At 63.5% G+C, this 56,507-nt stretch carries 50 protein-coding genes and 1 pseudogene (1 of these 51 running past the window's edge); 30 read left to right on the top strand and 21 right to left on the bottom strand.

Annotation, left to right across the window (positions count from 1 at the left end; all coding sequences use genetic code 11):
- Positions 1 to 160: 160 nt before the first annotated feature.
- The 3 genes from msrA to ACWTU8_RS15155 form a co-directional block, all read right to left on the bottom strand.
- Positions 161 to 901, bottom strand: coding sequence for a peptide-methionine (S)-S-oxide reductase MsrA (gene msrA / locus ACWTU8_RS15165; RefSeq protein ID WP_455848798.1), 741 nt, complete (start codon positions 899 to 901; stop codon positions 161 to 163).
- Between the two features lie 104 nt (positions 902 to 1,005).
- Complete coding sequence (locus tag ACWTU8_RS15160) at positions 1,006 to 1,278, bottom strand: hypothetical protein (protein WP_455848797.1); 273 nt, start codon at positions 1,276 to 1,278, stop codon at positions 1,006 to 1,008.
- 259 nt (positions 1,279 to 1,537) lie between these two features.
- Positions 1,538 to 2,587 (bottom strand): TadE/TadG family type IV pilus assembly protein, encoded by a 1,050-nt coding sequence (locus tag ACWTU8_RS15155; protein ID WP_455848796.1) that lies wholly within the window; start codon positions 2,585 to 2,587, stop codon positions 1,538 to 1,540.
- A gap of 181 nt (positions 2,588 to 2,768) precedes the next feature.
- Here ACWTU8_RS15155 and lepA point away from each other — a divergent pair, with 181 nt between their 5' ends.
- Positions 2,769 to 4,574, top strand: a complete 1,806-nt coding sequence (gene lepA, locus ACWTU8_RS15150) for a translation elongation factor 4 (RefSeq protein WP_455848795.1) — start codon at positions 2,769 to 2,771, stop codon at positions 4,572 to 4,574.
- Between the two features lie 497 nt (positions 4,575 to 5,071).
- On the opposite strand, the gene ACWTU8_RS15145 is transcribed toward lepA, so the two are convergent.
- Positions 5,072 to 5,341 carry an AAA family ATPase gene (locus ACWTU8_RS15145; protein ID WP_455849068.1) on the bottom strand — a complete coding sequence of 90 codons (270 nt, stop codon included), beginning with the start codon at positions 5,339 to 5,341 and terminating at the stop codon, positions 5,072 to 5,074.
- A gap of 286 nt (positions 5,342 to 5,627) precedes the next feature.
- Here ACWTU8_RS15145 and ACWTU8_RS15140 point away from each other — a divergent pair, with 286 nt between their 5' ends.
- The 6 genes from ACWTU8_RS15140 (at position 5,628) to ACWTU8_RS15115 (ending at position 12,983) form a co-directional block, all read left to right on the top strand.
- A complete protein-coding gene (locus ACWTU8_RS15140; protein WP_455848794.1) occupies positions 5,628 to 6,143 on the top strand; it encodes a hypothetical protein in 516 nt (171 codons plus the stop codon).
- Between the two features lie 10 nt (positions 6,144 to 6,153).
- Positions 6,154 to 6,666: a hypothetical protein gene (locus ACWTU8_RS15135; RefSeq protein WP_455848793.1), complete on the top strand. Its 513-nt coding sequence runs from the start codon at positions 6,154 to 6,156 to the stop codon at positions 6,664 to 6,666.
- A 251-nt stretch (positions 6,667 to 6,917) separates the two neighbouring features.
- On the top strand, positions 6,918 to 7,292 hold the full coding sequence (locus ACWTU8_RS15130; protein WP_455848792.1) for a hypothetical protein: 375 nt from the start codon (positions 6,918 to 6,920) through the stop codon (positions 7,290 to 7,292).
- Between the two features lie 362 nt (positions 7,293 to 7,654).
- On the top strand, positions 7,655 to 9,682 hold the full coding sequence (locus ACWTU8_RS15125) for a hydantoinase/oxoprolinase N-terminal domain-containing protein (RefSeq protein WP_455848791.1): 2,028 nt from the start codon (positions 7,655 to 7,657) through the stop codon (positions 9,680 to 9,682).
- A gap of 258 nt (positions 9,683 to 9,940) precedes the next feature.
- The gene (locus tag ACWTU8_RS15120) at positions 9,941 to 12,115 is read left to right on the top strand and encodes a malate synthase G (protein WP_455848790.1); all 2,175 of its coding nucleotides are present in this window, start codon (positions 9,941 to 9,943) and stop codon (positions 12,113 to 12,115) included.
- Between the two features lie 325 nt (positions 12,116 to 12,440).
- Positions 12,441 to 12,983, top strand: a complete 543-nt coding sequence (locus ACWTU8_RS15115; RefSeq protein WP_455848789.1) for a hypothetical protein — start codon at positions 12,441 to 12,443, stop codon at positions 12,981 to 12,983.
- Between the two features lie 364 nt (positions 12,984 to 13,347).
- On the opposite strand, the gene ACWTU8_RS15110 is transcribed toward ACWTU8_RS15115, so the two are convergent.
- Together ACWTU8_RS15110 and gshB are read right to left on the bottom strand one after the other, a co-directional pair.
- On the bottom strand, positions 13,348 to 14,880 hold the full coding sequence (locus ACWTU8_RS15110) for a YifB family Mg chelatase-like AAA ATPase (protein WP_455848788.1): 1,533 nt from the start codon (positions 14,878 to 14,880) through the stop codon (positions 13,348 to 13,350).
- 179 nt (positions 14,881 to 15,059) lie between these two features.
- A complete protein-coding gene (gshB, locus tag ACWTU8_RS15105) occupies positions 15,060 to 16,001 on the bottom strand; it encodes a glutathione synthase (RefSeq protein ID WP_455848787.1) in 942 nt (313 codons plus the stop codon).
- 402 nt (positions 16,002 to 16,403) lie between these two features.
- On the opposite strand from gshB, the gene ACWTU8_RS15100 reads away from it, so the two are divergent.
- From ACWTU8_RS15100 to ACWTU8_RS15045, 12 genes are all read left to right on the top strand, one after another.
- Positions 16,404 to 17,171 carry an SDR family NAD(P)-dependent oxidoreductase gene (locus ACWTU8_RS15100; protein WP_455848786.1) on the top strand — a complete coding sequence of 256 codons (768 nt, stop codon included), beginning with the start codon at positions 16,404 to 16,406 and terminating at the stop codon, positions 17,169 to 17,171.
- The gene (locus tag ACWTU8_RS15095) at positions 17,168 to 18,124 is read left to right on the top strand and encodes a 2-dehydro-3-deoxygalactonokinase (RefSeq protein WP_455848785.1); all 957 of its coding nucleotides are present in this window, start codon (positions 17,168 to 17,170) and stop codon (positions 18,122 to 18,124) included. The genes ACWTU8_RS15100 and ACWTU8_RS15095 overlap by 4 nt, the downstream gene beginning before the upstream one ends.
- Positions 18,121 to 18,762: a 2-dehydro-3-deoxy-6-phosphogalactonate aldolase gene (locus tag ACWTU8_RS15090; RefSeq protein ID WP_455848784.1), complete on the top strand. Its 642-nt coding sequence runs from the start codon at positions 18,121 to 18,123 to the stop codon at positions 18,760 to 18,762. The genes ACWTU8_RS15095 and ACWTU8_RS15090 overlap by 4 nt, the downstream gene beginning before the upstream one ends.
- Positions 18,759 to 19,640, top strand: a complete 882-nt coding sequence (locus ACWTU8_RS15085) for an SMP-30/gluconolactonase/LRE family protein (protein WP_455848783.1) — start codon at positions 18,759 to 18,761, stop codon at positions 19,638 to 19,640. Before ACWTU8_RS15090 ends, ACWTU8_RS15085 begins: the two co-directional genes overlap by 4 nt.
- 178 nt (positions 19,641 to 19,818) lie before the next feature.
- Positions 19,819 to 20,889, top strand: a complete 1,071-nt coding sequence (locus ACWTU8_RS15080; protein ID WP_455848782.1) for a D-alanine:D-lactate ligase-like protein — start codon at positions 19,819 to 19,821, stop codon at positions 20,887 to 20,889.
- 113 nt (positions 20,890 to 21,002) lie between these two features.
- Complete coding sequence (locus ACWTU8_RS15075) at positions 21,003 to 21,671, top strand: helix-turn-helix domain-containing protein (protein WP_455848781.1); 669 nt, start codon at positions 21,003 to 21,005, stop codon at positions 21,669 to 21,671.
- Between the two features lie 30 nt (positions 21,672 to 21,701).
- Positions 21,702 to 22,772, top strand: a complete 1,071-nt coding sequence (locus ACWTU8_RS15070; protein ID WP_455848780.1) for an extracellular solute-binding protein — start codon at positions 21,702 to 21,704, stop codon at positions 22,770 to 22,772.
- A gap of 10 nt (positions 22,773 to 22,782) precedes the next feature.
- Positions 22,783 to 23,673: an ABC transporter permease gene (locus tag ACWTU8_RS15065; protein WP_455848779.1), complete on the top strand. Its 891-nt coding sequence runs from the start codon at positions 22,783 to 22,785 to the stop codon at positions 23,671 to 23,673.
- On the top strand, positions 23,673 to 24,458 hold the full coding sequence (locus tag ACWTU8_RS15060) for an ABC transporter permease (RefSeq protein WP_455848778.1): 786 nt from the start codon (positions 23,673 to 23,675) through the stop codon (positions 24,456 to 24,458). The genes ACWTU8_RS15065 and ACWTU8_RS15060 overlap by 1 nt, the downstream gene beginning before the upstream one ends.
- A gap of 1 nt (position 24,459) precedes the next feature.
- Positions 24,460 to 25,569: an ABC transporter ATP-binding protein gene (locus tag ACWTU8_RS15055; protein ID WP_029347846.1), complete on the top strand. Its 1,110-nt coding sequence runs from the start codon at positions 24,460 to 24,462 to the stop codon at positions 25,567 to 25,569.
- Between the two features lie 24 nt (positions 25,570 to 25,593).
- A complete protein-coding gene (locus ACWTU8_RS15050) occupies positions 25,594 to 26,979 on the top strand; it encodes an NAD(P)/FAD-dependent oxidoreductase (RefSeq protein WP_455848777.1) in 1,386 nt (461 codons plus the stop codon).
- Between the two features lie 26 nt (positions 26,980 to 27,005).
- Entirely contained in the window at positions 27,006 to 27,359 is a 354-nt protein-coding gene (locus ACWTU8_RS15045) for a cupin domain-containing protein (protein ID WP_455848776.1), read from the top strand.
- A 60-nt stretch (positions 27,360 to 27,419) separates the two neighbouring features.
- Here ACWTU8_RS15045 and ACWTU8_RS15040 read toward each other — a convergent pair whose 3' ends face one another.
- The 6 genes from ACWTU8_RS15040 to dnaK all read right to left on the bottom strand — a co-directional run bounded on the left by ACWTU8_RS15040 (position 27,420) and on the right by dnaK (position 33,090).
- Positions 27,420 to 27,707 carry a DUF1330 domain-containing protein gene (locus tag ACWTU8_RS15040; protein WP_029347841.1) on the bottom strand — a complete coding sequence of 96 codons (288 nt, stop codon included), beginning with the start codon at positions 27,705 to 27,707 and terminating at the stop codon, positions 27,420 to 27,422.
- Positions 27,708 to 27,724: 17 nt separating this feature from the next.
- A complete protein-coding gene (gene pyrF, locus ACWTU8_RS15035) occupies positions 27,725 to 28,408 on the bottom strand; it encodes an orotidine-5'-phosphate decarboxylase (protein ID WP_455848775.1) in 684 nt (227 codons plus the stop codon).
- Between the two features lie 20 nt (positions 28,409 to 28,428).
- Complete coding sequence (locus tag ACWTU8_RS15030) at positions 28,429 to 29,025, bottom strand: NADPH-dependent FMN reductase (RefSeq protein WP_029347838.1); 597 nt, start codon at positions 29,023 to 29,025, stop codon at positions 28,429 to 28,431.
- 59 nt (positions 29,026 to 29,084) lie between these two features.
- The gene (gene pmtA / locus ACWTU8_RS15025; protein WP_455848774.1) at positions 29,085 to 29,690 is read right to left on the bottom strand and encodes a phospholipid N-methyltransferase PmtA; all 606 of its coding nucleotides are present in this window, start codon (positions 29,688 to 29,690) and stop codon (positions 29,085 to 29,087) included.
- 142 nt (positions 29,691 to 29,832) lie between these two features.
- Positions 29,833 to 30,963, bottom strand: a complete 1,131-nt coding sequence (gene dnaJ / locus ACWTU8_RS15020; protein ID WP_455848773.1) for a molecular chaperone DnaJ — start codon at positions 30,961 to 30,963, stop codon at positions 29,833 to 29,835.
- Positions 30,964 to 31,173: 210 nt separating this feature from the next.
- Complete coding sequence (gene dnaK, locus ACWTU8_RS15015; RefSeq protein ID WP_455848772.1) at positions 31,174 to 33,090, bottom strand: molecular chaperone DnaK; 1,917 nt, start codon at positions 33,088 to 33,090, stop codon at positions 31,174 to 31,176.
- A gap of 511 nt (positions 33,091 to 33,601) precedes the next feature.
- Here dnaK and ACWTU8_RS15010 point away from each other — a divergent pair.
- From ACWTU8_RS15010 to ACWTU8_RS14995, 4 genes and pseudogenes are all read left to right on the top strand, one after another.
- Positions 33,602 to 33,871 (top strand): annotated as a pseudogene (locus ACWTU8_RS15010) (hypothetical protein); the annotation flags it as partial.
- A gap of 239 nt (positions 33,872 to 34,110) precedes the next feature.
- Complete coding sequence (gene rpe, locus ACWTU8_RS15005) at positions 34,111 to 34,788, top strand: ribulose-phosphate 3-epimerase (RefSeq protein WP_455848771.1); 678 nt, start codon at positions 34,111 to 34,113, stop codon at positions 34,786 to 34,788.
- A 226-nt stretch (positions 34,789 to 35,014) separates the two neighbouring features.
- Positions 35,015 to 36,382: a malonyl-CoA decarboxylase gene (locus ACWTU8_RS15000; RefSeq protein WP_455848770.1), complete on the top strand. Its 1,368-nt coding sequence runs from the start codon at positions 35,015 to 35,017 to the stop codon at positions 36,380 to 36,382.
- Entirely contained in the window at positions 36,379 to 37,905 is a 1,527-nt protein-coding gene (locus tag ACWTU8_RS14995) for a malonate--CoA ligase (RefSeq protein WP_455848769.1), read from the top strand. The genes ACWTU8_RS15000 and ACWTU8_RS14995 overlap by 4 nt, the downstream gene beginning before the upstream one ends.
- An 8-nt stretch (positions 37,906 to 37,913) precedes the next feature.
- On the opposite strand, the gene nagA is transcribed toward ACWTU8_RS14995, so the two are convergent.
- From nagA to ACWTU8_RS14975, 4 genes are read right to left on the bottom strand one after another with little or no spacing between them, the layout of a single operon-like run.
- Positions 37,914 to 39,089 (bottom strand): N-acetylglucosamine-6-phosphate deacetylase, encoded by a 1,176-nt coding sequence (gene nagA, locus ACWTU8_RS14990; RefSeq protein WP_455848768.1) that lies wholly within the window; start codon positions 39,087 to 39,089, stop codon positions 37,914 to 37,916.
- A complete protein-coding gene (locus tag ACWTU8_RS14985) occupies positions 39,086 to 40,096 on the bottom strand; it encodes an SIS domain-containing protein (protein WP_455849067.1) in 1,011 nt (336 codons plus the stop codon). Before ACWTU8_RS14985 ends, nagA begins: the two co-directional genes overlap by 4 nt.
- A gap of 32 nt (positions 40,097 to 40,128) precedes the next feature.
- Complete coding sequence (locus tag ACWTU8_RS14980; RefSeq protein ID WP_127316943.1) at positions 40,129 to 40,911, bottom strand: GntR family transcriptional regulator; 783 nt, start codon at positions 40,909 to 40,911, stop codon at positions 40,129 to 40,131.
- A complete protein-coding gene (locus ACWTU8_RS14975; protein ID WP_455848767.1) occupies positions 40,908 to 41,789 on the bottom strand; it encodes a BadF/BadG/BcrA/BcrD ATPase family protein in 882 nt (293 codons plus the stop codon). Before ACWTU8_RS14975 ends, ACWTU8_RS14980 begins: the two co-directional genes overlap by 4 nt.
- Before the next feature lie 199 nt (positions 41,790 to 41,988).
- Here ACWTU8_RS14975 and ACWTU8_RS14970 point away from each other — a divergent pair, with 199 nt between their 5' ends.
- The 6 genes from ACWTU8_RS14970 (at position 41,989) to ACWTU8_RS14945 (ending at position 48,307) form a co-directional block, all read left to right on the top strand.
- On the top strand, positions 41,989 to 42,945 hold the full coding sequence (locus ACWTU8_RS14970; protein ID WP_455848766.1) for an N-acetylmuramic acid 6-phosphate etherase: 957 nt from the start codon (positions 41,989 to 41,991) through the stop codon (positions 42,943 to 42,945).
- Between the two features lie 2 nt (positions 42,946 to 42,947).
- Positions 42,948 to 44,207 carry an ABC transporter substrate-binding protein gene (locus ACWTU8_RS14965; protein WP_455848765.1) on the top strand — a complete coding sequence of 420 codons (1,260 nt, stop codon included), beginning with the start codon at positions 42,948 to 42,950 and terminating at the stop codon, positions 44,205 to 44,207.
- A gap of 237 nt (positions 44,208 to 44,444) precedes the next feature.
- Positions 44,445 to 45,368, top strand: coding sequence for a carbohydrate ABC transporter permease (locus tag ACWTU8_RS14960; RefSeq protein WP_455848764.1), 924 nt, complete (start codon positions 44,445 to 44,447; stop codon positions 45,366 to 45,368).
- 11 nt (positions 45,369 to 45,379) lie between these two features.
- Complete coding sequence (locus tag ACWTU8_RS14955; RefSeq protein ID WP_455848763.1) at positions 45,380 to 46,219, top strand: carbohydrate ABC transporter permease; 840 nt, start codon at positions 45,380 to 45,382, stop codon at positions 46,217 to 46,219.
- Positions 46,216 to 47,277 (top strand): Gfo/Idh/MocA family protein, encoded by a 1,062-nt coding sequence (locus ACWTU8_RS14950; RefSeq protein WP_455848762.1) that lies wholly within the window; start codon positions 46,216 to 46,218, stop codon positions 47,275 to 47,277. The genes ACWTU8_RS14955 and ACWTU8_RS14950 overlap by 4 nt, the downstream gene beginning before the upstream one ends.
- A gap of 31 nt (positions 47,278 to 47,308) precedes the next feature.
- Positions 47,309 to 48,307 (top strand): ABC transporter ATP-binding protein, encoded by a 999-nt coding sequence (locus ACWTU8_RS14945; protein ID WP_455848761.1) that lies wholly within the window; start codon positions 47,309 to 47,311, stop codon positions 48,305 to 48,307.
- Positions 48,308 to 48,512: 205 nt separating this feature from the next.
- Here ACWTU8_RS14945 and ACWTU8_RS14940 read toward each other — a convergent pair whose 3' ends face one another.
- The 5 genes from ACWTU8_RS14940 to ACWTU8_RS14920 all read right to left on the bottom strand — a co-directional run bounded on the left by ACWTU8_RS14940 (position 48,513) and on the right by ACWTU8_RS14920 (position 54,897).
- Positions 48,513 to 49,358, bottom strand: a complete 846-nt coding sequence (locus ACWTU8_RS14940) for a fumarylacetoacetate hydrolase family protein (RefSeq protein WP_455848760.1) — start codon at positions 49,356 to 49,358, stop codon at positions 48,513 to 48,515.
- Positions 49,359 to 49,385: 27 nt separating this feature from the next.
- Positions 49,386 to 50,117 carry an SDR family oxidoreductase gene (locus ACWTU8_RS14935; protein ID WP_455848759.1) on the bottom strand — a complete coding sequence of 244 codons (732 nt, stop codon included), beginning with the start codon at positions 50,115 to 50,117 and terminating at the stop codon, positions 49,386 to 49,388.
- Positions 50,118 to 50,303: 186 nt separating this feature from the next.
- Positions 50,304 to 52,676 carry an aldehyde dehydrogenase family protein gene (locus ACWTU8_RS14930; protein ID WP_455848758.1) on the bottom strand — a complete coding sequence of 791 codons (2,373 nt, stop codon included), beginning with the start codon at positions 52,674 to 52,676 and terminating at the stop codon, positions 50,304 to 50,306.
- Between the two features lie 168 nt (positions 52,677 to 52,844).
- Complete coding sequence (deoC, locus tag ACWTU8_RS14925; RefSeq protein ID WP_455848757.1) at positions 52,845 to 53,909, bottom strand: deoxyribose-phosphate aldolase; 1,065 nt, start codon at positions 53,907 to 53,909, stop codon at positions 52,845 to 52,847.
- A 160-nt stretch (positions 53,910 to 54,069) separates the two neighbouring features.
- A complete protein-coding gene (locus ACWTU8_RS14920) occupies positions 54,070 to 54,897 on the bottom strand; it encodes a ferredoxin--NADP reductase (RefSeq protein WP_455848756.1) in 828 nt (275 codons plus the stop codon).
- A 211-nt stretch (positions 54,898 to 55,108) separates the two neighbouring features.
- Between ACWTU8_RS14920 and ACWTU8_RS14915 the strand changes: the two genes are divergently transcribed.
- Positions 55,109 to 56,507 carry the 5' portion of a hydantoinase/oxoprolinase family protein gene (locus ACWTU8_RS14915; protein WP_455848755.1) on the top strand. Its footprint extends 686 nt past the window's final position, so 1,399 of the gene's 2,085 nt are visible here — the first part of the coding sequence; its start codon is at positions 55,109 to 55,111; its stop codon lies beyond the right edge, outside the window.

Here is a 56,507-nt window from a genome sequence, read left to right as displayed (position 1 = left end):
GCCGCACTGCACAATATTTAGGCGGCCTGCCAGTCGAGCGGCATTGGGTCGTGAAGAAAGCCTTCCCCGATCCTATTGAGAAAGCCCGATTCGAGCCGATTTCGATGGTTTGGCATGCCTGTTGCTTTGCCCTGACGACCAATTGGTTTTGCTCAAAAGATCAGCTCTTGTTGGCGGCCAGTACCAGCACCGGTTTTTCGCTGTAAAGGTCTGGGAATAGCGTCTTCAAATTCTCGATTTTGGGCAGGTCGTTGTAGACGATATAGGGGTAGGTCGGGTTCAGCGTCAAAAAATCCTGGTGATAGTCCTCGGCCGGATAGAAGGTTTTCCCGGTCTCCAGCGTGGTCACGATCGGCGCCGGAAACACCTTGGCCTTGTCGAGCTGCGCGATGTAGCTCTCGGCGATTTTCTTCTGGGCATCGTTTTCGGCAAAGATCGTCGAACGGTATTGGGGGCCGCGGTCCGGACCCTGGTAATTCAGCTGCGTCGGGTTGTGCGCGACCGAGAAATACACTTGCAGCAACTGGCCGTAGGTTACTTCTGACGGCTCGTAGGTGATCTCGACGGCTTCGGCGTGCCCGGTGCGGCCGGTGCCGACCGCCTCGTAGGCGGCGGTGTCCTTGTCGCCGCCGGCATAGCCGGAGACGGCGCTGGTCACGCCCTTGACGTGCTGGAACACGCCTTGCACGCCCCAGAAGCAGCCGCCGGCGAAGATCGCCTTGGCGGTGCCCGCGGCGGGTTTTTCGTCCATCGCCGGCGGTGGGATCACCACCGCCTCCTCGGCCGAGATCGCCGGCGTCTGCCACAAGGCGGCGCCGGCCGCCGCAAGCATCAGCGCCGCAAGCGCGCCCCAGGCGACGTTGGTCAATCGTTTCGCGGCGGTTCTTTCAATGCCGGTCATCTCTGATCTCCCATGCATGAGTTTACGATTATACGACAGAAAGGTCCGTCGCGGTCTCACATTGCCGTGCGGCGCGTGCATCGGCCGCCCGCTCCGGACGCGGCCTATTTGGCCGTCCCCATTTCGTTGCAGGTCTTGGTCGCCTCGTCCTTCTTTATCACGTCGGTTTCCATGGCAGCCTTGTCCATGCAGTCCTTCATCTTTTCGGCCGCCATCGGATCCGCGGGCTTCATCGCTTCGGTCGCCGGTTTCATGGCCTCAGTCGCCATCGCATCGGCCGGCTTCATCGCATCTTCGGCGCGCGCAACGCCACCGGCAAAAAGCGCCGTCGAGCAAAGCGCGAAGGCAAGTGCCGGCAAGGTCAGGCGGTTGGTCATGGTGGTCTCCCAGGGTTGGTGGCGCGCCGGAATGGCGATCACATCAGCTCTTCGCCGCCGCCTGGGCCTTCGTTACAGCCATCACCGCTTCGTGATCACTCCTTCCCCTCCCACAACGGGGAAGCCAAACGGCGTCACCCTGCTCCTTCGAACTTCGCAGCGTTTGCCTGCAACAAAAACGCCGCCCGGGGCGGCCGGACGGCGTTGAGATCTGATGCAGTGCGGACCCTCTCCGTTCGGGCGCGCCGCAGCTGTCGGCCTATTGCGTAAGCACTGTTTGCGAAGGCCGCTGATTGAAATCGCATTTGCCTGTCACGGTGTAGAAGAAGTCGGCGTTGGACACCGGAGCCGGTACGGGATTGCCGCCATCTTCCCAGGCCTGCTGGCTGGGTTGGCCGCACGGCACGGCGGTGAAAATGTCCACCAGTTTGCCGTTCGCGACTTCAACGCCGTCGATGTACAACCGGTTCGATGTGTTCGCATCATTTGACTTGAGCTTGTTTGGCCGAGCCGATGGCACGTCCATCTGCAGATACAGCACATCCATCAGGCTGACGTCGATCACCGCGCCGGCGCCATTGGCGGGGTACATGGTGTTGGTGCAGGTGGTCAGGTATCTCTTGTTGCCGCTAACTTGTGTGATCGCCCCGGTAGGCAGGTTGCTGAAACTCAACACCGCCCTGGTTGTGCATTTTTGTTCCTGGACCTTCGTGCTCGTCGATCCATTGACAGTATACACTGTCGACGTGCCGTAGCCTTTCGGATCACCAAAGTTGTTGTAGACATAGGTGATCTTCATCAACGGGTTGATCGCCGTCTCGCCGAATTTCGTGCCATAGAGCGTCATCGTCTTGCCCCAATGGCCCGAGACCAGGTCGACCTTGAACGTGGTCTGCACCAGCGCCGGCCGCTTGCGCACCGCCGACGCGACGCCGATCGGCACCGTGTCGACGTGGGCCATCTGCATGAAGTTCGTCGGCATGGCAAAGCGGGCCGAAGCATTGATGCTGGCGGTGCCGTCGGCAGCGACGACGAAGCTGTCGAGCTTGGCGGTGCCTTGCCCGCTATTGGCCGTAAACGACTCCTGCAGTTTCACCTGACGGTCCGCCAGTGACGTGCTGGTTGGCAGCGTCGTGATCGACAGGGTCGCGGCATCGAGCGCATTCTGCATCGATCCCTTGGTCGCAACGGCTGAGTTGTAGTCGATTGAAAAGCCCAGCGCGGCCATCATCGGGATCAGCATGATGGCGAGTATCGGCGCTAAGGAGCCGCTCTCGCAACGGAGAAAATGGCTTCCAGACTGTGGCATTGCTTGGCCCCCAAACAGTGACAGGTCCTGCCTGTCACGCAGGGCGCGAGCTATGCTCTAATCTGATGGATCAAAGCTTAACGACGCCGGGTCCCCCGGCAGCGCAAACCTGACGCGATTGCATCGGGGCGCGGCGTCCCGCCGCTTGCCCGGGCAAGCTGCCCCTGCTAAAGCGCGCCGCATGACCACGCCGATCAAGAACATCCGCAATTTCTCCATCGTCGCCCATATCGACCATGGCAAATCCACGCTCGCCGACCGGCTGATCCAGCTGACCGGCGGGCTGGAGCTGCGCGACATGAAGGAGCAGGTGCTGGACTCGATGGATATCGAGCGCGAGCGCGGCATCACCATCAAGGCGCAGACGGTGCGGCTGAAATACCGCGCCAACAATGGCGAGGACTATATCCTCAACCTGATCGACACGCCCGGCCATGTCGACTTCGCCTACGAAGTGTCGCGATCGCTGGCCGCCTGCGAGGGCTCGCTGCTGGTCGTCGATGCCAGCCAGGGCGTCGAGGCGCAGACGCTGGCCAATGTCTACCAGGCCATCGACAACAACCACGAGATCGTCGTGGTGCTGAACAAGGTCGACCTGCCGGCGGCCGAGCCCGAGCGTATCCGCGAGCAGGTCGAGGAGGTGATCGGCATCGACGCCTCGAACGCCGTGCTGATCTCGGCCAAGACCGGGCTGGGCATTCCCGACGTGCTGGAGGCGATCGTCAACGATTTGCCGCCGCCGCGCGAAGGCGACATCGCAGCCCCGCTGAAGGCGATGCTGGTCGACAGCTGGTACGACGCCTATCTCGGCGTCATCGTGCTGGTGCGCGTCATCGACGGCGTGCTGAAAAAGGGCCAGACCATCCGCATGATGGGCACTGGCGCGAAGTACCTGGTCGAGCGCACCGGCGTCTTCACGCCCGCCCGCATCAATGTCGACGAGCTCGGCCCAGGCGAGTTCGGCTTCTTCACCGGCTCTATCAAGGAAGTGGCCGACACCCGCGTCGGCGACACCATCACCGAGGACAAGCGTCAGACGGCGCAAGCCCTGCCCGGCTTCAAGCCGGCGCAGCCGGTGGTGTTCTGCGGCCTGTTCCCGGTCGACGCCGCCGATTTCGAGGATCTGCGGGCCGCGGTCGGCAAGCTCCGCCTCAACGATGCCAGCTTCTCCTTCGAAATGGAAACCAGCGCCGCCCTCGGCTTCGGCTACCGCTGCGGCTTCCTTGGCCTGCTGCATCTCGAAATCATCCAGGAGCGGCTGGAGCGCGAGTTCAACCTCGACCTCATCGCCACCGCGCCCTCGGTCGTCTACCGGCTGCTGTTGAACGACGGCACGACGAAGGAACTGCACAACCCGGCCGACATGCCCGACGTGGTCAAAATCCAGGCCATCGAGGAGCCGTGGATTCGCGCCACCATCCTGACGCCGGACGAGTATCTCGGCGGCATCCTGAAGCTCTGCCAGGACCGGCGCGGCATCCAGGCCGATTTGTCCTATGTCGGCAAGCGCGCCATGCTGACCTACGACCTGCCGCTCAACGAGGTCGTCTTCGACTTCTACGACCGGCTGAAGTCGATCTCCAAGGGCTACGCCTCCTTCGACTATCATTTGACCGACTACCGCGAGGGCGACCTGGTGAAAATGTCGATCCTGGTCAATGAGGAGCCGGTCGACGCGCTGTCGATGCTGGTCCACCGCACGGCGGCGGAAAAGCGCGGCCGCCAGATGTGCGAAAAGCTGAAGGAGCTGATCCCGCACCATCTGTTCAAGATCCCGATCCAGGCTGCGATCGGCGGCAAGGTCATCGCCCGGGAAACGATCTCGGCGCTGCGCAAGGACGTCACCGCCAAATGCTACGGCGGCGACGTCTCGCGCAAGCGCAAGCTGCTCGACAAGCAGAAAGAGGGCAAGAAGCGGATGAGGCAGTTCGGTAAGGTGGATATCCCGCAGGAGGCGTTTATCCAGGCCTTGAAGATGGGGGATTGAGAAGCCGGTCGGGCGACCGCGCGCAGCGCGGCGCCGAGACATCGATCCAGTGGATCGATGTCAGGCTTCGAAAGCGGGGGAGCTGCCGGAGGCAGCGGGCCCCCGCCAGCGCGGCGCTGAAGCTGCGCGGGGCATAAAATAGCAATGTCTTCAGGCGCGCTGCCCCCTGTTTGATAAGCGGGCCGGAATGAGGACAAGACGGCTCGGACTAACCTTGGCTCCAGTCGCGGCGCCGCAGTATTCCAAACATGTATTGCGACAGACTGGTCCCCCAATTCGAAGACCGAAATTCGGTGTAAAGATAACCGAAAAGGCTCCCCCGAACTTCGCACGATATTCGGTGGTAATTCCAAATGGGCCTGGATTGTGAGCTCTCAAGCGCAGCCGTTGTAGGCCAAGTTGGGCAGACCGCCTCTCTGGTTCCTGTGAGATCGTTGAAGTAGCCGCTAGCAAAACTTCTACTGGCTCTCCAGCCATCGAGTGCGTGGCTGCCGGGTCTAACTCTCAGAGAAATATTCGTTAGTTGGTATATTCGCAATCGGTAGACAAAAATTCTTGTTAGTCATTTCGTATGTAGCGCAGACGCCGTACGGATTTTGTGTCTTTAAAACCGGGAGTCGATACTCCGCATAGCGCGCCACGTCGGCGAATAGTCGAAGAGCGTCGAGGACCGAGGATTTACCAGCGTTATTTGGGCCGACAAAGATATTCCTTTCTTTGCAGGTAACACGAAATTTCGTGTGTTTTCTGAAGTTTTCAAACTCGATTCGTCTTAGAATTTACGCCTCCCTTCCCCAAAATGAGCTGAACTGTTACACGATTTTTTGTGAGTCGTAACGGCCTCGCATCGTCCGCTCGTTACCTGCCAGGCTTTCAGCGTCACTCGGCCCTCGCCTCCGACCGTTGAAATCCGCAACAAACCCAACCGGCAAGATCCTTTCAGCCATCAGGCCATTCCTGATCGGAGCGATCTTCGCCTTCGGCGCCCCTGTCCCACCCTTTTAGAACGCCCCATCTTGGCGTATCCTTGGGCCGGCTTGGGCAGACATCAAAATGCGCTCCAACCCTCTGGACCTCACCGCCGCGATTGGCCTCGCCATTGGCGGCGCTTTCGGCCTTGCCGGCACCTTCGTGGCGAGCTATGCGCTGCGCGAAACACTATGGACGATCGACGGCGCAGCGCTCGTGGTGGCGACCGCCCTGTTGACGATGAAATATCAGCGGCTGGGCAATGACTGCATCGCGGCCGGGTTCCTGACCTTCCTCGCCGGCGAGAGCCTGCTGCTGGCAGGCAATGCGGCGGGCCTTGAGGCCAGCGTTCCTTCCTATGTCGGCGGCATTTCGCTCTGGGCGGCAGCGCTCGTCATGATCAGCGCGCCGAGCACTTTTGCTCTTTGGATGCGGCTCACCGCTGTCGTGGCCGCTGTGCTGTTCACCGTGTCGGCTTGCATGATCCTCTGGGGCGCGCCTCTGCTGCCGACCTCGTCGCCTTTGCCCGCCGCCGGCTATCCCTTCCTGGTCCTCACCTTCATCGGCTGGATCTGGACCTTGCTGAAGCCCGAACGGTGAGCGGGGAAAAATGTCTACGCCGCTCGAAATCCGCAACAGCGCGACGGGCAAGATCTTCCCGGCCATCGGGCCGTTCCTGATCGGCGCGATCTTCGCTTTCGGCGCGCTGCAGGGGTTGGCGGCGGGCGCGGCTGGCGGGTGGGTGCTGGTGATCGTGCTTCTGGCGCTCGGTTGCCTGGCGCTCGGCTTCTTCATCGCGCGCGGCGCCTTCGACAAATCGGTCAAGGTCGTGCTCGACGACAAGGGCTTTCGCGACCGCCGCGCCGGCGACGTGCTGGTGCCCTGGCAGAATGTGCGCAGCGTGCGGCTCGCCTCCGGCGGCAAGGGCGCGGCGATGCTCAATTTCGAGCTGACCGGCGAGCCGCCCGACGAGATCAAATACTCAGCCGTCAATGCGCTCACCCGGATGCTGCCCTTCGGCAAAAACATCGTGCACATGGAAATCTCCTCGCTCGACGTCCAGGGGCAGGACATGATCGCGGCGATCCGGCGGCTGGCGCCGCATGTGGCGGTGGAGGGGTAGAGCGGCTTTTCCCTTCTCCCCTTGTTGTGGGAGAAGGTGTCGCCGAAGGCGACGGATGAGGGGTGTTCCAGAAAACACCAACGCCTCATTCCGTCCAGCACCCCTCAACCGCTCGGCGCTGCGCGCCGATCCACCTTCTCCCACAACAAGGGAGAAGGGAAAACCCAGCGTCCCCCTTCCACCGCTCCGCGCATCATGCCATGTTCGCCCTCGCGGCCAGGCAGGCCTTTTCGTTCCGGGGGGAATCATCCATGTGTCTTAACACTTCCGCGCGGCGCATTGCCGTCGCGTTTTTTCTTGCCGCCTTGTTTGCGCCCGTCGCTCATGCCGGCGACGTCACTTTCGAGATCAGGAACAGCCATCCCAACGCCATGCGCGTCGAGCTCTACAGCCAGGATCGCGACCATATCTGGCCGGGCAACGATCAGGATTATTATCTCAACGACGGCGAGACCAAGTCGATCCCGCTGTCCTGCAACGATGGCGAATCGATCTGCTACGGCGCCTGGGTCGATGGCGACGAGGGCACCTATTGGGGTGTCGGCCCCGGCAACACCGAAAAATGCGACGATTGCTGCTACACCTGCGACGGCGGCGAGACCGAGGAGATCGATCTGGTGCCGTAGGGCGGTCTCGCCCTATCGCTGAGGGGTGCGCGAAGGATCGCGGCATCAATTCGGCTTGGGTTCCTCGCCCCCACGAATGGGGGGGAGAGGTGGCTCGGCGAAGCCGAGACGGAGAGGGGGAACGGCGCCTTACGAAGCCCCCTCTCCGGCCGCTTCGCGGCCACCTCTCCCCCGCTCCGCAGGGGCGAGGAACCCAAGTATTGCGACGCTGGCGGGGACAGCGCCCCCCTCTGGCCTGCCGGCCATCTCCCCCACGAGGGGGGAGATTGGAACTCCATCGTGGCCCAGCGCTTGCAGCTTTATCCGCCGTTCCGTATCGGCTAAGGGGCGGGGAGACAAAATTTCCGGACCGCTGCCAGAATATGACCGCCAAGACCAAATCCTCACCGTTGTTCCTCGGCATCGACACCGGCGGCACCTATACCGACGCCGTGCTGTGGTCGGAATCCGGCGGCCCTAACGGCAAAGTGCTGGCCAAGGCCAAGGCGCTGACCACCCGCCACGATCTGGCGGTCGGCATTTCAGGCGCGGTCGACGCGGTGTTGCAAAAAGCCGGCACGGATCCTGCAGCCATAAAATTGGTGTCGATGTCGACGACGCTTGCCACCAACGCGCTGGTCGAGGGCCAGGGCGGCCGCGTGGCGTTGGTGATGATCGGCTTTTCGGAGGGCGATCTTGCTCGCGACGGGCTGAAGGCAGCGCTCGGCGCCGATCCTGTCGTGTTCTGCCCCGGCGGCCACGATGTCCACGGCAATGCGGCAAAACTCGACCTGTCCGGACTGGAGGCGGCGCTGCCGGAACTCGGCGCCTCGGTGTCCGGCTTTGCCGTCTGCGCCTATTTCGCCACCCGCAACCCGGCGCATGAGCTCGCCGCCCGCGACCTCATCCGCGAGATAACAGGCCTGCCGGTCACCGCCAGCCACGAGCTTTCGGCCAAGCTCGGCGGCCCGCGCCGGGCGCTGACGACGCTGCTCAACGCCAGGCTGATCTCGATGATCGACCGGCTGGTGGCGGCGACCGAAGGTTTTCTTGGCCACCGCGGCATCGCCGCCCCCTTGATGGTGGTGCGCGGCGACGGCGCCCTGGTTTCGGCCGCCTTTGCCCGCCAGCGGCCGATCGAGACGATCCTTTCAGGCCCGGCCGCCAGCCTGGTCGGCGCACGCCACATGACCGGCCTCGACAATGCTGTCGTCTCCGACATCGGCGGCACCACCACCGACGTCGCCGTGCTCGACAAGGGCCGTCCCAGGCTCGATCCGGAAGGGGCCACCGTCGGCGGCTTCCGCACCATGGTCGAGGCGGTGGCCATGCGCACTTTTGGGCTTGGCGGCGATTCCGAAGTGGCGCTGGAGGACGGCGTGCTCAGCCCGAAAATCCTGCTCGGGCCGCGCCGCCTGGTGCCGCTGGCGCTGGCCGGCATGGTGCATGGCGAAGCCGTCACCTCAGAATTGGAGCGCCAACTGCGGGCGCCAAACCCCGGCCGCATGGATGGCCGCTTCGCCGTGCGCACCGGCGTGCCGGAGCGGCTCGCCGCCGGCCTCACCGCTCCGGAAGCGAGGCTGTACGAGGCGATCGGCAGCGTGCCGCTCGCCCTCGACAGGCTGCTCACCTCGAACGCCCAGAACGCCACCTTGAACCGGCTGGTGTCGCGCGGCCTGGTGCATATTTCGGGTTTCACGCCGTCGGATGCCGCCCATGTGCTGGGCAAGCAGGCCAACTGGGATGCCGCCACCGCGAAGCTCGGCGCCGAACTGTTCACCCGCAAGCGCGACGGCCGCGGCCAGTACATCGCCGCGACGCCAGAGGCGATCTCCGAGCGGGTGCTGCTGACGCTGACGCGCTGGTCGGCGGAATACATCCTCGAAACCGCCTTTGCCGAGGACGGGTTGGATGGCGCGGCAACCGTGGCGCACGCGCTGGTGCAGCGCGCCGTCGACGCGCATCCCGGCATCGCACGGCTCAGCGTCGCGCTCGACCGCCCGGTGATCGGCCTCGGCGCCTCGGCGCCGCTGCACTATGCCGGCCTGGCCGAGCTGGTCGGCAATGGCTGCGTAGTGCCTGAGGATACCGACGTCGCCAATGCGCTCGGCGCCGTCGTCGGCCAGGTCAGGGTTTCGGCGGAGGCGCGGGTCAGCCAGCCCAAGGAGGGGCTGTTTCGCGTCGCGTCAGGCGAAACCGTGCGCGATTTTGTCGACGAGGCGGCGGCGATCGCCGCGGCGGAGACCGATGTGCGGGCGATAGCCGCCGGGCGGGCCAGGGATGCCGGCACCGACAGCGCCGAGATCGAAATCGCCAGCGAATTCCGCGTCTCCACCGTCGAGGGTCAGCGCATGTTCATCGAGGCGCATGTGGTGGCGGTGGCGTCCGGCAGGCCAAGGATTGCGGTCTAGGTAATCTCCCCCTTGAGGGGAAGATGGCCGGCAGGCCAGAGGGGGTCGTCTTACGTCGGGCGCCAACCTCCGACCGTCGCAAGAGGTCGCATCCGGTCGAACCGACCCCCTCTGTCGCCTTCGGCGACATCTCCCCCTCGAGGGGGGAGATCGGCAGCTTCGCCGGCAGCGAAAATGCGCCCCTTCACCCTAAGCTGAATTGACCCTGCCACCCTGACATGCCAAAGCGCGCAAAGCCTTTCGTCTGGAGAACCTCCGATGACCGATCGCGTCGAAATCGCCGGATTGAGGATTGCCCGCGAGTTCTATGATTTCGTCGTGAACGAGGCGCTGCGGGGCACCGGCATTGCAGCCAACGCGTTCTGGACCGGCTTTGCGGCCATCGTGCACGATCTTTCGCCGAAGAACCGGGCGCTGCTCGAAAAGCGCGACGCCCTGCAGGACCAGATCGACCGCTGGTATCGCGACAATGGCGCGCCCAGCGACATGGAAGCCTATAAGGGGTTCCTGAGGGAGATCGGCTATCTCATGCCGGAAGGGCCGGCCTTCTCCGTCGCGACCGAAAATGTCGACCCGGAGATTTCGGTGGTCGCCGGGCCGCAATTAGTGGTCCCGGTGATGAATGCGCGCTACGCGCTGAATGCCGCCAATGCGCGCTGGGGCTCGCTCTACGACGCGCTCTACGGCACCGACGCCATTCCCGAGACCGGCGGCGCCGAGAAGGGCGGGCGGTTTAATCCCGCACGCGGCGCAAAAGTCATCGCCTGGGCGAAAAGTTTCCTCGACGAGTCGGTGCCGCTGACGACAGGCAAATGGGCTGGGGTGAACGGGCTTTCGGTTGCCAACGGCATGTTGCGGCTGGGCGAGGGCGCCGGCGCCACCACGCTCGCCGATCCCAGGCAGTTCGTCGGCTATCGCGGCGACGCCGCCGATCCCGAAGCTGTCCTGCTCACCAGGAATGGCCTGCATATTGAAATCGTCATCGATCGCGCCAATCAGATCGGCCGGACCGATGCAGCCGGCATTGCCGATGTCATCCTGGAATCGGCGCTGACCACCATTCAGGACTGCGAGGATTCGGTCGCCGCGGTCGATGCGCAGGACAAGGTCGTGGTCTACCGCAACTGGCTCGGCCTGATGAAGGGCGACCTTGCCGAGGAGATCACCAAGGGCGGCAAGACCTTTACGCGAAAACTCAATCCCGACCGGTCGTATACCGCGCCTGATGGCGACACGCTGACCCTGCCCGGCCGCTCGCTGATGCTAGTCAGGAATGTCGGCCACCTCATGACCAATCCGGCGATAACGGACCGCGACGGCAACGAGGTGCCGGAAGGCATCATGGATGCGGCGATGACGGCGCTGATCGCGCTGCACGATGTCGGGCCGAACGGCCGCCGGCAAAACTCGCGCGCGGGCTCGATGTACGTCGTAAAGCCCAAGATGCACGGGCCGGAGGAAGTCGCCTTCGCCGTCGAGATTTTTGGCCGCGTCGAGGCGCTGCTCGGCATGGCCGAAAATACCATCAAGATGGGCATCATGGACGAGGAGCGGCGCACCACCGTCAACCTCAAAGAGGCGATCCGCGCCGCCAAAGACCGCGTCGTCTTCATCAACACCGGTTTTCTTGACCGCACCGGCGACGAGATCCACACCTCGATGGAAGCCGGCCCGATGATCCGCAAGGGCGACATGAAGCAGGCCGCCTGGATTGCCGCCTACGAAGCCTGGAACGTCGACACCGGGCTGGAATGCGGGCTGGCCGGCCACGCCCAGATCGGCAAGGGCATGTGGGCGATGCCCGATCTTATGGCGGCGATGCTGGCGGAAAAGATCGCTCATCCCAAGGCCGGCGCCAACACCGCCTGGGTGCCGTCGCCGACGGCGGCGACGCTGCACGCCACCCATTATCACAAGGTCGATGTCCCTGCCGTCCAAGTGGCGCTGAAAAGTCGGCCCAAGGCAAAGCTCGACGACATCCTGTCCGTGCCGGTCGCGGCGCGGCCGAACTGGTCTCAAGAAGAAATCCAGAAGGAGCTCGACAACAACGCGCAAGGCATTCTGGGCTATGTCGTTCGTTGGATCGACCAAGGCGTCGGCTGCTCGAAAGTGCCTGACATCAATGACGTTGGCCTGATGGAGGACCGCGCCACGCTGCGTATCTCCTCACAGCACATCGCCAACTGGCTGCACCATGGCGTCTGCACCTCAGACCAGGTGATGGAGACGATGAAGCGCATGGCAGCGATCGTCGACCGCCAGAACGCAGGCGATCCGCTCTACCGGCCGATGGCGCCCGACTTCGACAGGTCCATCGCCTTCCTCGCCGCCTGCGACCTCGTTTTCAAGGGCCGGGTCCAGCCGAACGGCTACACCGAGCCGGTGCTGCACGCGCGGCGGCTGGAGCTGAAGGCGAAGGAAAGAGCTGGATAGCAGGCCGCCGTTGCAAACGTGCTGGCCTCACTCCGGACGTTTCCAGGTGGTAGAAATTTTTGCGCCTACCCCTGCTCAGGCCGAAGACATGTCGCAGCCCGCTCCAGCACCTCGGGAAAAAACATGCCGGATGTTCAACACAGAGAAATGCACGGATTAATGCAGCAGAACTTCAGCATGACTCACCCGACAGATATTAGACATTCCTAAAACGTCGTTGTCCCGGTGCATGCGATCTGCTAGGATTTTAATCACCGACAAACGGCTCTGGGAGGCCGTGCGTCTGACATCATGCACAAGATCAACTCAAAACCGGAGAACGGCCATGAAACGGCTTCTGACGGTCGCTGCCCTTTTGGCTGCGGGCAGTTTGTTTGCGATTCAAGGCGCAGCCGCCGATGACGCTGCGATGATCAAGAGCGCTGAATCCGCCGCACCCCCCGCTGTAGGAAGCGGCGCTACGATCCACGCCATGGATGAGAAGGGTGCAATGCGCACACTGCGCGAGGGCGCAAACGGCTTCTGGTGCATCCCGGACAACCCGGCCACGCCTGGCCCGGATCCAATGTGTGGCGATGCCAACGCGATGGAATGGGCAGTGGCGTGGATGGGAAAAAAGGAACCGCCCAAGGGCAAGGTCGGCTTCATGTATATGCTGTCCGGCGGCACCGATGGCAGCAACACCGATCCTTATGCGACGAAGCCCGAGGCAGGCAACAATTGGGTGGAGACTGGACCGCACGTGATGATCGTCAACGCAACGGATATGATGCACGGCTATCCGACTGACCCCAAACCTGACACGTCCAGGCCATATGTGATGTGGGCGGGCACTCCCTACGCACATCTCATGATCCCGGTTAAGTAGCCGCCGCGGAAATGACTGGCGATTGCGGTCAGGCTGCATAGCGCCGGAATGTCGAATACCTTGCCGGCGCGGGCCGCTTCCGGCCCGCAGGCTGACCGACGCCGATCCGCGCGTATTGTGGGTCAGCTCGTTCCAGGCCCGCTTCGAGCGGCGGCACCTCGCAACCGATGGCGACATGCGCCACGCAAATCGTCAGGCTGGCGGCCGACGGCGTCTGGTTGGCCGACCTAGCGACGATGGCTCTTCCCGACAGGTAGCAACTGCGCGTCGAGCTCCTTGAGATGATCCGGCAGCCCAGCAGAACCGGTGCATAGCCTTGCTGACTGCTCGGCGGTCAAGCTTTCCGACGCCCGAACGTTGCACTCTACGCCGCCTGCGCCATTCGCTCCGAGCTCATGCGGTAGGAAATCGCCTCGGCCAGATGGATGCGGCCGACCGTCTCGCTGGCCTCGAGATCGGCCAGCGTTCGCGCCACTTTCAGCACCCGGTGGTAGGCGCGCGCGGAAAAGCCGAGTTTTTCGCTGGCGTCCCTGAGCAGCGACAGGCCTGACGCATCCGGCATGGCGATCTCCTCGATGACGGCGGGCGGGCAATGCGCGTTGGTGGTGGCGGAGGTCGCGCCCAGCCGCTCGAAACGCTCGCGTTGGATCGTCCGGGCGCGGGCCACGCGCAGCGCCACCGCGGCACTCTTCTCTGCCCGGTCCGGCCGGATCAGATCGCTGGCCGAGACCGCCGGCACTTCGATCCGGAGATCGATGCGGTCGAGCAGCGGACCGGAAATGCGTGCCTGGTAGTCGGTGCGGCAACGGTCGCCGCGCAGGCAGCGATAGCCCGGCTCGCCGGCCATGCCGCAGCGGCACGGGTTCATCGCCGCGACCAGCTGGATGCGCGCCGGATAGGTGACGCGATGGTTGGCGCGGGCGATCATGCAGTCGCCGGTCTCCAGCGGCTGGCGCAGCGCGTCGAGCGCCTGCGGCGAGAATTCGGGAAACTCGTCGAGGAACAGCACGCCGTGATGGGCAAGCGACGCCTCGCCCGGCCGCACCCGCAGGCCGCCGCCGACCATCGCCGCCATCGAGGCCGAATGGTGCGGGGCGCGGAACGGCCGCCGGTCGGTCAGCTTGCCTTCGCCGAGTTCGCCGGCCACCGACGCGATCATCGAGACTTCGAGCAATTCCCTCGGCGCCAGCGGCGGCAGGATCGACGGCAGCCGCTGCGCCAGCATCGACTTTCCCGATCCCGGCGGTCCGACCATCAGCAAATTGTGGCCGCCGGCCGCCGCCACTTCGAGTGCCCGCTTGGCGGTCTCCTGGCCCTTGATGTCGGCGAGATCCGGCAGGTCACGCGCCGCGGCATGGATGCCGGCTTCCGGCCGCGACAGAACCTGCGTGCCGCGAAAATGATTGGCGATGGCGATCAGGCTGCGCGGCGCCAGAATGTCGAAATCCTTGCCGGCCCACGCCGCTTCCGGGCCGCAGGCGAAAGGACAGATCAAGCCCTTGCCTTCGGCATTGGCGCCGATCGCCGCCGGCAGCGCGCCGGCCACCGCGGCGATGGTGCCGTCGAGCGACAGCTCGCCAAGCACGACATAGCCGGCCAGCATGTCACCCGGAATGGCGCCCAATGCCGCCATCAGGCCGAGCGCGATCGGCAAATCGTAATGGCTGCCTTCCTTGGGCAGGTCGGCCGGCGCCAGATTGACCGTGACCTTCTTCGACGGCATCGACAGGCCCGACGCATGCAGCGCCGCCTGCACCCGCTCCCGGCTCTCGGCCACCGCCTTGTCGCCGAGACCGACGATGTGCATGTTGACCTTGCCCGGTGCGATCATCACCTGCACGTCGACCGGCACGGCCTCGATGCCTTGGAAAGCGACCGTACGGACCCGTGCAACCATTTTTCAGCCCCCGGACATGGGCTCGCCCGAAGCCCATGCGATCATGCCGCGAACGGCGTCACCGGAGACAACCACAGATTTTGGGCAAAGGCAAGAACATTACGGGAACAATTGAACGCTACAATCTGATGGCGTCGCGGCGCTCTGGGTCGGAAAAACGCTGTTCCGCCAAGCGTGCGCTACTTGCGTTTGTCCTCGACCGCATCCCAGAACAGGCTGGCAATGTCGGCGCCGCCGAAGCGTTTCACCTCGCGAATGCCGGTCGGCGACGTCACGTTGATCTCGGTCATGTAGTCGCCGATAACGTCGATGCCGACGAGGATAAAGCCGCGCTCTTTCAGCGATGGGCCGATGCGGGCGCAGATCTCGCGTTCGCGCGCCGTCAGTTCGGTTTTTTCGGCGCGGCCGCCGACATGCATGTTGGAGCGTGAATCATGCTCGGCCGGCACCCGGTTGATGGCGCCGACCGGCTCACCATCGATCAGGATGATGCGTTTGTCGCCGGCGCGCACCTCCTTCAGATAACGCTGCACGATGTAGGGCTCGCGGAACAACTGGCCGAACATTTCGAGCAGTGAGGCAAGGTTGCGGTCGGCCTCGTGCAGGTGGAATATGCCGGCGCCGCCATTGCCGTAGAGCGGCTTGACGATGATGTCGCCGAACTCCTTGCGGAAAGCGGCGACCTCCAGCGGGTCCTTGGTGATCAGCGTTTCCGGCATCAGGTCGGGAAATTCGGTGACGAAGATCTTTTCCGGGCTGTTGCGCACCCACGCCGGGTCGTTGACCACCAGTGTCTTGGGATGGATGCGCTCGAGCACGTGCGTCGTGGTGATGTAGTTCATGTCGAACGGCGGATCCTGCCTGAGCAGGACGACGTCCATCTCCGACAGGTCGGTGCGGACTTCTTCACCGAGCGAATAGTGATTGCCCTTCTCATCGCGGACTTGCATTTCCTCGATGCGGGCAAACACCTTGCCGCCGCGCAGCGACAGCCGGTCGGGCGTATAATGGAACAGCCGGTGGCCGCGCCGCTGCGCTTCCAGCGACAGCGCGAAAGACGTGTCGCCCGCAATCGAGACGGTGGAGATGTGGTCCATCTGGACGGCGATTTTCAGAGGCATGGCGGATCTCCGGCGGATCGGATGGGCAGCTGTGCTTGCCCTTACAACCTCGCCGGTGATCTGCCAATCGCGACATTTTGAGGATTGCCTGCTGCAAGCGGGGCGTCTGTCGGCCAGTTGCAGACAAAGCGAGGCTGTGCGTGCGCTCGATGCCTTCGTGGGGTTGGCCGCCGCTGCAAGGATGCGTAGTGGGGCGTGATCGTCTTTTTGTCTGACATAAGCCTCGGGAATCGGTTTTTCTCCCTTGCTCCCCCGACCGGGCTGGCTAGGATGCGCGCCGACTGAGCCTACAGCGCCGCGCGTCCTTTTGGACGCGCAAAGGACGCTATAGCACTTTGATTTTGCGCATGATCCTTTCCGAAATCGAAACCGATTTCCGGGGTCATGCGCAGGGAGAAAAAAATGATGCCATCGGCACGCTTTGCCGACCTTCAAGGTGCCTCGGTGCTGATCACCGGCGGCGGCTCCGGCATCGGCGCGGCGCTGACCGAGGGCTTTGCCCGCCAGGGAGCGAAGGTCGCCTTCATCGACATCGCCGACCGCCCGAGCCTTGCGCTGGCCGACCGCATCGAGAAGGATCTCGGCCGCCGGCCTCTCTATCTCACGACAGACATACGCGATGTCGAGGCGCTGCGGGCTTCAGCCGCCAAGGCGGCCGAAGCGCATGGCGACGTCACCGTGCTGGTCAACAATGCAGCACTTGATGATCGCCACGCAGTGGAAGATGTCACCGTGGAATTCTGGGACAACAACCAGGCGGTCAACCTGCGTCCGCATTTCTTCTCCGCACAGGCGGTAGCGCCGGGCATGAAGCGCGCCGGCGGCGGCTCGATCATCAACTTCACGTCGACGTCCTTTCTGATCAACCACCCCGACATGCCGGCCTATACCGCCGCCAAGGCCGGCATCGTCGGCCTGACCAAGGGGCTTGCCGGCAAGCTCGGCGCCGACGGCATTCGCGTCAATGCGATCGCACCCGGCTGGGTGATCACCGAGCGGCAGAAGGAGCTCTGGGTCACCGAACAGGCGCTCGCCGCCCACGTTGCCAAGCAATGCATCAAGCAGGTGATGCAGCCGGAAGACATTGTCGGCACGGTGCTGTTCCTGGCGTCGGACGCTTCGCGGATGCTGACCGCACAGATGTTGATCGTCGATGGGGGCTTCCTGTGAGCCCAGGATTTCCGAACAAGGCGCCGGCCGTTGCCGCCGTCGATTGGGGCACAACCCGTCTCAGGGTCTGGCTGATCGATGAGGCCGGAAACGTCCTTGCCGAGCGCCGCGGCGACGACGGGCTGATCACCGCGCAGGCCGCCGGGTTTTCGATCATCCTCGAAGGACATCTGGCGGCGATGGGCGCGCCGGAAGCGATGCCTGTCATCATCTGCGGCATGGCCGGCTCGCGCCAGGGCTGGCTGGAGGCGCCCTATGTCACCGTGCCGGCGCCGATCGGCGCCATCCTGGCCGGTGCGGCGCGCATATCCGGCCAGCGCCGCGACATCCGTATCGTGCCGGGCCTTGCCCAGCGCCAGGCCGATGCGCCCGACGTCATGCGCGGCGAGGAAACGCAGCTTGCCGGCGCTGGCATTCCGGCAAAAGGCCGTCATCTCGTCTGCATGCCCGGGACCCATTCGAAATGGGTTTTGGTCGAGGACGGCGCTGTTGCCGGTTTCGGCACGTGGCCGACCGGCGAGCTGTTTTCGGTGCTGGCGGCGCATTCGATCCTGCGCCATTCGCTGGGCGAGCAGCCCCAGCCGGTTGCACCAGGCAATCCGTTTTTCCGGCGCTGGTGCGAGCAAGCGCTTGCCGACGGCGGCGATGTCACGTCGAGACTGTTCTCGATCCGCGCCGCTGGCCTGCTTCAGGACCTGAAGCCCGACGATGCCGCTGCTTGCCTGTCCGGCCTGCTGATCGGCGGCGAGATCGCCTCGGCCAGCCGGCGCTATGGGAAAGGCGGGTCGGTCGTGCTGGTCGCTTCCGGCGCGCTCGGCGCGCTGTACACAGAGGCGCTCGGCCTTGCTGGACTCGCGGTTCGGACCGTCGATGCCGACGAGGCGGTGCGTGCGGGCCTGATCGAGGCGGCGCGCGAAAATGGCATGATTGCTGGAAGCGGAGTTGCCGCATGACCGAGACCGCACCATTTCCCAGGCTCGAGCGCGGGCTTGTCGCCATCTTGCGCGGCCTCAAGCCGGACGAGGCGGTGGCCATTGGCCGGGCGATCTTCGAGGCCGGCATCGAAGCGATCGAAGTGCCGCTCAATTCGCCGGACCCGTTTTCCTCCATCGCGAGGATTGTTGATGCGCTGCCGGCGACGGCACTGGTCGGCGCCGGGACTGTGCTGACCGCGGCCGATGTCGACGGATTGCAAAAGGCCGGCGGGCGGCTGCTGGTCAGCCCCAACATCGATGCCGAGGTCATGGGTCGCGCGATGAATTACGGCATGGTGACGATGCCCGGCGTTTTCACCCCGACCGAGGCCTTCCAGGCGGTCCGGCTCGGCGCCTCGGCGCTGAAATTTTTCCCGGCCAGCGTGCTCGGCGCGGCCGGCATCGCGGCGATGCGCGCGGTTTTGCCTTCCGATATGCTGGTCGGCGCGGTCGGTGGCGTGTCGGAAAAGGACTTTGCCGGCTACAAAGCTGCTGGCGTCGGCGTCTTCGGCCTCGGCTCCAGCTTGTTCAAGCCTGGTATGAACGTGGATGAGGTGGCAACGCGGGCACAGGCCGCAGTCGTCGCCTGGGATGCGGCGTTTGGAGCAGTGCGATGAACGAAGCCATCGTTTCTGTTCTTTCCGACCATGTCTGCCAGCTCGGCGAAGGCCCGAGCTATGACCCCGCCAATGATACGCTCTACTGGTTCGACATCGTCAACGGCCAGCTTCTGGAAAAGCACCTTTCCGGCGGTGCGGTCAAAATCCACGAGCTTGGCCAGATGGCCAGCGCCATCGCCGTCATCGATGACAACAGACAATTGATCGCTACCGAAACCGGCCTGCATGTCCGCGACGTCGCGACCGGCAAGATGACGCTGCACACGGCGATCGAGGCCGACAATCCGGTGACGCGCTCGAATGATTCGCGCGTCCATCCCTGCGGCGCCTTGTGGGTCGGCACGATGGGTAAGGGCGAGGAAAAGGCCGCCGGCTCGATCTACTGGTTCTTCAAGGGGGAGCTGCGTCGGCTCTATTCGGACATCACCGTCTCGAACTCGATCTGCTTTTCCGAGGACGGAACGGTCGCCTGTTACACCGATACCAGCACCGGCCTGTTGATGCGCGTCGCCTGCAATCCAGCGACCGGCCTGCCGGTCGGCGAACCGAAGATATTCGTCGATCATCGCAAGGCCAAGGGCTATATCGACGGTTCGGTGCTCGATCGCGACGGTGTTCTTTGGAACGCCTGCTGGGGCGGCAGCGTCATCGAAGCCTACGGGCCTGATGGCAAGCTCATCCGTTCGGTCGCGGTGCCGGTGACGCAACCGTCTTGCCCGGCCTTTGTCGGCAGGAATGCCGACCGGCTGGCGGTGACTTCAGCCTGGTCGGGCAAGGATGAGAAGCAGCGCCTGCTGGACCCGCAAGCCGGCATGACATTTCTGCTCGACATTCCAGTCAACGGCCGCATCGAGCCGCGCGTGCTGATCGCCTAGACCATGATCCCGAACCTTTGGTTCGGAAAAGATCATGGTCAAACAAGAAGATCGCACTAGCACTGTCGTGCAGGCGTCCGGCTGACGTCGGTTTTCCGCGAAGGCCTGATACATTCGCCGTGCGATGGTAGGCAATCGCGCTGCCAGGACCCGTTCATCCCCGGGAATCGTTCATCCCATGTCAAGCCGCAAGCCGAAGCTGATCCTTGTCTACGAGCCGGAAAAGGCTTGCTTCGACCGGCTGGTCGCCGATGGCCACGTGGCGGCGCGCGCCGCCGAAATCGCCTCCTATCTGGCGCAATCGACCGACATCGCCTCTGAGTTCGATGCGCTGGCCGCAGCCTGCCTGACACGCGGGCTGTCCTTTGTTGCAGTGGCGCTCGACGATGCCGCGAGCGCTCTCGCCGGCGAGGGCCCAAAGTCCACGCTTGTCTGGACGCTGACCGACGGCATCGCCTATTTCCGTGGCGGCGCCGCACCTGCTTTGGCACGGCTGAATGGCCTGAAGGTGATCGGTGCCGATGACGCGCTGTTTGCGCTGTGCCAGGACAAGTTCCGCTCCGGCGCCGTGCTCGGTGCACTCGGCCTGCCGGTGCCGCAATCCGGTTTGGCCCGCGACGGTCATTGGCTGGTCGAGCCACCGGCTTCGCCGGCAGGCTGGTTTGTCAAGCCGAACCGGCTCGGCGCCAAGATCGGCATCTGGCCGGACTCGCGCTGTGCCGATCTCGGCCATGCGCTGGAACTTAGCCGGCGTGTGTTCGCGGCCTATCGCGACGACGTCGTCGTGCAGCCCTATGTAGCCGGGCGCAATGTGCGCACGAGCTATCTCGGCCTGAAGCCGGACACCGGCGTCGAGGCGCTCGGCGTCGCCTTTGTCGATTCGGGCGGTGATTTCCAGACCATGGCAGACAGCCTGGCGCTCTATGGCGACACCGGCGAGGCTGCCAGGGAGGCGGGGACATACGCCGAGCCCGAGCTGCTGCCGGTCGCCGCCAGCCAGCCGCGAGCCGATGCAAAGATCCGACGGATCGCGCAAAGCCTGATGACCGGGCTCGGCCTGCGAGATGTATTTTCCATCGATTTCCGGGTCGAAGCCGACGACAGCGTCCATCTCATCGAATTCGAGGTCTGCCCCGGCCTGCCCTGCTTCGATTTCCGCGCCTATTGCCGCACGCAATGGGAGATGGGCCTCGCCGATGCGATGGCCGAGACCGCGGCGAGCCGTTTTAACCGAATGGCCGCGTCCTGAGCAGAAATTCTGCGTGAAGCTGCCCCCGGCGACCCAGGATCGTATCGTATCTCCACAAATCACTTGCCTTCCGGCACCTCACTTAATAGGGTGTTAAGTGAAGGAGGCACTCGGTGAAAGTCGACCTTGCGACATCCCCGGGCGTGGCCGCGCCGGCAGCGGCGGACGCGGACAAGGCGAAGCATGTCGGTGGGCGGATCAAGGCCATTCGCACGGCCCGACGCATTTCGCTTCGCCAGCTGGCCGACATGGTCGGCACGACGGCGAGCTTCATCAGCCAGCTCGAGCGCAATCTGAGCGGCGCCAGCGCCAGCACTCTGATGCGGATCGCGGCTGCGTTGGATCTCGGCATCAACGACCTGTTCGAGCAGACCGAAGGTGGGTTCCACAAGGTGCTCACCAGAGGCGACCGCCCCCTGCTGCCGATCAGCCACGGTTGTCGAAAGACCTTGCTGTCGCGGCGGCCGATCCATGAATTCGAGGTTTATTCGGGGGATTTCGACGTCGGCGGTTCGACCGGTAACGATGCTTACACGCATGGCGGCAAGCACGAGATGTTCGTCGTTCTGAAGGGAACAGTCGAGCTGACGCTGGCAGACGAGCGCTTCGTCATGAACGAGGGCGACAGCATCGAATACGCAACCTCGACGCCGCATCGCACGGCAAACATCGGCAAGACGCCGGCGCAGGTGCTCTGGATCATCGCGCCCCCAACCAGCGGCGCGGCGGAACTCAATCGATACACGCCCGGACAAGGCTCGCAGCCGGGCGAACCGAACTAATGCGGGTGCACATAAATGGGAGATAAAACTATGAAGATCAAGATCGGACAGGTGGCCGCACTCGGGCTGTTGATGATCACCACCGCAGCGCTTGCACAGAGCAAGCCCGTGGCGGGCGAGGTGGCCGAGGGCTCGCTGAAGGGCAAGACGCTTACCTTCGTCTCGTATGGAGGCATTTACCAGGATGGTCAGATCGCCGCGCTGAAGGAGTTCGTCGACAAGTCCGGAGTGACGCTGCTCAGCGACGGGCCAACCGAAATCTCGAAACTGCAGGCGCAGGTCGAGTCCGGCAATGGCACCTGGGACGTTGTCGATACCGGCGATTTCCCGCCCTACGTCTATTGCGGCAAGCTGTTCCAGAAGCTGGACTTCTCGAAGATCGATACGTCCAACATTCCGGAGGGCCAGATCAGCGAATGCAGTGTGCCGGCCATGAATTATGGCGTGGTGCTGATGTACAACACCGAAAAGTACAAGGATAACCCGCCCAAGAGCTGGAAGGATTTCTTCGACATCGAGAAATTCCCGGGCTCGCGCGCTCTGGAGGGCAGCGGCGATCTCTCCGGCGGCATGATCGAGCAGGCATTGCTCGCCGCCGGCGGATCGGTGGAAAACATGACGGTTGCCGATATCGACAAGGCGATCGAGAAGGTGAGGTCGCTCGGTCCGGACACCATCTTCTGGAAGACCGGAGCCGATTCCCAGCAGCTCGCCGAATCCGGCGAAGCCGACATGATCGCGATGTGGACCGGACGTGCCATGACTGCGGTGAAGAACGGCGCGAAGTACACGCCGGCGTGGCAGGACTGGCTGGTCGTGATGGACCAGATGACCATTCCGATGGGCGTCAAGGACCCCGACGCGGCGCATGCGCTGATCAACGCCTATGTCGGCAAGAGCGCGCAGGAGACGCTTGCAAAAACCACCTCGTATACCCCGATCCACAAGGACGCGAAGCCCGAAGTGGACGAGATCACAGCGGCGTTCATGACCAACACGCCGGACAAGCTGAAGCTCGGTTACCAGCAGAACATCAAGTTCTGGGTGGAGAACTTCGAGGTGGCGAACGAAAAGTGGAACGCGTTGATGGCGGGCAACTAGGTCCGCCACCGTGGCAACGAGAGCAATCGACAGCCGGAACACTGTTCCGGCTGTCGCCGCAGACGACCGGCGGCGCTGGTTTCGTGGACAGGCTTTCTGGCTCGTCGCGCCGGCGCTGCTGCTGCTCGTCATCTGCCTGGGTCTGCCGCTCGCCATCGTTACCTTGCGCAGCTTTTCCGAGCCGCAATGGGGATGGCAGAACTATGCCTGGTTCTTCGGCACACCGGTCAATCTGACCGTACTTCAGCGGACCTTCGCGATCTCCGCCTGGGTGACGCTGGTATGTCTCATTGCCGGCTATCCCTATGCTTATGTGATGACCGCAGTCGGGCCCAAGATGCGGCTCGTTCTCATCCTGTGCGTGCTGGTGCCGTTCTGGGTGAGCGGTGTGGTGCGCACCCTGGCATGGGTCATCCTTTTGCAGGATTCCGGCGTGATCAACTCCGTCATCCGGGCAGTCGGCCTTGGTCCGGTCAAGCTGATCCGCACGCAGACAGGCGTGGTGATCGGCATGGCGCAGGTGCTGCTGCCGTTCATGATCCTGCCGCTCTATTCGGTGATGAAAACGATCGACCTGCGGCTCATGCAGGCGGCACGGAGCCTCGGCGCGAGCCCGGCGCGCGCCTTTGCCCAGGTTTATCTGCCGCTCTCGCTTCCCGGCGTCTACGCAGGCGCCATCATCGTGTTCATTCTTGCGCTCGGGTTCTACATCACCCCCGCGCTGCTCGGCGGTCCGCGTTCGACCATGCTCTCGACCCTGATCCAGAACCAGGTGCTCAGCCTGCTCAACTGGGGCCGCGGCGGTGCGATGGGCGTGGTGCTGTTGATCGCGACCTTCGTCCTGCTCGCGCTCGCAGCACCGCTGTCGCGGCAACCGCACAAGACGGGCTCGAGACGCTGATGAAACAGCCCGGTCGAATCCTGCTCGGTCTGTACTGCCTGCTCGTCGCGGGATGGCTGGTCGCACCGACAATCGTCGTCGTGCCGATGTCGTTCAACGACAAGAAGTCGCTGGCCTTTCCGCCATCCGGCTTTACCTGGCAGTGGTACCAGAACTTTTTCACCAACCCCGAATGGTCGGCGAGCCTGGTCGGTTCGCTCAAGGTCGCCGTTGTCACGGCGGTGTTCGCCACCGTCATCGGCACGCTGGCGGCATTCGGCCTCGATCGCATGAAAAGCCGCGTCAGCGGCGTGCTGCGCGCGCTGCTGATCACGCCAATGGTCGTGCCGGGGGTGGTGCTCGCCGTTGGAATCTATGCGGTCTATCTCGATACGCGGTTGGTCGGCACCATGACCGGCTTCGTGCTTGCCCACACCATGCTCGCCGTTCCTTTCGTCATCATCGCCGTCTCCGCCAGCCTGGAAGTCTTCGACAAACGGCTGGAAACTGCTGCGGCCAGCCTCGGCGCAACCCGGCTGACGGCGTTCAGGACGGTGACGTTGCCGCTGATCGCGCCGGGCATCCTGTCGGGCCTGCTGTTTGCGTTCGTCACCTCATTCGACGAGATCATCGTCGCGCTGTTCATCACCAGCCCTTATCTGAAGACACTGCCGGTCCAGATATTCTCGAGCATTACCCGGGACGCCGATCCCACCGTTGCGGCGGTGGGCACGCTGCTCTTCATCACGACGTCGCTGGTGATCGGGGCGGGGCTGTTGATCGGTTCGAGACAGGGAAGACGTTGACATGGCCTCACCATCGACTCGCGGCGCAGCCATCGATCTCAAATCCGTCAGCAAACACTATGGCAGCTTCATCGCTCTCGATAAAGTCTCGCTAGGCATCAAGCCGGGGGAGTTCATGACGCTGCTTGGGCCCAGCGGTTCGGGCAAGACGACCACGCTCAACGTCATCGCCGGCTTCACCGAGGTCAGTTCGGGTTCGCTTGATGTCGGCGGCAAGAGCGTCATCGGCGTACCGGCGCATAAACGCAACATCGGCGTGGTCTTCCAGCACTACGCGCTGTTTCCTCACATGACGGTCAGCAGGAACGTCGCTTATCCCCTGACCTTGCGCGGCATCGCCAATCCCGATCGCGAGGCCCGGGTGCGCAAGGCGCTGGACATGGTGAAGATGGCGGATTTCGGCCACCGCTTCCCCAGCGAGCTCTCCGGCGGTCAGCAGCAGCGCGTCGCACTGGCGCGTGCCATCGTATTCGATCCACCGCTGCTTCTGATGGACGAGCCGCTCGGCGCGCTCGACAAGAAGCTGCGTGAATGGCTGCAGCTCGAAATCAAACGGATCCACCGCGAATTGGGCACCACCTTCGTTTATGTCACGCACGACCAGGAGGAGGCCCTGGTCCTCTCGGACCGCATCGCCGTGTTCAACCAGGGACGCATCGAGCAGATCGGCACCGGTCGCCAGCTCTACGACGAGCCCGAGACCTTGTTCGTAGGAAAATTCGTCGGCGACTCGACGATACTGCGCGGCGCAGCCTCCACCTCCGGGAACGAGACCGCCATTGACATAGAAGGGCGGAAAGTGGCTGCCGCCAAACGCCTTGCCGACGGCGCCAAACCCGTGATGCTGCTGCGGCCGGAGAAGCTGAGCCTCGCCAGACGGGGGAAGGGCGGACAGGGTCGAAACACCCTGCCCGGGCGCATCGGCGAGGCCATCTACCTCGGATCGGGCTCCAAATACGAGGTCGTGCTGGCCGACACCTCCAAGGCGATCGTGCGCTCTACGCTGGACGCCGAGACCTTCGCCATCGGCGACGAGGTTGATCTCGTATTCGCGGGCAGCGACGTGAAGCTGTTGGCGGACGACGAAAACGCCGATTTCACGCTGACCTGAATCCTACCTGGGAAAATCTCGACAATGGACGTGAAGAAGAACGGCGACGTTTCATTCTGGTATGCCGACATCGGCGGCGTGCCCGGCTATCGGCCGCCGCTGCAGGGCGATATCATGGCCGACGTCTGCATCGTCGGCGCCGGCTATACCGGCCTTTGGACCGCCTATTATCTGAAGCAGGCAGCGCCCCACCTCAACATTGTCATCGTCGAGAAGGAGTTCGCCGGATTCGGTGCTTCGGGACGCAATGGCGGCTGGCTGTCCGGCGGGTTCTCATGGTCGCGCGAAAAATATGAGAAGGCATCGTCGCGCGCTGGAGTCGTTGCCATGCAGGCGGCAATGATGGGCACGGTCGACGAGGTCATATCGGTCGCGCAAACCGAAGGCATCGACGCCGACATTCGCCGCACCGACGAACTGCTGGTCGCAACCAACGAGGCGCAGGAGCAGCGCGCCAAGGCAATGTATGCCCATGCCAGATCCTGGGAGCTGACTGACGAACGTGTGGGGTATATCGATGCAGCCGAGATGCGTCGGCGCATAGCGGTGCACAACGCGCGCGGCGCCTTCGTCATCAAGAAGGTTGCGCGGGTTCAGCCCGCAAAGCTAGTGCAGGGGCTCGCCAAGGCAGTGGAGCGCCTCGGTGTGCCGATCTATGAACAGACAACCGTGCTGTCGATCGAAAAAGGCAAGGTCACAACCAGCCGAGGCGTGGTGCGCGCGGAAAAGATCGTGCGGGCGACCGAGGGTTTCACTGCGGGAATTGCCGGCCACGAGAGACTTTGGTTGGCGCTCAACAGCGCCATCGTGGTCACCGAGCCGTTGTCCGACAAGCTGTGGAGCGAAATCGGCTGGGATGGCTACGAGGTGCTCGGCGACGCCGCACACACATACTGCTACGCGCAGCGCACCCGGGAAGGACGCATTGCCATGGGCGGGCGCGGGGTGCCTTATCGCTTCGGCTCGAAAACCGACCTTCGAGGCGTCACCCAGCAGGCGACGATCGACAAGCTGCACAAGATCCTGACGACGCTTCTGCCGCAGACCAAGGGGCTCAAGCTCGACCATGCGTGGTGTGGAACGCTCGGCGTGCCGCGGGACTGGTGCACGACAGTGGGCTTTGACAAGGAGACCGGAATAGGCTGGGCAGGTGGCTATGTCGGCCTCGGCGTTTCCACCTCGAACCTCTCGGGACGCACATTGAGGGATCTTCTGCTGGACAACGACACCGAGCTAACCCGGCTTCCCTGGGTCAATCGAACCGTGCGCAAGTGGGAGCCAGAGCCGCTGCGCTGGCTGGGCGTCCATTCGATGTATCAGCTCTATCGGATTGCCGACGAGCGGGAAGCAAAGGGGCTGCCGCGCACATCGCGGCTAGCGGCCCTGGCAGACCGCATCACCGGGCATTGAACCGCACCACCTCGAGGAGATACAGCATGATCGACTTCAAGACCTTCGCCCACCTTGCGCATATCGACCTCGGTGAGCCCCAGCCGAAACCCACCTCGGTGGAAGGCGTTCAGCTGGAAGCAGCCAACACCCTCTGGGCTTCGGATGATGGCAAGATCGAAGTCGGTGTCTGGGAATGTTCGCAGGGCCGGTTCACCGCGCGCCGCGACACGAATTCCGAGATCTGCCACATCGTCTCAGGCCGCGTGACGCTGCACGGTCCCGAGGGCGCGGCCAAAAACGTCGGACCCGGCGAATTGCTTGTTCTGCCGCTTGGCTGGCAGGGCGAATGGACCATCCACGAGAAAACGCGCAAGCTTTACATCCTGCATTCAGTTTGATCGCTGCAGGTGCATGCTCGCCTGCATTTCCCATGAGACCACGCGCGCACGACGGTCGAACTAAACCCCTTCGACCAGCACGATCTCGCCGTCGGCTACTTTCTGGCGGATCGTCACGGCGCGTTGATACTCCGGCGAGTGATAGCAATCGTGCGCCGCAGCCAATGACGGAAACTCGATGATTACGTTGCGGTCTCGGCCCGGCCCTTCCGCCTTTTCATGCGCACCGCCTCGTGCCAGGAAAACGGCGCCGAAGCGATCGAAAGCCGGTTTGGCGGCAGTGACATAGTCCTTGTAGCCTTCCGCATCGCGCACATCGACGCGGGCGATCCAGTATCCCTTGGGCATGCTTCTTCTCCGAATTGTTAGGCCGAGCGCATTTCGTCAAGGATCGCTTCCGCAACCGCTCGCCTGTCGGCGGCGCCGACGATCGGCCGGCCGACGACGAGATGGCTGGAACCGTTGCGGATCGCCTGCGCCGGCGTCACCACGCGTTTCTGGTCGCCATGGTCGCTGCCCTTGGGCCGTATTCCCGGCGTGACGACGGCCATGTTGGGCCCGACGATCCGGCGCACCGCTTCCGCTTCCTCGGCCGAGCAGACGATGCCGCCCATGCCGGCATGCAGCGCCTGTTCGGAGCGCCTCAGCACCAGCGTATGCGGGTCATGTTCATAGCCGGCGTCGATCACGTCCTGCTCGTCCATCGAGGTCAGCACGGTGACGCCAAGCAGGCAAAGATCGCTGCCCCTGGCGGCCTCGACCGCTGCCTTCATCGTCTTCGGATAGGCGTGCAGCGTCAGCATGGTCATGCCCATCCTGGCAATGGCCTCGACACCCTTGGCTACCGTGTTGTCGATGTCGAGCAGCTTCATGTCGAGGAAGATCCTGGTGCCGCCGCTGGCGAGCTCGCGGGCGAAATCGAGGCCACCGGCGAAGGCGAGCTGGTAGCCGATCTTGTAGAAGGAGACGATCCCGTCGAGCTCACGCACCGCCTTCTCGGCGCCCTTCAGCGTCGGCACGTCGAGGCCGACGATCAGCCTGTCTTGCATGGTGCTGGCGCGCTCCTGGATCACGCCTCGATCCGCGTCGACAGCATGCGCGAGGTTTCGATCAGCGTGCGGCATAGGTGCTCCATCGATCTGTGCAGTCTCTCGTCCCTGAAATTTCCGTCCTCGTCGAAGGCGTTGCCGCCCTCCGGCACCGAGCATTCCGGCGTCACCACCTCCATCTTGCAGCGCACCAGCACGGCGCGCAGATGGTTGATGCAGCGTACCCCGGCGAAATGTCCTTTGGAAGACGAACAAAGGCCGGCGGGCTTGCCGGTGAACGGCCTGAACGACCGCCCGCCATCCATTCGCACGCGGCTCACCCAATCGATGGCGTTCTTGAGCAGCGGCGGGATCGAGCCGTTATATTCGGGCGTCGCGATCAGCAGCCCGTCATGGGCGGCGATCTGCCGGGCAAGCTTGATGGCGTTTTCAGGAATGCCTTTCTCCTTTTCCAGATCCTCGTCGAGAATCGGCAGCGGATAGTCGGCAAGCGAGATGCGGGTTACCTCGGCACCCTGCAGAGCGAGTTCCTTCTGCGCCACATCGGCGGTCCTGCCGCTGTAGGCGCCAGCGCGAATCGAACCTGCGAAGACGAGAATTTTCGGGATCACTGCCATTGGCCGTCATTGTCAGCCGACAGGTATAGGCCAGGCACGTCTCAAATACCAAATGCTGATCAATGCGCCGCGCGTCGGTAGATCCACAGCTGCGTTGGCGGGATGTTGCGGATGACGAAATGAAAATGCTTGACCGTGTAGTCGCCGCGGCCGGGCGGGATCGGCGACAGCGGGCCGTAGGTCAGCTGCACGATCGGGCGGCCTGTCGGGATGCGGTCGAGAAGGCTTTCGACATAGGCGATGCGCTGGGCGACCGGGAAATTGAGCAATGGCACGCCGGAGACGACCGAATCGAAGGTCAGGCTGCTCTTGTCGCCGAGTGTCGCATCGAGATTGAAGGCGTCGCCCTCGATGACGTTGACGCCGGGATAGAGCTGGCGCAGATGGCGCACGAAATCGGGCGAGTATTCGACTGCGTAGAGATTTTCAGGCTTTACGCCCTGGGCGAGGATGGCTCGGGTGATGACGCCGGTGCCAGGCCCGACTTCGAGCACCGGCAGGCCCGAGTTCGGGTTGACGACGGAGGCCATCTTGCGAGCCGTGGTGGAACTGGTCGGCACGATCGAACCGACCGCCTTCGGCTTGTCGATCCAGCCCTTGAAGAACTTCAGTTCGTCGTCGAACTTTTCCGCCAGCGCCTTTCGCAGTCCGGGACCGTGTGCCATGCAAGTTCTCCTGAACGCTCCCCCGAGAGGCTACTTAGCAGCTACGGGGTTCAAGGCAAGGCGGACTCCGGTATAAGATGTTGATGACGCTAGGGAAGCCTCGCCTTGATTGCACTCTACACCGGATTGGCGAGAATAGGCATCAGCGCTCGCCGAAGGTTTCGAAAAAGTCCTTCATGCGGGCGAAAAAGCCGCTCGACTGCGGCGAATTCTCCTTCGAGGAAACCTGCTCGAACTCCTCCAGCAACTCGCGCTGGCGGCGGGAAAGGTTTTGCGGCGTCTCGACCGCGGTCTGGATATAGAGGTCGCCGACATTGTGCTGGCGCAGCACCGGCATGCCCTTGCCCTTGAGGCGGAACTGGCGGCCGTTCTGGGTGCCTTCCGGCACTTTCACTTTCGTCTGGGTGCCGTCCAGCGTCGCCACCTCGAAGGAGCCGCCAAGTGCTGCCGTTGTCATCGAGATCGGCACCTTGCAGTAGAGATCGGCGCCGTCGCGCTGGAAGAATTCGTGAGGCTTGACCGCCAGGAAAATATAGAGGTCGCCCGACGGGCCGCCGCGCAGGCCGGCCTCGCCCTCATTGGCAAGGCGGATGCGGGTGCCGTCCTCGATACCGGCCGGGATGTTAACCGACAGCGAGCGCTCCTCGGTGACGCGGCCCTGGCCCGCGCATTTCGGGCACGGCTCCTTGATGGTCTGGCCACGCCCCTGGCATTGCGGACAGGTGCGCTCTATCGAGAAGAATCCTTGCGTGGCGCGCACCTTGCCATGGCCATTGCACATCGAGCAGGTGACGGGCTGGGTGCCGGGCTTGGCGCCACTGCCGGAGCATTCCGTGCAGGAGATCGACGCCGGCACGTGGATCTGCGCGGTCTTGCCGGTAAACGCCTCCTCCAGCGTGATTTCCATATTGTAGCGCAGGTCGGCGCCGCGCTCGCGGCCACCTGAGGAGCGGCGTTGGCGCCCGCCCATCATGTCGCCGAAAATATCCTCGAAGATGTCGGCGAAGCCGCCGGCGCCGAAGCCGTGTGCGCCGCCATTCATGCCGCCCTGTTCAAAGGCGGCGTGGCCGAAACGGTCGTAGGCCGCGCGTTTCTGCGGGTCCTTCAGCGTCTCGTAGGCTTCGTTGATTTCCTTGAACTTGTGCTCGCAGGAATGGTCGCCGGGATTGCGATCGGGATGGAACTGCATGGCGAGCTTGCGGAAAGCGCTCTTGAGCTCCTTCTCGTCGGCCCCCTTTTGCACACCCAACGTTTCGTAGAAATCAGCTTTCATCTTTTCCTGCAGTCCGGATATTCAACGTCCTGAAGCCTTGTTGCGTCGTTGCCGGCACGCTGTTCCGATTTAGGTGCGATGGCGCCTGGATGCCAGTGTCGACGCGGGCTTGCTCGCATTTTTCCGATCAAGCCCGCACTTTTTCGGCCAGAGTTGCAAAAAAGCCCGGCTTTGCGCCGGGCCTTCTGCGATAATCTGCCGTCAGGCCGCTCAGGCCGACTTCTTCTTGTCGTCGTCCTCGTTGATTTCCTCGAAATCGGCATCCACCACGTCGCTGTCCTTGGTGGCATCCGCCTTGGCGTCAGCCTCCGCGGCTTCCTTCTGCGAAGCTTCATACATAGCCTGGCCGAGCTTCATCGAGGCTTCGGCGAGCGCCTGGGTCTTGGCTTCGATCTCGGCCGCGTCATCGCCTTCGGCAGCGGTCTTCAGCGCCGCGATCGCATCGGCGATCGCCGTGCGGTCGGCCTCGGAAACCTTCTCGCCATACTCCTTCAGCGACTTCTCCGAGGAATGCACCAGCGCCTCGGCCTGGTTGCGGGCCTCGACCAGCGCGCGCCGCTTCTTATCGACCTCGGCATTGGCTTCGGCGTCCTTCACCATCTTCTCGATGTCGGCGTCCGAAAGGCCGCCAGACGCCTGGATGCGGATCTGGTGCTCCTTGCCGGTGCCTTTGTCCTTGGCCGAGACGTTGACGATGCCGTTGGCGTCGATATCGAACGTGACCTCGATCTGCGGCACGCCACGCGGCGCCGGCGGAATGCCGACTAGGTCGAACTGGCCGAGCGCCTTGTTGTCGGCGGCCATTTCACGCTCGCCCTGGAAGACGCGGATGGTCACGGCCGACTGTGAATCCTCGGCCGTCGAGAACACCTGGCTCTTCTTCGTCGGGATCGTCGTGTTGCGTTCGATCAGCCGCGTGAACACGCCACCCAGCGTCTCGATGCCAAGCGACAGCGGCGTCACGTCGAGCAGCAGCACGTCCTTGACGTCGCCCTGCAGCACGCCGGCCTGGATGGCGGCGCCCAATGCGACGACCTCATCCGGATTGACGCCCTTGTGCGGCTCCTTGCCGAAGAACTGCTTTACGATCTCCTGGATCTTGGGCATGCGGGTCATGCCGCCGACCAGGACGACCTCGTCGATTTCGCCGGCCTTGAGGCCGGCATCCTTGAGCGCCGCCTTGCAGGGATCGATCGTGCGCTGGACGAGATCCTCCACCAGGCTCTCGAACTTCGCCCGCGTCAGCTTCAGCGTCAGGTGCTTGGGACCGGTGGCATCGGCAGTGATGAAGGGCAGGTTGATCTCGGTCTGCGTCGTGGACGACAGCTCGATCTTGGCCTTTTCGGCTGCTTCCTTAAGGCGCTGAAGAGCGAGCTTGTCGCTCCGCAGATCGATGCCCTGTTCCTTCTTGAATTCGGCCGCCAGATATTCGACCAGACGCATGTCGAAATCCTCGCCGCCGAGGAAGGTGTCGCCATTGGTCGACTTCACCTCGAAGACGCCGTCGCCGATTTCGAGCACCGAAATGTCGAACGTACCGCCGCCAAGGTCATAGACGGCAATAGTCTTGCCTTCCTTCTTGTCGAGGCCGTAGGCAAGTGCGGCCGCGGTTGGCTCGTTGATGATGCGCAGAACTTCCAGGCCGGCGATCTTGCCGGCATCCTTGGTGGCCTGGCGCTGGGCATCGTTGAAATAGGCCGGAACGGTGATGACCGCCTTCTCGACCTTCTCGCCGAGATAGGCTTCCGCCGTTTCCTTCATCTTCTGCAGGATCATTGCCGAGATCTGGCTGGGCGACTGCTTCTTGCCGCCGGCCTCGACCCAGGCGTCGCCATTGTCGCCCTTGACGATCTTGTAGGGGACAAGCTTCTTGTCCTTTTCCGTCACCGGATCGTCATAGCGACGGCCGATCAGGCGCTTGACCGCGAAGATGGTGTTTTCGGGATTGGTGACCGCCTGGCGCTTGGCCGGCTGGCCGACGAGGCGCTCGCCGTCGCTGTTGATGGCGACGATGGAAGGGGTCGTGCGCGCGCCTTCCGCATTCTCGATGACCTTCGATTCCTTGCCGTCCATGATGGCGACGCAGGAGTTGGTGGTCCCCAGATCGATACCGATTACTTTTGCCATTTTTCTAATCTCTCCGCTAAGCAGGCTCTCAGGACCCGTACAGGCGTTCCGACGAAAGCCCCTGTTCACAAGAAATTCCGCTTCGGCAACCGCATTCCGGCGCCGAACGGCTTGGCGCGTATATAAGAACAGGCTGCGCGGCGCGCAAGCATTCTGCGCAAGGCATCCAACATCCTTTTCTTGGGCCGGCCGGGGTTCTCCGGCCATAGCTCCCATGAACCTTTCCGCGTCGGTTCGCGACTGACACCCAGATGCGCCGCGCAGTGCGGCCCTGAAAAGGAAAGGCCCATGACTGGAAATCCAGAGGCTCCGCGGTTTCCGGGAACTCGGTGCGACCACCGCTTTCGGGATCGGCTCGACGCGCTGGGCTTCCGCTGATTCCGTTGACCCACCATAAGAGCCGACGTATCGTGATTATGAGGAAGCAGACAATTCCATCAGGGAAAAACGTGCCGGAACGTCGCGCCTTGCCCTGATTTGCGCGGAAACGCCCGGATGTTTCTCCCGTCGCCCCCCGACACTTGCCGAACAGCTTGCCGGCGGCGGGCCGCTCGCCATGCACGGCGTGCAGATCACGCCGACGGCGCTGGTCAGGCCGGCCAACGTCCCGCCCTTCGGCTCATGGTTCGTCGACTTCGACGGCTATTTCGAAGACCCCGAGGTTGAAGCTCATGTCGGCGACGTCGAGGTCTGGCAGCCCTGCGAGGGCCGTGCCGGCTATTACGAGCAGATACCGGGCGGCGGTTACCTGCCGCCTTTCTATCCGCCCGACTTTCCGCCCCGGTGGCGTGCCTGCCGAGCAAAAGCAACGAATTCCACGACAGCAGAATCCGGCGCGCAACAGCATATTTAACTAACCATTCGCACCCACAAGACCCCGCCGGAGCAATCCGGCGGGTCTTGGTGCCGACATCTGACGCCATCGCGCCAGGAACAACCGGCTTCCCCTTTTCGGGATGATGGTCTAGCAGTCGACCCAGACGATGCGCCCGCAACACGGGCCCCTGGAAAGGCCGGATCATGAGCAAAAAAACCCTGATCGCGCCATCGATGCTTGCGTCGGATTTTTCGAAGCTCGGCGACGAGGTCGAGGCGGTGGCGGCGGCCGGCGCCGACTGGATCCATCTCGACGTCATGGACGGGCATTTCGTGCCCAACATCACTTTCGGCCCACCGGTGATCAAGGCGATCCGCAACCGCACCAAGGCCTTCTTCGACTGCCATCTGATGATCGCGCCGGCCGACCGCTATCTGGGGGCTTTCGCCGAAGCCGGCTGCGACGGCATGACAGTGCATGCCGAGGCCGGGCCGCATCTCGACCGTTCGCTGCAGACGATCAGGAACCTCGGCAAGAAGGCCGGCGTGTCGCTCAATCCGGCGACGCCGGAATCGGCGGTCGAATATGTGCTCGACCGGCTCGATCTGATCCTGATCATGACTGTCAATCCGGGTTTTGGCGGCCAAGCCTTCATTCCGGGAGTCGTCGACAAGGTGAAGCGGGTGAAGGCGCTGATCGGCAATCGGCCGATCCGGATCGAGATCGACGGCGGCATCTCGCCGCAAACGGCACCTTTGGTCACCGCCGCCGGCGCCAGCGTGCTGGTCGCCGGTGCAGCCATCTTCAAGGGCGGCAGCGTTGAAGCCTATCGGGGGAACATCGAGGCGATCAGGACAGCGGCCGACCGGGCGGCCGGCTGACGCTGCCGGCGTCGTTACCAGAACGCGCCGTCTCGTCAGCCGGTCAGGAATTCGTTGGCCGACGCCGGTGCGCTTGTGCTCGTGACATACGGTCCCCCAGCCAAAAATGTCTTTTGTCCAGTTTTGGCAATTTTATTGGCATAACAGAAACTACAGCCATATTCTCTGTCTCACCCTCATGCCTCTTCGGACCTTCCCGCAGGGCTCCTCTTCGACGGTCGGATCGATGAACCGCAGCCCATTCTTCGCTGACCTGCTGAACTCCATCGCCGATCGCGGCCGGATGATGTTGAACCTCGTTCGCGGTGACGAGCCGGTCTCGGCTGACAGCCTGGGGCGTCTGTGCGCCCGTCTGCTTTCCAGCCAGGGCGAGGCATCGGGCGTCGCCTATGCCCGGGAAATCCTTGAGCGCTGGCGCACCCTCGGCGCCGACGGAAGGCTGGCGTTCCTGCATGTGCTGCGCGATCGTTTCGGCACCGATCATGCCAAGCTTGCCGCCGCGGTGGATGCCTATCGCGCCGCGCCCGACGATCGCTCGGCACTTGCCCTGCACGATGCCGCCGAACCGGCTAGACAGGAGCTTCTGCGCCGCCTGAACTTGGCGCCCGGCGGCATCGAGACGCTCGTGCGCATGCGCCAGGATCTGCTTGCCCGGCTGCCCAAATCACCCGATCTCGCCGTCGTCGATGCCGACTTCACGCACCTCCTGTCGTCATGGTTCAACCGCGGCTTCCTGGTGCTGCGGCGGATCGACTGGTCGACGCCAGCCAACATTCTGGAAAAAATCATCCGCTACGAGGCGGTGCACGCCATCCACACCTGGGACGATCTGCGCCGCCGGATCGAACCCGACGACCGGCTCTGCTATGCGTTCTTTCATCCGCAGCTCGGTGACGAGCCGCTGATCTTCGTCGAGGTCGCGCTCACCCGGGCGATGCCGACGACAATCGCCGAGCTGCTTGCCGACGAGCGGCCGCTGGTACAGCCACGGCTGGCCACGACGGCAGTGTTCTATTCCATCTCCAACTGCCAGGAGGGCTTGCGCGGCATCTCGTTCGGCAACTTCCTGATCAAGCAGGTGGTCGAGGACCTGCGCCGCGACCTTCCCGGCCTGACCGATTTCGTCACACTGTCCCCGGTGCCGGGCTTTGCCCGCTGGCTGGCCGAGCAGGCCGAAATCCCCTCCGCCGCCGAAGTGCTGGACCTCGTCGCCAACCAGGGTTGGCACGCGGATCCTGCCATGCGCGACCGCGTGGGCCAGGCCCTGCTTCCTCTTGCGGCACAGTATTTCCTCGAAGCCCGCACCGCCTCCGGCAAGGTGATCGATCCGGTCGCCCGGTTCCATCTCGGCAATGGCGCGCGGCTGGAGCGCATCGACCTTTTCGGCGACCTGTCGCCCCGCGCCTTACGTCAGGCGCATGGCCTGATGGTCAATTATCGCTACAAGCTCGACGATATCGAGAAGAACCACGAGCTGTTCGCCGCCAGGAATGATGTGGCGGCCGCGCCCGCTGTGCGCCGCCTGATGCCGAAACCGGCGAGACCGGCCGCACCGCCGCTTCCGGCGGCTGCCCAGACTCGGAGGGATGCATGAGCAACCATTTGTTCGACGCTTTCCGCGCCGGGACGCCGGCGCCCGAGCGTCTGTTGATGGAGACGGATGACGGGCGCTCGATCTCCTATGGCGATATGCTGGCGCAGTCCGCGCAACTGGCACATGCGCTTCTGCAATTGGGCGTCGAACCCGGCGACCGCGTCGCCGTCCAGGTCGAGAAGAGCGCCGAGGCCATTTTCCTCTATCTCGCTTGCCTGCGCGCCGGCGCGGTCTTCCTGCCGCTCAACACCGCCTACACGCTGACCGAGCTCGACTACTTCTTCGGCGATGCCGAGCCGCGGCTGGTCGTCTGCGATCCGGCACGGGCAGCCGATATCGGGGCCTTGGCGAAGAGATCGGGCGCTATCGCAGTCACGCTCGGCAGCAATGGCGAAGGCTCGTTGATGGATCAGGCTTCGCGGCGGTCTTCGGACTTCCGCGACGTGGTGCGCGGGCCGAACGATCTTGCGGCGATCCTGTACACGTCGGGGACCACCGGCCGCTCGAAAGGCGCCATGCTCAGCCATGAGAACCTCGCCTCGAATGCGCGGGTTCTGGTCGACCAGTGGCACTTCACTGCCGCAGACGTCTTGATCCACGCGCTGCCGATCTTCCACACGCATGGCCTCTTCGTGGCCACCAACGTCATCCTGATGGCCGGCGCCTCGATGCTGTTCGAAACCAGGTTCGACCCGGCCCGCATCGTCTCGCTGCTGTCGCGGGCCACGGCGCTGATGGGCGTGCCGACCTTTTATGTGCGCCTGTTGCAGCAGGACGGCTTGAACCGGCAAGCGGCGAAAAACATCCGCCTGTTCGTTTCCGGATCGGCGCCGCTGCTGGCCGAGACGCACAAGGCCTGGCGCGAGCGCACCGGCCATTCGATCATCGAGCGCTACGGCATGACCGAGACCAACATGAACACGTCGAACCCCTATGATGGCGAGCGGCGCGCCGGCACGGTCGGCTTCCCCTTACCCGGCGTCGCGCTGCGCATCGCCGACCCCGAGAGCGGCGAAACACTTGCGCAGGGCGAGGTCGGCATGATCGAGGTGAAGGGCCCCAATGTCTTCGGCGGCTATTGGCGCATGCCGGAAAAGACCAAGGCGGAATTCCGTGATGACGGCTTCTTCATCACCGGGGATCTCGGCCTGATCGACGCCGACGGCTATGTCCACATCGTCGGGCGCGGCAAGGATCTGATCATTTCCGGCGGCTACAACATCTATCCGAAGGAGGTCGAGAGCGAGATCGACGCGCTGGCCGGCGTCGCCGAAAGCGCTGTCATCGGCGTTGCCCATCCGGATTTCGGCGAAGGCGTCACCGCGGTCGTGGTGCGGACGCCAACCGCGACCATCACGGCTGCCGAGATCGTCGGCGCCATCGCCGGGCGGCTGGCGAAATTCAAGCACCCGAAGCAGGTGATCTTCGTCGACGAACTGCCGCGCAACACGATGGGCAAGGTGCAGAAGAACCTGCTGCGCGAAACCTACAAGGACCTCTACGCTCCGGCCAAAGCCGGCTGACGTTAAGGTTACACCCAGTTGGCGCCGACCCCGAAAATCCTGTCGCCTTCTATCCAGACACCCCTGACGTCCAATTCGTCCGACAGCGCGACAATATCGGCGGCGGTGCCGTTGGCGAACCGCCCGAGCCGGTGCGACTGGCCGATCGCCTGCGCCGGATAGAACGAAGCCATGCGCAGCGCTTCCGAAAGGTCCAGTCCGACAATGCGGTGGACGAAGCGCACGGCGGAGATCATGTCGAGATCGGCGCCGGCCAGCGTCCCGTCGCCAAGCCGCAGGCTGCCGTCCTTGCGGTAGACGGTGCGGCCGTTCAGCGTGAACGAGGTCATATCGGTGCCGATCGTCGCCATGGCGTCGGTGACCAGGAAAATCTTTGCCGGACCCTGCTTGGCGCGCAGCGCGATGGCCATGGTGGCGGGATCGACATGGATGCCGTCGGCGATGATGCCGGCAAACAACGTGTCCCTATCGATGGCGGCACCCGCCAACCCCGGCTCACGATTGCCGATCTGGCTCATGGCGTTGAACAGATGGGTGACCATTGTTGCGCCGGCATCGGCGAACGCGCGCGCCTTGGCATAGCCGGTGTCGGAATGGCCGAGGCTGACGACGATGCCGGCCTCGGCGAGCGCCGAAACGCGTACGGTGTCGACGGATTCCGGCGCGATCGTGATCAACAGCACCGGCAGAGTTTTCCGCGTCGCAATCAGCATCGCCTGGTCGGCATCCAGCATCGGCCGGATCAGCGCCGGGTCATGCGCGCCCTTGCGGGCGATCGACAGATGCGGGCCTTCGAGATGCAGGCCCAAAAAGCCAGGCACCTTTTGCTTTGCGGCCTCCGCTCCGGCGGCAACCGCCGCGGCGGTGATCTCAGGAGTGTCGGTGATCAGCGTCGGCAACAGCGCGGTCGTACCGAACGGCGCGTGCGCCCGGCAGATGGTTTCGATCGAGGCGACATCAGGATGGTCGTTGAGCATGACCCCGCCGCCGCCATTGACCTGCAGGTCGACGAAGCCCGGCGCAAGCATGCCGCCGCCGGTTTCGATACGCTCGACACCCGATGGAACGGCGCCGACGGCAACGATGGCTTCGACGAGGCCGTCACGCACGACAAGCGCGGCATCGTCGTGCCAGTCGTCGCCGTCGAATATCCGGGCCCCAGTCAGGGCAAAACGGTCGCTCATATGGTTTCCGTCACCTTGCGCAGATTGGGCGGCGTGTCCGGATCGAGGCCGCGATGGCGGGCAAAGGCCTCGACGAAGCCATAGAAGGACACGATCAGCGCCAGCGGGTCGGTCAGCGGATGGCCGGTGGCGACATGCGGCAGGTGCTGAGCGCTTTTCGCCTTGTCCGAGGTCACAAAGACGGCCGCGCCCTTGGCCGCCAGGCTGTCGGCGGCCTCGGCAACCGACGGCTCGGAAGCATCGCGGGCGGCGAGCGCCAGCACCGGGAAATCAGGCCCGACCAGTGCCAGCGGGCCATGCATCACTTCGGCAGCACTATAGGCCTCGGCGTGCATGGCACAGGTTTCCTTGAACTTAAGCGCTGCTTCATTGGCGATCGCAGCGGACGGACCGCGACCTAGGATGAACAGCGATTTCGGCGTCTCAAGGGCGCTGGCCAGCGCCATCCAGTCGCAGGCGATCGCCTTGCGGAAATGTTCCGGCAAATGGGCGAGCGCCGCCAGCAACTTGTCGTCGCCGGTGCTATGCGCCATCAAAGCGAGGCCGGCGACGGCCGAATTGACGAAGGTCTTCGTCGCGGCGACGCTGCGTTCCGGGCCGGCCAGAATGTCGATCGCATAATCGGAGGCCCGCGCCAGCGGCGAATCGGCGGTGTTGGTGATCGCGACGGTCAGCGAACCGCCGGCTCTCGCGGCTTGCGCCATGGCGACGATGTCCGGGCTCTTGCCCGACTGCGAGATCGCCAGGCAAGCCGAGCCGCCGAGCTTGAGCTTGGCGCCATAGATCGAGGCGATCGATGGGCCGACCGAAGCGACGGCGAGGCCGGCGGTCAGCTCCACCGCATACTTCATGAAGGTGGCGGCATGGTCGGAGGAGCCGCGCGCCACGGTGACGACGAACTGCGGATCGCGCTCGCGAATGCCGCGCCCGGCCTCCGTCAGCACCGCTGCCGAGCCGTCGAGCAGGCGCGCGGTGGCCTCCGGGATCTCCTCGATCTCGCGCCGCATATGGGTGTCACCTTTTTGGCTGCTCGTCGCGCTCATGGCCGGCCCTCTTCGCCCGGCCCGCTCAGCCGGAGTTCGGCGACGAAATCATAGGCGTCGCCTCTGTAGATGGAGCGGGTGAATTCGATAACCTTGCCGCTAGCCAGATAGGAAATACGCTCGATGTGCAGCCCCGCAATGCCTGGCGGCACTTCGAGCAGGCGCGCGTCGTCGTCGCCGAGATTGGCCGCGGAGATGCGCTGCACCGCCCGGACCGGTCGATTGCCGGTTGTTTCCAGCGCAGCGTAGAGCGACGACCCAATTCCTGCGGGGTCCGGCAGCACGCTGGCCGACAGTGCGGCGCGTTCGATCGCCAACGGCGTATCGTTGGCGATGCGCAGGCGCGCTACGCGTGCCACCAGCTCGTTCGACGACAGGCCAAGCACCATCATCTCGTCCGGCGAGGGCGCATAGAGGCCGCGATCGAGCCAGGCCGAACGGACAGCCATGCCGCGCCGCGCCATGTCCTCGGTGAAGGATGTCAGCCGCGACAGCGATTGCTCGACGCGTTCCATGCGCGGTGCGACAAACGTGCCGGAGCCGTGGCGCTGGACGAGGATGCCCCCCTTGACCAGGTCCTGCACCGCCTTGCGCACCGTGACGCGCGAAATGTCCGCCTTGCTGGCGATGTCGCGCTCGGAAGGCAGCGCATCGCCCGGCCCGATCAGGCCGCGATTGACCGCGTCCTCGATGCTCTTCCTGAGCTGCAGATAGAGCGGTGCGCCGCTTTGCGCCGAGTGTTTCAGGGTCGCGAAGATCTGGTCGGCGGCTTCGCTCATCGTGCCGCCTCCGCAGTCCTCGAGAAAACACGAACCGCCATCTGCACCGCACCGCCCAGCGCATCGTCGAGCGGCGGCTTCAGCAGCGCCCGGTAGCGCGCCGACAGGCGTGGTGCATAGAGCGTCGCCAGCCCGCCAAGCAGGCACAGCGGATCGTCGTCGCCGAGATCGAGCACGCCGAGTGCGGCCTCGACATCGGCGACCGCCTTGTCGAGGATCCAGTTGGCGACGATGTCGCCCTTGGCGGCATGGTCGAAGACCTTGGGCGCGAAGCCGCCGAAATCGCCCGGCTTGGCATTGGTGGTGAACTCGACCAAATCCTCGGGATTGTCGCGGAAGATGGCGAGCATGGCCTGCGTCAGCGGCGATCCCTGGCGGATGCCGTCATACGCGAGCAGCGTCTGTTCGAGCAGGTCGCGGCCGATGCGGGCGCCGCTGCCCTGGTCGCCGACCTGAAAACCCCAGCCGCCGATGGCGCGCGACTTGCCGTTTTTGCGCGCCATGTAGGCGGTGCCAGTGCCGAGGATGGCCATGGCGCCGTCACCGGAGCCGACCGCGCCTTCCAGGGCGATCTCGGCGTCGGTCTCGACACGGCTGATGCTGAACGGCAGGATTGCTTCGAGCTGCTGCCTATAGGTGCCGACATTGGCGCCGGCGAGGCCGAGGATGGCCGGGGTCTGCGGGATCATTTCGGGGTCTTGTCCGGCGGCGACAAAGGCCTGTTTTGCCGCCTCTACGATGTTGCCCCTGGCGCCGGTTAGATCGGTGCGGATGTTGGCCGCACCACTCTTGGCGCGGCCGACGACGGTGCCGTCCACTGTTGCCAGGGCCGCCCTGCAGCTGGTGCCGCCGCCATCGATGCCAAGCACGAAATTCACGCGATTTCTCCTCCTGGCGGATAATACCAATAAAATACCAATAGCCAAGGATTAATTTCCGTTTCAAAAAGATTAAGCCGCATCCGGTTGAAAAACCTGCGTATTTTGCCCGAAAGCCAATTCCGAGGCAGGGAAATCGCTAATGCGTGTGGACAAGTGGTATTTTTTTGGTATGGTTTTCTGGATTGGAGGAAAGCGGATGGCCGAAACGCGCACCGAAGCGCTTCACCAGAATGCCGAGGGGCTGGACATCCAGGCCCCGGACGCCATCCTTTCCTCTTTGGCCAATGCGCAGATCGAGGCCGCCAAGGCGGTGCACGGCGCCATTTCTGCCATCGCCAAAGCAGCCGAAATCATAGCCAGCCGGCTGAACAACGGCGGCAAGGTCGCTTACGCGGCAGCCGGCAGCTCGGGCCTGATGGCGCTGGCCGATGCGCTGGAGCTGCCGGGTACCTTCGGCATTCAGCGCGAACGTATCGCCATCCTGATTGCCGGTGGCGACGATGCCTTCAAGACACTGGCCGGCGGACCGGAGGACGACACCGACGACGCCTCGGCAGCGGTTGCCGCTGCCGGCATCGGCGAGGGCGACTGCCTGATCGCGGTCTCGGCCAGCGGCTCGACACCTTATGCGGTCAGAGCGATCGAGGACGCCAGGCGCCGCGGCTCGGCAACCATCGCCATCGCCAATAACAAGGATGCGCCCCTGCTTCGGCTGGCCGATATCGCCATATTGCTCGAGACACCGCCGGAGCTGATCGCCGGCTCGACGCGCATGGGCGCCGGCACCGCCCAGAAGATCGCGCTCAACATGCTGTCGACGCTGGCCGCCATCCATCTTGGCCATGTGCATGACGGCTACATGGTCAATCTCATGGCCGACAACATCAAGCTGCGCGACCGCGCCGCACGCATCGTCGCCGCCATCAGCGGGCGCGACAGGGACGATGCGGCGCGCCTGCTCGAGAAGAGCGGCGGCGGCGTCAAGACCGCCATTCTGCTCGCCGCCGGCGCTGCCAATGCCGATGCGGCCGAGAAGATACTGGAAGGGACCGGCCAGAAGCTGCGCCCGGCCCTTTCCGCGATCGAGGGGAGCATGAGGCAGAAAGCCTCTGTTCTCAAAACCGAACCTGAAAAAGGTCAACAGGGAGACTGAGCATGACAACGAAACTACTGACGGCACTTCTTCTCGGCACCAGCATTCTCGGCTCCGCCGGAATGGCCTATGCCCAGGACGTAACGCTCAACATCGAAAGCTGGCGCAACGATGATCTTGCCATCTGGCAGGACAAGCTGATCCCTGCCTTCGAGGCCAAGCATCCGGGGATCAAGGTGACTTTCTCGCCCATGGCACCAACCGAATACAACGCGGCGATCAACGCCAAACTTGAGGCAGGATCCGCCGGCGATTTGATCACCTGTCGTCCGTTCGACCTGCCTCTGGCGCAATACAAGCTGGGTCAACTCGACAAACTGAACGATCTGCCGGGAATGGAGAATTTCTCTGACGTCGCCAAGTCCGCCTGGACAACCGACGATGGCAAGGACACCTTCTGCGTGCCGATGGCCTCGGTCATCCACGGCTTCATCTACAACAAGGACGCCTTCGACAAGCTCGGCATCAAGGTGCCGACGACGAACGAGGAGTTCTACGCGGCGCTTGACAAGATCAAGGCCGACGGCACCTACATCCCGATGGCGATGGGCACCCACGACCAATGGGAAGCGGCGACCATGGGCTACTACAACATCGCGCCGAATTTCTATAAGGGCGAGGACGGCCGCAATGCGCTGATCAAGGGCGAACAGAAGCTGACCGACGCCAACTGGGTCGCGCCGTTTGCCGAACTCGCCAAGTGGAAGCCATATCTCGGCGACGGCTTCGAGTCACAGACCTATCCGGACAGCCAGAACCTGTTCACGCTCGGCCGCGCCGCAATCTATCCGGCCGGCTCGTGGGAAATATCCGGTTTCAATGCCCAGGCACAGTTCAAGATGGGCGCCTTCCCGCCGCCGGTGCAGAAAGCGGGCGACCCCTGCTACATCTCCGATCACACCGATATCGGCATCGGTCTGAACGCGAAATCGCCGAACAAGGAAGCCGCTCGCACGTTCCTGAGCTGGGTTGCCTCGACCGAATTCGCCGGAATCTACGCCAATGCCTTGCCCGGCTTCTTCAGCCTGAATTCGACACCGGTGGAACTCAAGGATCCCCTTGCGCAGGAATTCCAATCGTGGCGGCAGAAATGCAAGTCGACGATCCGGCATACGGCGGCGATCGTCGGCCGCGGCAATCCCAATCTCGACACTGAAACGTGGCGGGAATCAGCAAACGTCATCAACGGCACAGAGACGCCGGAAGCAGCGGCCAAGAAGCTGCAGGATGGTCTCGACAGCTGGTACAAGCCAGCGAAGTAAGAGCCTCAGGCAGAGCGCGGCGATCTCCCCCCTCGAGGGGGAGATGTCGCCGAAGGCGACAGGGGTGGAGGCAGGGCTGCGACCTGATCGTTGCTGGAAAGCACGGTCGACACCACGATGGCGCACTGCCTTGGCCGACCCCACCCGCCTCACTTCGCGAGGCACCTCCCCACGAGGGGGAGGGAGGCGCCGCGCCTTTGGCGGCAATTGCAAACCTGATCGGCGGGGACCGAACTCATGGCCGCAGCACCGAAAAGACCATTCCGCTGGCACATCGGCGTCTTCCTCGCGCCGGCGGTGCTGGTCTACACTGGTATCATGATCCTGCCGCTGTTCGGCACGCTTCAGCTTTCGCTCTTCCGCACCATCGACCAGTCGCAAGTATTTGTCGGCTTGGCCAACTTCCGCGCGTTGTTCGGTGATCCACGCCTATCGCAAAGCTTCTGGAACGCACTTGGGAACAATACTTGGTTCTTCATCATCCATATGCTGGTGCAGAACCCGATCGGCGTGCTGCTGGCAGCACTGCTTTCGAACCCCCGGCTCCGCTTTGCCACCTTCTATCGTACGGCAATATTCATTCCGACCATCCTCTCTTTTGTGATCGTCGGCTTTGTCTGGAAGTTGATCCTGTCACCGCTGTGGGGCGTGGCGCCGAATCTGCTTGATCTTGTCGGTCTGAAAATCCTGTTCGCGCCGTGGTTGGGCAAGGAAGAATATGCTCTGACAACGCTCAGCCTGATCTCGGTATGGCAGTTCGTCGGCATCCCGATGATGCTGATCTATGCGGCACTGCTGTCGATTCCAGAGGAGGTGATCGAAGCGGCCGAATGCGACGGAATCACCGGCATGGCGCAATTCTGGAAGATCAAGCTGCCGCTGATCCTGCCCTCGATCGGCATCATCTCGATCCTGACCTTCGTCGGGAATTTCAACGCCTTCGACCTGATCTACACTGCTCAAGGCGCGATTGCCGGACCCAACGGTTCCACCGATATCTTGGGCACGCTTCTCTATCGCACGTTCTTCGGCTTCCAGACGCAGTTGGGCGACAAATACCTTGGCGCGGCGATAGCCTCGATGATGTTCTTCATCATTCTGACCGGCGTCTGCATCTATCTCTTCACCATTCAGACGCGGCTGCGTCGATATCAGTTCTGAGGGATGGAGCAATGAGCAAGGCAACCTTCTCCCTCCCCCGCACCATCGGCGCCCACACGATCCTGTTGATCTATACGGTGATCGCGCTGTTTCCGGTCGCCATCGTCATCATCAATTCGTTCAAGTCGCGTGCCGCTATCTTCGGCGCGCCGCTGACGCCGCCGACCCCTAAGACATTCGACCTGATTGGCTATACCACTGTGCTCAACCAGGGCGATTTCTTCCACTATTTCCAGAACAGTCTTATCGTCACCGTAGCCTCGCTATTCTTCGTGCTTTTGTTCGGCGCCATGGCGGCTTTCGCGCTGTCGGAATACCGCTTCCGCGGCAATTCGCTGATGGGCCTCTACCTGGCGCTCGGCATCATGATTCCGATCCGCCTCGGCACCGTCGCTATCCTACAATTGATGGTGGCGAGCGGGCTGGTCAACACGCTGACGGCGCTGATCCTGGTCTATACGGCGCAGGGCCTGCCGCTCGCCGTCTTCATCCTGTCGGAATTCATGAAACAGGTGTCCGACGATCTGAAAAATGCCGGCCGCATCGATGGGCTGTCCGAATACACCATCTTCTTCCGGCTGGTGCTGCCGCTGGTGCGGCCGTCGATGGCAACGGTCGCCGTCTTCACCATGATCCCGATCTGGAACGATCTGTGGTTTCCGCTAATCCTAGCATCTTCCGAAAATACCAAGACGGTGACCCTCGGCTCGCAGATTTTTGTCGGCCAATACGTCACCAACTGGAACGCTGTGCTGGCCGCGCTTTCACTGGCGATCCTGCCGGTGCTGATCCTCTACCTCATCTTCTCGCGGCAGCTGATCCGCGGCATTACATCGGGAGCCGTCAAGTGAGCTCGGAAAAACCTCTTCGCGTCGTCGTTGCCGGGCTTGGCAATATGGGCCGCAGCCATGCGCTGGCCTATCACACCAATCCGGGATTCCAGATCGCGGCGCTGATCAACCGCTCGGACGTGCCGCTGCCGGCCGGGCTTTCCGGCTATGATATCAGGCGCTCCTTCGACGAGGCGCTGCGCGACGAAAGGCCTGACATCGCGTGCATCGCCACCTATTCCGACAGCCATGCCGACTATTCGGTCAAGGCGTTCGAGGCCGGCTGCCATGTCTTTGTCGAAAAGCCGCTGGCGACGACGGTGGCGGATGCGAAACGCGTGGTTGCGGCAGCCAAGGCCAACGGCAAGAAACTGGTGATCGGCTACATCCTGCGCCATCACCCGTCCTGGATCAGGCTGATCGCCGAAGCGCGAAAGCTCGGCGGCCCCTACGTGTTCCGCATGAACCTCAACCAGCAATCCTCCGGCCATAGCTGGGAGACGCACAAGCAGTTGATGCAGACGACATCGCCGATCGTCGATTGCGGCGTCCACTATCTCGACGTGATGCTGCAGATCACCGATGCCAGGCCGGTCGAGGTGCGCGGCATGGGGCTGAGGCTGACCGACGAGATTGCGCCCACGATGTACAATTACGGTCATCTGCAGGTGCTGTTCGACGACGGCTCGGTCGGCTGGTACGAGGCCGGTTGGGGGCCGATGATCTCGGAGACCGCCTTCTTCGTGAAGGATGTGATCTCGCCCAAGGGCTGCGTATCGATCGTCATGAAGGAGGGCGTCAGGTCCGACGACATCGACACCCACACCAAGACCTCGACCATCCGCCTGCACAGTGCGGCGACCGGCGCGGACGGCAAGTTCGCAAAAGCGGATGAGATGCTGTCGATGGAAGGCGAACCGGGCCATCAGGATCTCTGCGATCTCGAACAGGCTTTTCTGCTGAAGGCGATCCGCGAGGACCTAGACCTCTCCCGCCATATGGACGACGCGGTGAAGTCGCTCGCCGTCTGCCTTGCCGCCGACGAGAGCGTTCGCAGCGGCGCCCCAATCAGACTCTAGACCAGTCAAACTCTAGAACAGGAACGAAGCCGTGGGCTCGCTGAACATCGAGAATGTGAAGAAGGCTTTTGGGCCGGTCGAGGTGCTGAAGGGCATCAACCTCGAAGTGACCGATGGCGAATTCGTCGTCTTCGTCGGCCCCTCCGGCTGTGGCAAGTCGACGCTGCTCAGGGTCATCGCCGGGCTGGAGGATTCGACCTCGGGCCGCGTGGTCATCGACGGGGCGGATGTCTCCGCAACCCCGCCGGCCAAACGCGGCATCGCAATGGTGTTCCAGACCTACGCGCTCTACCCGCATCTGACGGTGAAGAACAATATGGGCCTTGGCCTCAAGCAGGCGGGCACGCCGGCGGCCGAGATCGACCGCCGCATTGGCATCGCCTCCTCGATGCTGTCGCTGGAACCCTATCTCTCGAGGCGGCCGGCCGAGCTGTCAGGCGGCCAGCGCCAGCGCGTCGCCATCGGCCGCGCCGTGGTGCGCGAGCCCAAGCTTTTCCTGTTCGACGAGCCTTTGTCGAACCTCGATGCAGCACTGCGCGTCAACACCAGGCTGGAGATCGCGCAACTGCACCGCCGGCTGAAGGCGACGATGATCTATGTCACCCACGACCAGGTCGAGGCGATGACGCTGGCCGACAAGATCGTCGTGCTCAACGCCGGAAAGATCGAGCAGATCGGCGGACCGATGGAGCTTTATAATTCGCCGGCGAATGAGTTTGTCGCCGGCTTCATCGGCTCACCGAAGATGAATTTCGTCGACGGCGCCAGGCTTGCCGAAACGGCCAAGACCATCGGCGTCCGTCCCGAGCATTTGACCGTCGATGCGAAATCCGGCGCCTGGAAAGGCACGGTCGTCCATGCCGAGCATCTTGGCGCCGACACCAACCTCTATCTCGACTGCGAGAAGGCCGGGCTGATCACCGTGCGCATCTTCGGCGTCTACAACGCCGAACCGGGAGCCACGCTTTATGCGACGCCGGATCCGGCAAAGACCTACCGGTTCGGGGCGGATGGGAAGGTGTTGAAGTAGCTGGTGCCCACTCCCCTTCTCCCTTGTGGGAGAAGGTGGCCGAGCGAAGCTCGGTCGGATGAGGGGTGTTGGAAGGATCGCTACGCTGAAGGCGTAAGCGACTAAAATCCTTCGATGTTTTCTCGCCGCGTTTCGTCCAGCCCCTCATCCGTGTCGGCGCTGCGCGCCGATCCACCTTCTCCCACAAGGGGAGAAGGAAGAGCCCCTATACGTCCGCCTTGAACGTCTGCCTCTGCATGCCAAGCCCTTCGATGCCGAGCTCCACAACGTCGCCGGCCTTCAGGAAGACCGGTGGCTTCATGCCCAGGCCGACGCCGGGCGGCGTGCCGGTCGAGATGATGTCGCCCGGATGCAGCGACATGAACTGGCTGAGATAGGAGACGAGATAGGCGACGCCATAGACCATGGTCTTGGTCGAGCCGTTCTGCATCGTCTTGCCGTTGACCTTCAGCCACATCGGGATGTTCTGCGGGTCCTTCACTTCGTCCTTGGTCACCAGCCACGGGCCGATCGGCCCGAAGGTGTCGCAGGACTTGCCCTTAGTCCATTGGCCCTGACGCTCGGCCTGGAAGGCGCGTTCGGAAACGTCGTGCGCGACGCAGTAGCCGGCGACATAGTCCAGCGCCTCGGCCTCGGTGACATATTTCGCGGTCTTGCCGATAACCACGCCAAGCTCGACCTCCCAATCGGTCTTCACAGAGCCGCGCGGGATCAGCACGTCGTCGTCCGGTCCAACGATGGCCGAGCTCGCCTTCATGAAGATGATCGGCTCCGGCGGCACCGTGGCGCCGGTCTCGGCGGCATGGTCGGAATAGTTCAGGCCGATGCAGATGAACTTGCCGGTCCCGGCGACGCAGGCGCCCATGCGCGGCTTGCCGGGAACCGCCGGCAGCGATTTCGGATCGAGCTTCGACAATGTCTCAAGCGATGCCGGGTCGAGCGCCTTGCCGGCAATGTCGGTGACATGGGCGGAGAGGTCACGGATCGTCCCATCCGCATCGAGCAGGCCGGGGCGTTCGCTCCCCGCCTCGCCATAGCGCAGCAGTTTCATAGAATTCTCTCCTTGATTGAGGTGAGCTTAAATCGACCAGCCACCGTCGATATTATAAGCCTGCCCCGACGTATAGGTGGCGCCGGCCAGATAGACGGCGAGATCGGCGATTTCCTCGGGCGTGCCGAGGCGGCCCATGGGCTGGCGGGCGATGAAGGCAGCGCGGGCCGCCTCGTAGTCGCCCTGCGCGTGCATGCGGTCCTGCAGCGACGGGCTTTCGACCGTGCCCGGGCAGATGGCGTTGCAGCGTATGCCCTTGCCGACATAATCGGCGGCAATCGATTTGGTCAGGCCGATGACGGCCGCCTTGGTCAGGCCGTAGACGAAGCGGTTGGGCACGCCCTTGGTCGAGCCCGCCAACGACGCCATGTTGATGATCGAGCCGTCGCCGCGCTCCAGCATGCCGGGCAGCACGGCGCGGATGGTGCGGATCATTGAGCGGACATTGAGATCCAAAGCAAAGTCGAGATCGGCGTCCTTCATCTCGAGGATCGAGCCCGAATGGACGAAGCCGGCGCAGTTGAACAGCACATCGACGGCCCCGATCTCGGCGAAGGCCGACGTCACGGCCTCGTCGTTCAGCACGTCGAGCTTGCGGGTCTTGATACCGGCCGTCTTGCCAAGTTCGGCGAGCATCACATCATTGATGTCGGTGGCATGGACGACAGCGCCCGCCCTGGCGAAAGCCAGCGCGCTCGCACGGCCGATGCCTTGTGCCGCCGCTGTGACGACAACGATCTTGCCTGCCAGATCCGCCATGCTTTTCTCCTCTGTGGCCGCCGGTTCTTACTGGCACGCGGCCAAGGCGCAATGTGCCAGATAGGCACTATCATGCCCGCCTGTATTGCTGTTCGCTTAGGGCAAATGTTTTTTCTCGGTAAAGAACATCTTTTCTGCCGTCAAGCCCGGACGCTTCTCGTCCGACGCCGCGCGAATGGCGACCGTTCAGTCGCCGTAGGGCACCCAGACGTTTTTAACCTCGACGGCACGGCGCAGGAAGGCATCGCCGGCGGCCTCGGTCGACGCCCAGTCGAGGCTGCGGCCGTTGCCGGTCCAGACGCGCTTGAGATTGCCGACAGAGTCGGCTTCGGCTTTGGCGCAGGTCTCGGCATCGGCGAACACCCAGAGCCCGTCGACATCGTCGTGCCTGGCCAGCACGCCGGTGAGCTCGGCGCTACGGCCGGTGACGATGTTGATGGCGCCGGCCGGAACGTCGGAATATTCGATGATCTGATAGAGATCGGTGGCAAGCAGCGGATATTTTTCGGATGGCACCGCGACGACGGTGTTGCCCATGGCGAGCGCCGGCGCCGCCAGCGAGATCAGGCCAAGCAGGGGCGCATTGTCGGGTGCCACGATGCCGACGACGCCGACCGGCTCGTGCAGTGCCAAAGTGACGGCGCGGGCCGGCGGCTGGTGGACGCGGCCCTCGAACTTGTCGGCCAAGCCGGCATAGAGGAACAGCCGCTCGATCGACTGGTCGACCTCTTCGCGCGCCGCCTTCGCGGTGGCGCCGGTGAGCTCTGTGAGACGCGCCGCAAACTCATCGGCACGGCCGGACAGGTTTTCGGCCAGATAGTAGAGCACCTGGCTACGGTTGTAGGCGGTCGCCTCCGGCCAGCCCTTGCAGGCACGTGCAGCCGCGACGGCGTCGCGGATATCCTTGCGGCTGCCGAGACCGACCTCGCCGGCAAGCTTGCCCTTGGCGGTGGCAACGGCAAGCGAATAATTGCCGTCCGGCCTGACCTGCTTGCCACCGATGAACAGCTTTGCCGTGCGATCGATAGTGTCGCCTTCCGCCTGCTCGACAGGCTGTGTCGTAGCCACTGCCGGCTTGACGGCCGGGCCGAGCGGCAGTTTTGCCGAGAGATATTCGAACATGCCCTCGCGCCCGCCTTCGCGGCCAAAACCGCTTTCGCGGTAGCCGCCGAAGCCGCAGGCGGCGTCGAACATATTGGTTCCGTTGACCCAGACGACGCCGGCCTTCAATTGCGGCGCGACGTGCAGCGCAAGGTTGACGTTCTCGCTCCACACCGAGGCGGCCAGGCCGTAGCGCGTGTTGTTGGCGAGCTCGATCGCTTCCTCGGTGTTGCGGAAGGTCATGGTCGCCAACACCGGCCCGAACACCTCCTCCTGCGCCAGGATGTTAGCTGGCGAAACGCCTGTCGCCAGCGTCGGCAGGTGATAATAGCCGGAAGCCGGCAGCGCCACGTCCGGCTGCCAGCAGACGGCGCCCTGTTTGGCGCCTTCGGCGACCAGTCCCTTGACGCGATCGAGCTGGGTCAGGTCGACCAGCGGGCCGATATCGGTGTTCTTGTCGAGCGGGCTGCCGACGCGCAGCCGGCTCATCCGGGTCTTGACCTTGGCGATGAAGGCTTCGGCGACCCCTTCCTGCACCAAAAGGCGCGAGCCGGCACAGCAGACCTGGCCCTGGTTGAACCAGATGCCGTCGACCAGTCCCTCGACGGCGCTGTCGAGATCGGCGTCCTCGAAGACGACGAAGGCCGACTTGCCGCCAAGTTCCAGCGACAATTTCTTGCCCGACCCGGCAGTGGCCTTGCGGATGATCTTGCCGACCTCGGACGAGCCGGTGAAGGCGATCTTCTGGATGCCGGGATGATTAACGATTGCCGCACCCGCCTCCGGCCCGCCGTGGACGATGTTGACGACGCCCTTCGGCACGCCTGATCGTTCGCAGATCTCGGCGAACAGGATGGCGGTGAGCGGGGTGAACTCGGCCGGCTTGAGCACCACGGTGCAGCCGGCGGCCAGCGCCGGCGCGATCTTCCAGGCCAGCATCAAGAGCGGGAAATTCCACGGGATGATCTGGCCGACGACGCCGACGCCCTTCTGATCCGGAAAATCCTTGTCCAGCGCCTGCGCCCAGCCGGCATGGTGGATGAAATGGCGGATGGCCAGCGGCACGTCGATGTCGCGGCTTTCGCGGATCGGTTTGCCGTTGTCGATCGATTCCAGCACCGCGAACAGCCGCTGGTGGCGCTGCATGGCGCGACCGATGGCGTAGAGCGCTTTGGCTCGGCTGTAGCCGGAGCTGGCGCTCCATCTAGGCAGCGCTTTTGTGGCGGCCGAAACCGCCGCATCGATATCGGCAGCACCGGCATCCGAGACCTTGGCCAGCAATTTGCCGGAGGCGGGATCGCTGGTGTCGAAAGTCTTGCCGCCGCTGGCCGCCTTCCAGTCGCCGCCTATGAACAGCGCTTTGGAAAAATCGCGCGCAGCAAGCCACGCGTCGGCCCCGTTGCGGGCCTCCGGCGCCGGGCCGTAGTCCATGGCGTGATAGCGTTCGAGAATGTTCATGGAGCGCCTCCTTTACCCTCCCCCTTGTGGGGAGGGTCGATCGGCAAAGCCGATCGGGGTGGGGGTAAATGGCTGATGGTTTGGTTCATTGCACGGGCTGACCTATTCCTTTGACCCCCACCCCGCCGCTTCGCCGCGACCCGCCCCACAAGGGGGAGAGTGGGGCGCTCACGCCATCGCGTGGCGATGATTGGCCGAATAGTGACCGGTCAGATGGTGTTCGAGTTGGCGCTCGATGTCGGTCAAAAGGCTCGACGCGCCGAAGCGGAACAGGTCCGGCTCCAGCCATCGCCGTCCCAGTTCTTCCTTCATCAGCACCAGCCAGTCGAGCGACGCCTTTGCCGTGGATATGCCGCCGGCCGGCTTGAAGCCGATGAGATAGCCGGTCTCCTCGAAATAGGCTCGGATGGCGCGCACCATGGCAAGGCCGACCGGCAGCGTCGCGTTGACGCTTTCCTTGCCGGTCGAGGTTTTGATGAAATCGGCGCCCGCCATCATCGCCACCATCGAGGCGAGCATGACGTTGCGCAGCGTGGCGAGGTCGCCGGTGCCGAGAATGACCTTGAGATGCGCCTCGCCGCAGGCGACGCGCATCGAGACGATCTCGTTATAGAGTTCCTGCCATTTCGCTCCGAAGACCAGGCCGCGCGGAATGACGACGTCGATCTCGTCGGCGCCATCGCTCACCGAAGCTTCGATCTCCTGCAGCCGCGTCGAAAGCGGGGTGAGGCCGTGCGGGAAAGCGGTAGATACGGCGGCGACATGGATACCGCTGCCGCGCAGCGCATCGACGGCGGCGGCGACGAAGGGATGATAGACGCAGACCGCCGCCGGGCGGATCTTTTCACCTGTAATGCCGAGGCCTTCGACGATGTCGCGGCGGAACGGATTGACCGCCTTGGCGCAGAGCCGGCGCACGCGCTCGTCGGTGTCGTTCGAGTTCAGCGTGGTCAGGTCCATGCAGGCGACGGCGCGCAGCAGCCAGGCGGCCTGGTTGTCGGCCTTGATCGAGCGTCGTTTGGTCAGACTGGCGACACGCCGTTCCAGCGCCGAGCGGTTGACGCTGCGCATCGATTCCATGAAGCCGAGATCGAGCTTCATGCCGGGGTTGCGGGCAATGCCGTGCGCTTGCGACACCGGCGCGTTGGCGGCAGTGCGCGCCGGCAGCGGCGTGACCTTGGGCGCGCCCAACCTGTCGGCACCGAGACCGGCCTCGCGGATTGTGCTGCTCATCTCCTGCCCCTTTGTTCAGCGACGTCCACCGAGAATAGCCCGCGAAGCAGCGCTTCACGAGTCCTTCAAGCGGTCATAGTTGAAAAAGGCCGCGAAAGCAGCAGATTTTTGACCGTATGGTCAAACCCGCTTGAAGCAGGCGCCGAAGCGCCCCGCCGTCTCAGCCGACGAAGGCGCGCTCGACGACGAAGCTCGCCGGATGATGCAGCGAGCCTTCCTGGAACCCGAGGCTTTCGGCCAGTTCCTTGACATCCCTAAGCATATGCATCGAGCCGCAGATCATGATGCGGTCGGTCTCGGGGTCGAGCTTGTCGATGCCGAGATCGATATAGAATTTTCCCGAACCGATCAGCGCGGTGATGCGGCCCATGCGCTTGGAGGTTTCGCGCGTCGTCGAATTGTAGAGCGTGACGCGGCCACCGGTCAGCTCGCCGATCAGCGGGTCGTTCTCCAGCTCTGCAACCAGCTCCTGGCCGTAGGTGAGTTCGGCATTGTCGCGGCAGGTGTGGGTCAGGATCACCTGCTCGAATTTTTCATAGGTATCTGGATCGCGCAGCAGGCTGGCGAAGGGCGCTATGCCGGTGCCTGTCGAGATCATGAACAGGCGCTTCGCCGGGGTCAGCGCGTCGACCACCAGCGTGCCGGTCGACTTCTGCCGCATGATGACGGTGTCGCCGATCTGGATCTTCTGCAGTTGCGAGGTCAGCGGGCCGTCCGGCACCTTGATCGAGAAGAATTCCAGTTCGTCGTCCCAGGCAGGGCTGGCGATCGAATAGGCGCGGAACACCGGTTTCTCGGCATTTGGCAGGCCGATCATGACGAATTCGCCGGAGCGGAAACGCAGCGACTGCGGCCGGGTGATGCGGAACGAAAACAGCCGGTCGGTATAGTGCTTCACCGAGACGACGGTTTCGGCATAGACATTGGCCGGAATTGGGAACTGCTGCGGCCGGGCGCCGGCGGTGCTGAGCGCGGATGTGGTGTTCATCAAATCTAACCTTCTGGCCAACCCGAGGGCGCTGACGCCAAACCTTCTCCTGCGCGCCCGAACCGATCAGGTCCCGGCGTGCCCGTTTGCACGGTAAGCTCTTGTGTCCCGAATTTATTAGTATACAAATGATATTTGCGTCAAGACGCCAGCGTGAAACACCTTTCCAAACTGACACATATCGGTAGTCCTGATATTTCGGGTTTCGACAATGAAAGAGAATTTTTCGGCGCAGACGCTGGATTCCCTCGGCAGCGTCGTCGCCGGCATCGATGTCGGCGGAACCTTTACCGACCTGCTTCTGATCGACGGCCGGGGCGGCGGCAAGGTGCATATCGCCAAGACCCCGACCACTACCGACAACCAGGCCTTCGGCGTCGTTTCGGCGCTCGGTGCCACCGGCTTCCCCATCCGCGGCATCGACCTCATCGTGCACGGCACGACCACCACCACCAACGCGGTGCTGGAACGCCGGTTGGCCAAAACCGGCATGATCACCTCGCGCGGCTTTCGCGATGTCATCGAGCTTGGCCGGCGAACGCGGCCGCAGCCCTATGGCATGACAGGCAGCTTCGTCCCGATCATTCCGCGCAATCTGCGGCTCGAAGTGTCGGAGCGCGTCGAAGCCTCGGGCGCGGTGCGCATTCCGCTCGACGAAGCCGAAATGCGCGCGGCGATTTCCCAGTTGATCGAGGCCGGCTGCGAATCCCTCGTCATCCATTTCCTGCATTCCTACGCCAATCCGGCGCATGAGCGGCGCGCCGCCGAGATCGCCGCCGAGCTTTGGCCGAATAGCTACATCACGACAGGCCATGCGCTGCTGTCGGAAGCGCGCGAATTCGAGCGCGGCGTCACCGCTTCGGTCAACGCCTCGGTGCAGCCGATCCTCGAACGCTATGTCGAACGGCTGCGCAAGGAGTTGGGATCAAAAGGCTACGCCCGCGACTTCCTGATCATGAACGGCAATGGCGGCATGATCTCGGCCCGCTTTGTCACACGCGAGTCAGCCAAGACCGTCATGTCCGGTCCGGCCTCCGGCGTCATCGCCGCCGCCTATACGGGAAAACGCGCCGGCTTCGAAAACCTGGTCACCTACGACATGGGCGGCACCTCGACCGACGTGGCGCTGATCCGCAATGCCGAACCGGCGGTGTCGAACGAGATCGAGATCGAATATGCGATGCCGATCCATGTGCCGATGGTGGCGGTGCATACGGTCGGCGCCGGCGGCGGCTCGATCGCTCGCGTCGATGCGGCCGGCCTGATCCAGATCGGCCCGGAAAGCGCCGGCGCCAATCCCGGCCCGATCTGCTACGGGCGCGGCGGCAGCGAGCCGACCATCACCGATGCCAATCTGGTGCTCGGCCGGCTGGCGCCGAAAAAGCTGCTCGCGGTCGAAAATCCGGTCACCGTCGAACGCGTCACCGGCATATTCGAGGACAGGATCGGCCGCCCCACCGGCCTGTCCGGTGTCGAGGCGGCGGGCGCCGTGCTGCGGCTCGGCAACATCAAGATGGCCGGCGCCATCCGCATGGTTTCGGTGTCGCGTGGCCACGATCCTCGCGATTTCGCGCTGTTCGCCTTCGGCGGCGCCGGACCGCTGCACGCGA

Source organism: Mesorhizobium sp. BHbdii (assembly GCF_053848045.1).
The sequence above is the reverse complement of the archived record's forward strand: the minus strand, read 5'-3'. Positions and strand labels throughout refer to the sequence as shown.

What these genes read in the sequence shown, in the direction of transcription:
- ACWTU8_RS15030 (WP_029347838.1), bottom strand. Translation starts at nt 29,025, where the DNA reads ATGGCAGTGATCCCGAAAATTCTCGTCTTCGCAGGTTCGATTCGCGCT.
- ACWTU8_RS14935 (WP_455848759.1), bottom strand. Translation starts at nt 50,117, where the DNA reads ATGGCGGATCTGGCAGGCAAGATCGTTGTCGTCACAGCGGCGGCACAA.
- ACWTU8_RS15130 (WP_455848792.1), top strand. Translation starts at nt 6,918, where the DNA reads ATGTGTCTTAACACTTCCGCGCGGCGCATTGCCGTCGCGTTTTTTCTT.
- ACWTU8_RS15090 (WP_455848784.1), top strand. Translation starts at nt 18,121, where the DNA reads ATGACCGAGACCGCACCATTTCCCAGGCTCGAGCGCGGGCTTGTCGCC.
- ACWTU8_RS15135 (WP_455848793.1), top strand. Translation starts at nt 6,154, where the DNA reads ATGTCTACGCCGCTCGAAATCCGCAACAGCGCGACGGGCAAGATCTTC.
- lepA (WP_455848795.1), top strand. Translation starts at nt 2,769, where the DNA reads ATGACCACGCCGATCAAGAACATCCGCAATTTCTCCATCGTCGCCCAT.
- rpe (WP_455848771.1), top strand. Translation starts at nt 34,111, where the DNA reads ATGAGCAAAAAAACCCTGATCGCGCCATCGATGCTTGCGTCGGATTTT.
- ACWTU8_RS15060 (WP_455848778.1), top strand. Translation starts at nt 23,673, where the DNA reads ATGAAACAGCCCGGTCGAATCCTGCTCGGTCTGTACTGCCTGCTCGTC.
- deoC (WP_455848757.1), bottom strand. Translation starts at nt 53,909, where the DNA reads ATGAGCAGCACAATCCGCGAGGCCGGTCTCGGTGCCGACAGGTTGGGC.
- pyrF (WP_455848775.1), bottom strand. Translation starts at nt 28,408, where the DNA reads ATGCAAGACAGGCTGATCGTCGGCCTCGACGTGCCGACGCTGAAGGGC.
- ACWTU8_RS15045 (WP_455848776.1), top strand. Translation starts at nt 27,006, where the DNA reads ATGATCGACTTCAAGACCTTCGCCCACCTTGCGCATATCGACCTCGGT.
- ACWTU8_RS15070 (WP_455848780.1), top strand. Translation starts at nt 21,702, where the DNA reads ATGAAGATCAAGATCGGACAGGTGGCCGCACTCGGGCTGTTGATGATC.
- ACWTU8_RS15125 (WP_455848791.1), top strand. Translation starts at nt 7,655, where the DNA reads ATGACCGCCAAGACCAAATCCTCACCGTTGTTCCTCGGCATCGACACC.
- ACWTU8_RS14980 (WP_127316943.1), bottom strand. Translation starts at nt 40,911, where the DNA reads ATGAGCGAAGCCGCCGACCAGATCTTCGCGACCCTGAAACACTCGGCG.
- ACWTU8_RS15140 (WP_455848794.1), top strand. Translation starts at nt 5,628, where the DNA reads ATGCGCTCCAACCCTCTGGACCTCACCGCCGCGATTGGCCTCGCCATT.
- ACWTU8_RS14940 (WP_455848760.1), bottom strand. Translation starts at nt 49,358, where the DNA reads ATGAAACTGCTGCGCTATGGCGAGGCGGGGAGCGAACGCCCCGGCCTG.
- ACWTU8_RS15055 (WP_029347846.1), top strand. Translation starts at nt 24,460, where the DNA reads ATGGCCTCACCATCGACTCGCGGCGCAGCCATCGATCTCAAATCCGTC.
- nagA (WP_455848768.1), bottom strand. Translation starts at nt 39,089, where the DNA reads ATGAGCGACCGTTTTGCCCTGACTGGGGCCCGGATATTCGACGGCGAC.
- ACWTU8_RS15050 (WP_455848777.1), top strand. Translation starts at nt 25,594, where the DNA reads ATGGACGTGAAGAAGAACGGCGACGTTTCATTCTGGTATGCCGACATC.
- ACWTU8_RS15080 (WP_455848782.1), top strand. Translation starts at nt 19,819, where the DNA reads ATGTCAAGCCGCAAGCCGAAGCTGATCCTTGTCTACGAGCCGGAAAAG.
- ACWTU8_RS14960 (WP_455848764.1), top strand. Translation starts at nt 44,445, where the DNA reads ATGGCCGCAGCACCGAAAAGACCATTCCGCTGGCACATCGGCGTCTTC.
- dnaK (WP_455848772.1), bottom strand. Translation starts at nt 33,090, where the DNA reads ATGGCAAAAGTAATCGGTATCGATCTGGGGACCACCAACTCCTGCGTC.
- ACWTU8_RS15085 (WP_455848783.1), top strand. Translation starts at nt 18,759, where the DNA reads ATGAACGAAGCCATCGTTTCTGTTCTTTCCGACCATGTCTGCCAGCTC.
- ACWTU8_RS15160 (WP_455848797.1), bottom strand. Translation starts at nt 1,278, where the DNA reads ATGACCAACCGCCTGACCTTGCCGGCACTTGCCTTCGCGCTTTGCTCG.
- ACWTU8_RS15115 (WP_455848789.1), top strand. Translation starts at nt 12,441, where the DNA reads ATGAAACGGCTTCTGACGGTCGCTGCCCTTTTGGCTGCGGGCAGTTTG.
- ACWTU8_RS15110 (WP_455848788.1), bottom strand. Translation starts at nt 14,880, where the DNA reads ATGGTTGCACGGGTCCGTACGGTCGCTTTCCAAGGCATCGAGGCCGTG.
- ACWTU8_RS14995 (WP_455848769.1), top strand. Translation starts at nt 36,379, where the DNA reads ATGAGCAACCATTTGTTCGACGCTTTCCGCGCCGGGACGCCGGCGCCC.
- ACWTU8_RS15155 (WP_455848796.1), bottom strand. Translation starts at nt 2,587, where the DNA reads ATGCCACAGTCTGGAAGCCATTTTCTCCGTTGCGAGAGCGGCTCCTTA.
- ACWTU8_RS14965 (WP_455848765.1), top strand. Translation starts at nt 42,948, where the DNA reads ATGACAACGAAACTACTGACGGCACTTCTTCTCGGCACCAGCATTCTC.
- ACWTU8_RS15000 (WP_455848770.1), top strand. Translation starts at nt 35,015, where the DNA reads ATGAACCGCAGCCCATTCTTCGCTGACCTGCTGAACTCCATCGCCGAT.
- ACWTU8_RS14985 (WP_455849067.1), bottom strand. Translation starts at nt 40,096, where the DNA reads ATGCGGCGCGAGATCGAGGAGATCCCGGAGGCCACCGCGCGCCTGCTC.
- ACWTU8_RS14970 (WP_455848766.1), top strand. Translation starts at nt 41,989, where the DNA reads ATGGCCGAAACGCGCACCGAAGCGCTTCACCAGAATGCCGAGGGGCTG.
- msrA (WP_455848798.1), bottom strand. Translation starts at nt 901, where the DNA reads ATGACCGGCATTGAAAGAACCGCCGCGAAACGATTGACCAACGTCGCC.
- ACWTU8_RS14920 (WP_455848756.1), bottom strand. Translation starts at nt 54,897, where the DNA reads ATGAACACCACATCCGCGCTCAGCACCGCCGGCGCCCGGCCGCAGCAG.
- ACWTU8_RS15120 (WP_455848790.1), top strand. Translation starts at nt 9,941, where the DNA reads ATGACCGATCGCGTCGAAATCGCCGGATTGAGGATTGCCCGCGAGTTC.
- ACWTU8_RS14955 (WP_455848763.1), top strand. Translation starts at nt 45,380, where the DNA reads ATGAGCAAGGCAACCTTCTCCCTCCCCCGCACCATCGGCGCCCACACG.
- ACWTU8_RS14930 (WP_455848758.1), bottom strand. Translation starts at nt 52,676, where the DNA reads ATGAACATTCTCGAACGCTATCACGCCATGGACTACGGCCCGGCGCCG.
- gshB (WP_455848787.1), bottom strand. Translation starts at nt 16,001, where the DNA reads ATGCCTCTGAAAATCGCCGTCCAGATGGACCACATCTCCACCGTCTCG.
- ACWTU8_RS15040 (WP_029347841.1), bottom strand. Translation starts at nt 27,707, where the DNA reads ATGCCCAAGGGATACTGGATCGCCCGCGTCGATGTGCGCGATGCGGAA.
- ACWTU8_RS15100 (WP_455848786.1), top strand. Translation starts at nt 16,404, where the DNA reads ATGATGCCATCGGCACGCTTTGCCGACCTTCAAGGTGCCTCGGTGCTG.
- pmtA (WP_455848774.1), bottom strand. Translation starts at nt 29,690, where the DNA reads ATGGCACACGGTCCCGGACTGCGAAAGGCGCTGGCGGAAAAGTTCGAC.
- dnaJ (WP_455848773.1), bottom strand. Translation starts at nt 30,963, where the DNA reads ATGAAAGCTGATTTCTACGAAACGTTGGGTGTGCAAAAGGGGGCCGAC.